At 49.3% G+C, this 57671-nt stretch carries 48 protein-coding genes and 3 tRNA genes (2 of these 51 running past the window's edge); 37 read left to right on the forward strand and 14 right to left on the reverse strand.

The features are described from left to right. A protein-coding gene (locus APAR_RS00535) for a discoidin domain-containing protein (RefSeq protein ID WP_012808198.1) crosses the window boundary here: on the forward strand, window positions 1–1586 show its end. The gene continues 3760 nt to the left of window position 1, outside the view; only the last 1586 of its 5346 coding nucleotides appear in the window; its start codon lies off the left edge, out of view; its stop codon occupies window positions 1584–1586. Window positions 1587–1739: 153 nt separating this feature from the next. On the opposite strand, the gene APAR_RS07060 is transcribed toward APAR_RS00535, so the two are convergent. After that, window positions 1740–2303: a hypothetical protein gene (locus tag APAR_RS07060; RefSeq protein WP_012808199.1), complete on the reverse strand. Its 564-nt coding sequence runs from the start codon at window positions 2301–2303 to the stop codon at window positions 1740–1742. Window positions 2304–2578: 275 nt separating this feature from the next. On the opposite strand from APAR_RS07060, the gene APAR_RS00545 reads away from it, so the two are divergent. Continuing rightward, window positions 2579–3013 carry an Hsp20/alpha crystallin family protein gene (locus APAR_RS00545; RefSeq protein WP_012808200.1) on the forward strand — a complete coding sequence of 145 codons (435 nt, stop codon included), beginning with the start codon at window positions 2579–2581 and terminating at the stop codon, window positions 3011–3013. Window positions 3014–3272: 259 nt separating this feature from the next. Here the strand turns inward: APAR_RS00545 and APAR_RS00550 are convergent, their stop codons facing one another. Beyond that, a complete protein-coding gene (locus tag APAR_RS00550; RefSeq protein ID WP_012808201.1) occupies window positions 3273–4115 on the reverse strand; it encodes an MBL fold metallo-hydrolase in 843 nt (280 codons plus the stop codon). Window positions 4116–4184: 69 nt separating this feature from the next. Between APAR_RS00550 and tilS the strand changes: the two genes are divergently transcribed. From tilS to APAR_RS00565, 3 genes are all read left to right on the forward strand, one after another. Further along, the gene (gene tilS, locus APAR_RS00555; protein ID WP_245526054.1) at window positions 4185–5828 is read left to right on the forward strand and encodes a tRNA lysidine(34) synthetase TilS; all 1644 of its coding nucleotides are present in this window, start codon (window positions 4185–4187) and stop codon (window positions 5826–5828) included. Next, on the forward strand, window positions 5828–6376 hold the full coding sequence (gene hpt / locus APAR_RS00560; RefSeq protein WP_012808203.1) for a hypoxanthine phosphoribosyltransferase: 549 nt from the start codon (window positions 5828–5830) through the stop codon (window positions 6374–6376). The genes tilS and hpt overlap by 1 nt, the downstream gene beginning before the upstream one ends. Before the next feature lie 287 nt (window positions 6377–6663). Continuing rightward, window positions 6664–7848 (forward strand): pyridoxal phosphate-dependent aminotransferase, encoded by a 1185-nt coding sequence (locus APAR_RS00565; protein ID WP_012808204.1) that lies wholly within the window; start codon window positions 6664–6666, stop codon window positions 7846–7848. A 586-nt stretch (window positions 7849–8434) separates the two neighbouring features. On the opposite strand, the gene APAR_RS00570 is transcribed toward APAR_RS00565, so the two are convergent. Together APAR_RS00570 and APAR_RS00575 are read right to left on the reverse strand one after the other, a co-directional pair. Then, window positions 8435–9247, reverse strand: a complete 813-nt coding sequence (locus APAR_RS00570; RefSeq protein WP_012808205.1) for a PHP domain-containing protein — start codon at window positions 9245–9247, stop codon at window positions 8435–8437. A 101-nt stretch (window positions 9248–9348) separates the two neighbouring features. Continuing rightward, entirely contained in the window at window positions 9349–10128 is a 780-nt protein-coding gene (locus tag APAR_RS00575) for an exodeoxyribonuclease III (protein ID WP_012808206.1), read from the reverse strand. Window positions 10129–10331: 203 nt separating this feature from the next. Here APAR_RS00575 and folP point away from each other — a divergent pair, with 203 nt between their 5' ends. Next, window positions 10332–11804: a dihydropteroate synthase gene (gene folP / locus APAR_RS00580; RefSeq protein WP_012808207.1), complete on the forward strand. Its 1473-nt coding sequence runs from the start codon at window positions 10332–10334 to the stop codon at window positions 11802–11804. Next, entirely contained in the window at window positions 11795–12505 is a 711-nt protein-coding gene (locus APAR_RS00585) for a hypothetical protein (RefSeq protein WP_012808208.1), read from the forward strand. Before folP ends, APAR_RS00585 begins: the two co-directional genes overlap by 10 nt. A gap of 35 nt (window positions 12506–12540) precedes the next feature. On the opposite strand, the gene APAR_RS00590 is transcribed toward APAR_RS00585, so the two are convergent. Further along, on the reverse strand, window positions 12541–13323 hold the full coding sequence (locus APAR_RS00590; RefSeq protein ID WP_012808209.1) for a type III pantothenate kinase: 783 nt from the start codon (window positions 13321–13323) through the stop codon (window positions 12541–12543). Window positions 13324–13564: 241 nt separating this feature from the next. Here APAR_RS00590 and rpmE point away from each other — a divergent pair, with 241 nt between their 5' ends. The 10 genes from rpmE to rbr all read left to right on the forward strand — a co-directional run bounded on the left by rpmE (window position 13565) and on the right by rbr (window position 21894). Beyond that, complete coding sequence (rpmE, locus tag APAR_RS00595) at window positions 13565–13984, forward strand: 50S ribosomal protein L31 (RefSeq protein ID WP_012808210.1); 420 nt, start codon at window positions 13565–13567, stop codon at window positions 13982–13984. 136 nt (window positions 13985–14120) lie between these two features. Further along, a complete protein-coding gene (gene dnaX / locus APAR_RS00600; RefSeq protein ID WP_012808211.1) occupies window positions 14121–16388 on the forward strand; it encodes a DNA polymerase III subunit gamma/tau in 2268 nt (755 codons plus the stop codon). 95 nt (window positions 16389–16483) lie between these two features. Next, the gene (locus APAR_RS00605) at window positions 16484–16822 is read left to right on the forward strand and encodes a YbaB/EbfC family nucleoid-associated protein (protein WP_012808212.1); all 339 of its coding nucleotides are present in this window, start codon (window positions 16484–16486) and stop codon (window positions 16820–16822) included. A gap of 3 nt (window positions 16823–16825) precedes the next feature. Continuing rightward, window positions 16826–17437, forward strand: coding sequence for a recombination mediator RecR (gene recR, locus APAR_RS00610; protein WP_012808213.1), 612 nt, complete (start codon window positions 16826–16828; stop codon window positions 17435–17437). A gap of 2 nt (window positions 17438–17439) precedes the next feature. After that, the gene (locus APAR_RS00615) at window positions 17440–18111 is read left to right on the forward strand and encodes a hypothetical protein (RefSeq protein ID WP_012808214.1); all 672 of its coding nucleotides are present in this window, start codon (window positions 17440–17442) and stop codon (window positions 18109–18111) included. A 268-nt stretch (window positions 18112–18379) separates the two neighbouring features. After that, window positions 18380–18456, forward strand: a tRNA-Asp gene (locus APAR_RS00620). Window positions 18457–18701: 245 nt separating this feature from the next. Then, a complete protein-coding gene (locus tag APAR_RS00625; RefSeq protein WP_012808215.1) occupies window positions 18702–19415 on the forward strand; it encodes an HAD family hydrolase in 714 nt (237 codons plus the stop codon). A 75-nt stretch (window positions 19416–19490) separates the two neighbouring features. Then, a complete protein-coding gene (locus tag APAR_RS00630) occupies window positions 19491–20087 on the forward strand; it encodes an RrF2 family transcriptional regulator (RefSeq protein WP_012808216.1) in 597 nt (198 codons plus the stop codon). A 104-nt stretch (window positions 20088–20191) separates the two neighbouring features. Then, window positions 20192–21193: an HhH-GPD family protein gene (locus APAR_RS00635; RefSeq protein WP_012808217.1), complete on the forward strand. Its 1002-nt coding sequence runs from the start codon at window positions 20192–20194 to the stop codon at window positions 21191–21193. 155 nt (window positions 21194–21348) lie between these two features. Beyond that, window positions 21349–21894 (forward strand): rubrerythrin, encoded by a 546-nt coding sequence (gene rbr, locus APAR_RS00640; protein ID WP_012808218.1) that lies wholly within the window; start codon window positions 21349–21351, stop codon window positions 21892–21894. A gap of 196 nt (window positions 21895–22090) precedes the next feature. Here rbr and nth read toward each other — a convergent pair whose 3' ends face one another. Further along, complete coding sequence (gene nth / locus APAR_RS00645) at window positions 22091–22762, reverse strand: endonuclease III (RefSeq protein ID WP_012808219.1); 672 nt, start codon at window positions 22760–22762, stop codon at window positions 22091–22093. A 200-nt stretch (window positions 22763–22962) separates the two neighbouring features. Between nth and mfd the strand changes: the two genes are divergently transcribed. The 8 genes from mfd (at window position 22963) to APAR_RS00690 (ending at window position 33545) form a co-directional block, all read left to right on the forward strand. Next, window positions 22963–26406, forward strand: coding sequence for a transcription-repair coupling factor (gene mfd / locus APAR_RS00650; protein WP_012808220.1), 3444 nt, complete (start codon window positions 22963–22965; stop codon window positions 26404–26406). Window positions 26407–26408: 2 nt separating this feature from the next. Continuing rightward, a complete protein-coding gene (locus APAR_RS00655) occupies window positions 26409–27491 on the forward strand; it encodes a Gfo/Idh/MocA family protein (protein WP_012808221.1) in 1083 nt (360 codons plus the stop codon). A 5-nt stretch (window positions 27492–27496) separates the two neighbouring features. After that, window positions 27497–28399 (forward strand): nucleoside triphosphate pyrophosphohydrolase, encoded by a 903-nt coding sequence (gene mazG, locus APAR_RS00660; protein ID WP_012808222.1) that lies wholly within the window; start codon window positions 27497–27499, stop codon window positions 28397–28399. A 177-nt stretch (window positions 28400–28576) separates the two neighbouring features. Further along, the gene (locus APAR_RS07065; RefSeq protein WP_012808223.1) at window positions 28577–29455 is read left to right on the forward strand and encodes an FtsB family cell division protein; all 879 of its coding nucleotides are present in this window, start codon (window positions 28577–28579) and stop codon (window positions 29453–29455) included. Then, window positions 29455–30498, forward strand: a complete 1044-nt coding sequence (locus APAR_RS00670; protein ID WP_012808224.1) for a Ppx/GppA phosphatase family protein — start codon at window positions 29455–29457, stop codon at window positions 30496–30498. The genes APAR_RS07065 and APAR_RS00670 overlap by 1 nt, the downstream gene beginning before the upstream one ends. 23 nt (window positions 30499–30521) lie before the next feature. Continuing rightward, window positions 30522–30606: transfer RNA gene (locus tag APAR_RS00675), tRNA-Leu, on the forward strand. Between the two features lie 150 nt (window positions 30607–30756). Beyond that, complete coding sequence (locus APAR_RS07070; RefSeq protein ID WP_012808225.1) at window positions 30757–32496, forward strand: UTRA domain-containing protein; 1740 nt, start codon at window positions 30757–30759, stop codon at window positions 32494–32496. Further along, window positions 32490–33545 (forward strand): transketolase family protein, encoded by a 1056-nt coding sequence (locus APAR_RS00690; RefSeq protein ID WP_012808226.1) that lies wholly within the window; start codon window positions 32490–32492, stop codon window positions 33543–33545. The genes APAR_RS07070 and APAR_RS00690 overlap by 7 nt, the downstream gene beginning before the upstream one ends. A gap of 45 nt (window positions 33546–33590) precedes the next feature. Here APAR_RS00690 and APAR_RS00695 read toward each other — a convergent pair. The 3 genes from APAR_RS00695 to APAR_RS00705 all read right to left on the reverse strand — a co-directional run bounded on the left by APAR_RS00695 (window position 33591) and on the right by APAR_RS00705 (window position 35940). Continuing rightward, window positions 33591–33665 (reverse strand) — tRNA-Glu (locus APAR_RS00695). Between the two features lie 68 nt (window positions 33666–33733). Then, on the reverse strand, window positions 33734–34762 hold the full coding sequence (locus APAR_RS00700; protein WP_012808227.1) for a hypothetical protein: 1029 nt from the start codon (window positions 34760–34762) through the stop codon (window positions 33734–33736). Next, window positions 34759–35940, reverse strand: coding sequence for a tetratricopeptide repeat protein (locus APAR_RS00705; RefSeq protein ID WP_012808228.1), 1182 nt, complete (start codon window positions 35938–35940; stop codon window positions 34759–34761). Before APAR_RS00705 ends, APAR_RS00700 begins: the two co-directional genes overlap by 4 nt. Before the next feature lie 287 nt (window positions 35941–36227). Here APAR_RS00705 and APAR_RS00710 point away from each other — a divergent pair, with 287 nt between their 5' ends. Together APAR_RS00710 and deoC are read left to right on the forward strand one after the other, a co-directional pair. Further along, window positions 36228–37442: an iron-containing alcohol dehydrogenase gene (locus APAR_RS00710; RefSeq protein ID WP_012808229.1), complete on the forward strand. Its 1215-nt coding sequence runs from the start codon at window positions 36228–36230 to the stop codon at window positions 37440–37442. 252 nt (window positions 37443–37694) lie between these two features. Further along, window positions 37695–38336, forward strand: coding sequence for a deoxyribose-phosphate aldolase (gene deoC / locus APAR_RS00715; RefSeq protein WP_012808230.1), 642 nt, complete (start codon window positions 37695–37697; stop codon window positions 38334–38336). 30 nt (window positions 38337–38366) lie between these two features. Here deoC and APAR_RS00720 read toward each other — a convergent pair whose 3' ends face one another. From APAR_RS00720 to APAR_RS00740, 5 genes are all read right to left on the reverse strand, one after another. Beyond that, window positions 38367–39251, reverse strand: coding sequence for a YjjW family glycine radical enzyme activase (locus APAR_RS00720; protein WP_012808231.1), 885 nt, complete (start codon window positions 39249–39251; stop codon window positions 38367–38369). A gap of 19 nt (window positions 39252–39270) precedes the next feature. Next, window positions 39271–40773: a YjjI family glycine radical enzyme gene (locus tag APAR_RS00725; protein WP_012808232.1), complete on the reverse strand. Its 1503-nt coding sequence runs from the start codon at window positions 40771–40773 to the stop codon at window positions 39271–39273. A gap of 130 nt (window positions 40774–40903) precedes the next feature. Beyond that, window positions 40904–41635 (reverse strand): Crp/Fnr family transcriptional regulator, encoded by a 732-nt coding sequence (locus APAR_RS00730; RefSeq protein ID WP_012808233.1) that lies wholly within the window; start codon window positions 41633–41635, stop codon window positions 40904–40906. Between the two features lie 273 nt (window positions 41636–41908). Further along, on the reverse strand, window positions 41909–42835 hold the full coding sequence (locus tag APAR_RS00735; RefSeq protein ID WP_012808234.1) for a pseudouridine-5'-phosphate glycosidase: 927 nt from the start codon (window positions 42833–42835) through the stop codon (window positions 41909–41911). Between the two features lie 74 nt (window positions 42836–42909). Further along, window positions 42910–43992, reverse strand: a complete 1083-nt coding sequence (locus APAR_RS00740; protein ID WP_012808235.1) for a PfkB family carbohydrate kinase — start codon at window positions 43990–43992, stop codon at window positions 42910–42912. Between the two features lie 417 nt (window positions 43993–44409). On the opposite strand from APAR_RS00740, the gene APAR_RS00745 reads away from it, so the two are divergent. The 10 genes from APAR_RS00745 to APAR_RS00790 form a co-directional block, all read left to right on the forward strand. Next, window positions 44410–45600 carry a phosphopentomutase gene (locus tag APAR_RS00745; protein WP_012808236.1) on the forward strand — a complete coding sequence of 397 codons (1191 nt, stop codon included), beginning with the start codon at window positions 44410–44412 and terminating at the stop codon, window positions 45598–45600. Then, window positions 45600–46310 (forward strand): purine-nucleoside phosphorylase, encoded by a 711-nt coding sequence (gene deoD / locus APAR_RS00750; RefSeq protein WP_012808237.1) that lies wholly within the window; start codon window positions 45600–45602, stop codon window positions 46308–46310. Before APAR_RS00745 ends, deoD begins: the two co-directional genes overlap by 1 nt. A 167-nt stretch (window positions 46311–46477) precedes the next feature. Continuing rightward, window positions 46478–47551 (forward strand): BMP family lipoprotein, encoded by a 1074-nt coding sequence (locus tag APAR_RS00755; RefSeq protein ID WP_012808238.1) that lies wholly within the window; start codon window positions 46478–46480, stop codon window positions 47549–47551. Window positions 47552–47702: 151 nt separating this feature from the next. Further along, window positions 47703–49232: an ABC transporter ATP-binding protein gene (locus APAR_RS00760; RefSeq protein WP_012808239.1), complete on the forward strand. Its 1530-nt coding sequence runs from the start codon at window positions 47703–47705 to the stop codon at window positions 49230–49232. Then, complete coding sequence (locus APAR_RS00765; RefSeq protein ID WP_012808240.1) at window positions 49229–50431, forward strand: ABC transporter permease; 1203 nt, start codon at window positions 49229–49231, stop codon at window positions 50429–50431. Before APAR_RS00760 ends, APAR_RS00765 begins: the two co-directional genes overlap by 4 nt. After that, a complete protein-coding gene (locus tag APAR_RS00770; protein WP_012808241.1) occupies window positions 50421–51344 on the forward strand; it encodes an ABC transporter permease in 924 nt (307 codons plus the stop codon). Before APAR_RS00765 ends, APAR_RS00770 begins: the two co-directional genes overlap by 11 nt. After that, window positions 51344–51889 carry a cytidine deaminase gene (locus APAR_RS00775; protein WP_012808242.1) on the forward strand — a complete coding sequence of 182 codons (546 nt, stop codon included), beginning with the start codon at window positions 51344–51346 and terminating at the stop codon, window positions 51887–51889. The genes APAR_RS00770 and APAR_RS00775 overlap by 1 nt, the downstream gene beginning before the upstream one ends. Window positions 51890–52024: 135 nt before the next feature. Continuing rightward, window positions 52025–53350 carry a pyrimidine-nucleoside phosphorylase gene (locus APAR_RS00780; RefSeq protein WP_012808243.1) on the forward strand — a complete coding sequence of 442 codons (1326 nt, stop codon included), beginning with the start codon at window positions 52025–52027 and terminating at the stop codon, window positions 53348–53350. A gap of 582 nt (window positions 53351–53932) precedes the next feature. Beyond that, complete coding sequence (locus tag APAR_RS00785) at window positions 53933–54640, forward strand: TetR/AcrR family transcriptional regulator (RefSeq protein ID WP_012808244.1); 708 nt, start codon at window positions 53933–53935, stop codon at window positions 54638–54640. Next, a protein-coding gene (locus APAR_RS00790) for a 2-hydroxyacyl-CoA dehydratase (RefSeq protein ID WP_012808245.1) crosses the window boundary here: on the forward strand, window positions 54633–57671 show its 5' portion. The gene runs 1716 nt beyond the window's last position; 3039 of the gene's 4755 nt are visible here — the first part of the coding sequence; the start codon lies at window positions 54633–54635; its stop codon lies beyond the right edge, outside the window. Before APAR_RS00785 ends, APAR_RS00790 begins: the two co-directional genes overlap by 8 nt.

Below are 57671 nucleotides of genomic sequence, written 5' to 3' on the forward strand. Positions count from 1 at the left end.
ATGGAAAACAGGTAAGTGAAGATGCTCTAGCAGCAGGGGAGTACAACACACCAGCTCTTCTCACTAACGTAGAGGCGCAGACAAAAGATAACGCTGCACTGACTGTACTGCCTCCTTATCAAAATAAAGTTAAGATGCTCCTTGAATCTGAGGATCATACTTCTAGGAGTACGTTTACTGTTAATCTGGGAGTTGATCAGCCAATTACTGGCGATAGTGATGCTCAAGATTACCCGGTAGATAAGATGCTTGTCTCGGCAGGTAGTGAAGTTGAGGATAGATACGTAAGTCCAAATGAAGGCAAGGTTTTGCTGGCGTTTGACGGTAATCCTAGTACATATTGGCACTCCACTTGGGCACCAAGTTCAACCGATGACCACTGGGTTCAGATGGAACTTGATGAGCCAACAACTATTGAGGCGCTGAGATATCTACCTCGTCCTAATAGCCCAGCAAATGGAACTGTTACTGAAGCGTTGGTTGAGTACAGTGACGATGGTGTTACTTGGCATGAGGCGGGGCGTGCTACATGGACTTCTCCTACCAGCCCTGATTACACTCCTGACTGGAAAATAGTCAAGTTTAATCAACCAGTTACGGCTAAGTATTTCCGTCTAACTGGTGTCCATACGTATGCAGATGGTGGACGTAACGATAAATTCATGAGTGCAGCAGAGATTCGCCTGCGTACTACAAAGGAAACAACTGATATTTCTCATGCACGTATAGAAGCACCTAGTACCCTGACAGTTGATTCTGTGAGTGAGTCTAACCCTGCGATGTTTAATCCGTCTGACGTGCATGTGTATGTCCCATCAACAAAAAGTGGAGAATCTCGACGCACAAGGCGTTCAGTTACCGATGAGACTGAGCTGAGATATGGCATTGATTACGTTCTTGAGTACGAGAACAATACATCTGAGGGAACCGCAACAGTACGTGCTCGGGGAATTGATTCGTATGCCGGCACAACTGCGCCTACACCGTTTACGGTTGCTCTTACACAGGTGGTGGTTGATAGTGTATCGGTTGCTTCAACTCCTACTAAGACTGCGTACACTGTAGGTGAGAAGCTTGATCCGTCAGGGCTCAAGTTGACGCTTGCCATGAGTAACGGAACGTCGCAGGAGGTAACATATAGCGAAGATAACAAGGATGACTTTACGTTTGATCCTTCAGCAGAGGCTGCGTTTGATACTGCTGGTACACATGAGATTACGGTGACCTATCAGGGTAAGTCTGCTACGTTTGAGGTTACTGTTACACAAGCAACAAACCCTGCCAATCCAACAGATCCAACAAATCCGACTAACCCATCGGATCCAACAAACCCAACGAATCCAGCAGATCCTTCTAACCCCGCCAATCCAACAGATCCATCCAATCCAGATGGCAATCAGAGCGCTGACAATGGTGCCAACAATGTTAATAGCAATACTGACCAGGGAAATTCTTCTAAGAAGAAGCGCACTTCTGCACTTCCTGGTATGGGTGACCCAGTTACGTTAGTTGCAGCATGCGGATTGCTTACTATAGGTATTACGTGCGCTGGCGGGGGATATTGGGTACGTAGGCGCAGGCATTAGGTTTTTATCAGCAACGTTGCCATGCCGTTACATGGTGATGTCTACCAGGTGTATTTATAGATACAATAAAAAAGGAACCTAGCATAATGTTAGGTTCCTTTTACGTACTGTTGGTTGTTGGTTGGATAAAAAATAAACGTACGCTTTTGTGCCTTATCTTATTGCGATGCCCCAGTTAGCAGACATCCAGGTCCAGAGGAAATAGACTACGGCAGCGATGATTGCCAAAACGATAATGGCAGCAATCAGTGAGCCTGCATTTGAACGACGCTCTTTTCTGACAAAGATATCGCGCTGACCCTTAGGAACCTGCAGGTATTGTCCGTAGTGGATATCCTTGCGAAGGTGGGCAATCTCGTTCTTTGGCTTGCGCCAACCCTTCTTCGCGTAAGCACCCTTGCTTGACTCAAAACCAGCGGCCTGGTTCTCTGGAATCTCGAGTTTCTCGCCCGGAAGCGTAAAGTCGCTGATAGGTTCTACCGTTTTATGAGGACGGTGGTGGCGAACGTACGGCTGCTTTGCAGCGTCTTCGTCTTTGTACTCAGAAGCCTCAGGCGACGAGAAGTTCTGCGTACCAGTTGCGTGAAGCTTGGCTTCATTGGCTGGTTGAGCTTCCTGCTCGAGAGATTCAGCGTATTCAAACTCCTGCTGAGTATCAGAATGTGGACTCTGATCTGCAGGCGAAACGTTGTTTTCAAAGTTGTTCGAGGTGTCCACGATGATCCTTTTGTCGTAGTCTCGCTAAACATTGATATAAAACATGATACCGCAGCTCGTGTAATCTTGCACAGTTTTGCTTGTTGGATATTAAATGGTTACGTAAATCGGCGTCAACCTATGTATATTCAAAAGGTATATAAGGGCAGGACAATCTTAGTCATAGAGACTTAGAAATTTTATAAAATCTTGTATAAATTTACGCCAACGGGGTACAACAAGTAGTGAATAACGAAGTGCCAATAAAGGCATCTACCAGTAAAGGAGTGGTTACTATGAAGAATGTAGTTCCCTATGATCGTATTGCAAGGAATCTGAGCACGTGGCCATTTGGGGCAATTGATTCTTTCTTTGATGCGCCTTATTCCGCATTGTCTTCTGTCTCGTCCGATGCATTTGTTATGAACGTTGAAGACGCAGGTCAGTCTTACGTGGTAACAGCTGAGCTTCCCGGTGTTTCTAAAGAGGATATTGACGTTGAGCTTAACGAGGGAAGGCTTTCAATCACCGCTACTCGCAAGGAGTCTGAGGAGGAGAAGACCAAGAATTACCTGCACAAAGAGTCTTCTGAGTGGCAGGCAACTCGTGGTGTATATCTGAAGGATGCAGCTCGAGAAGGTCTTTCTGCAAAGCTTGATGGTGGTATTTTGACCGTCACTGTTCCAAAGCAGGATCAGCAAGCTAGCGTTACAAAGATTGCTATTGACTAAAACAGAGACAGTTGGAAGGCGGCTTTGGCAGTCAGTCGGCCAATTACTTAGACAGTAAGGTGCCTGGTAGTTGACCTGTCAGGCACGTATAGCTGCAGTCAGGCATACAGCTAGACGTGCCTGTTCACGCCCGATTACAGGCACCTCGCATAGCGAGAAAATCTTGGAATTCTAAGGTTTTCTCGCTTTTTTGTTGGCGCGGAGCCAGGGACGCGCGACTTGCAGAGTTGGCGTGCGACTTGCAAGGTTGGCGCTGGGCTTAGAGTGACATTGGCCAATCTTGGCTGGCTACACAGACGGTAAGAGAGCCGTCAGGAGTTTGCGCCTCAGTGAACGCTTCGTTAAGCGGCTTTGCACCAATCGCCTCAGCAAGCGTTTTAACGGCGACACTTGGACGGTTATTCTCGTGAGAGAGATGCATACCAACAACGCAACGTGTATTTGGACCTACAAGCTGCGATAATGCCTGTGCGGTGTACTCGTTTGATATGTGGCCGGAGTCTCCATGGACACGCTGTTTGAGCATATACGGATAAGGGCCCGTGAGCAGCATATGCTCGTTATGATTGGACTCAATAGCAAGAATACGCACGTCAGAGAGACACTCGAGAGCCTCTGGCGTAAGGATGCCCGTATCGGTGCAGTAACCCACAGAGTCCACAATGCGCCTATCGGGACCAGCGAGAAAATCAAAGCGCATGCCCATAGGCTCACAAACATCGTGCGACGTTGGAAACGTATTTATTTCAATGTCTGGTGCGGCATCAATATGGACAGAACCTGCCTGGTCAATAAGGGTAAACGTGACGTTCTGGCAAGACTTTCTCCCTGTAAGCGCAGCGGCAGTTCCCGTTGTAGCAAATACCGGAACATCAAAAGTTTTACTGACTACCGGAAGACCCACGACGTGGTCAGTATGCTCGTGCGTAATAAAGATGGCCACGATCGTAGAGAGATTAACGTTTAGCTCTTTAGATCGACGTAGAATCTCTTTTCTTGAGATTCCACAATCAATCATAATAAGACCATCAGGCGTTTCTAGTAGGGTACAGTTGCCCTTTGATCCACTGGCAAGAATATGTAAGTGAAACGTGGGATTCATGAATTTCTTTCTGCTGAGTAACTTTCGGGTATAACTGTAACAAACACACCGGACAGAAATTGGTGCTAAGTGCCATCCGTACATGCATACTTCAATAAGAAAAATGCCTCCATTGCAAAAGGCCAGGTAAAGGGCTTGAAGCATGGCCAGGCAGAAAGTCTACACGGAGGCCAGACAGAAGGCTTACGGCGAGGTCAGTTAGAAGCACCCGTCATCCTTATGGTCTCGGGCGGAGCTGATTCGATGGCGTTGCTCCATATGGCAGCAACGGAGTCGCTTGACCTTGGTGATGGCTTGGGTCTTGCGCACGTTGCAAAAGAGCGTCTGCATGTTCTGCATGTAAATCATCTGCTTCGTGAAGATGATGCAGATGCTGACCAGCACTTTGTTCAAGAAACTTGCGATTCACTGGACATTCCTTGTACCGTGCTGCGCGCGGACGTGGCCAAGCTTGCGCGGGAACGTGATGGCAACGTGGAAGAAATTGGTCGTCGGGTGCGGTATGACGCTGCGCGAGAGCTCGCTCAAAAACTTTGTGCCGAACAGGGAGTTTCTCGCCAGAAGGCAAAGATTTTGACGGCACACACAGCTGACGACCGCACGGAGACGTTCATGATGAACGTGATGCGCGGGTCAGGCATGAGCGGTCTAACGTCAATTCCTAGGCATCGCGGGTTGATTTATCGTCCGCTGCTTAACTATACACATGAACAGCTCAAAGACTGGCTGAAAGCTCGTAATTTGGACTGGCACGAGGATGCCACCAACACCGACACCCACTATCTACGTGTGTATATGCGTCATAATGTACTTCCTCTGCTTAAGGCGAGAAACCCGTTATTGGTGCAGACGGTGTGCAAAATTGCAGATTTGATGACTGATGAAGACGATTATCTTGAGGCAAAAGCTGCGCGTAAGCTGAGACAGATTACGCTTCGCAAGGGCGAATCTTTGCTAGTACTTGACGCGCTGAAGCTGAGTTCTACCGACGTGGTGATTGCTCGTCGCGTAGTGAGAATTGTGGCTCGGCAACTGATTCCTGAGGCATGGCTTGAGTTCAGACATGTAGATGCCGTGCTTGAGGCGGTTGCTGCGGGAGCTGGCGTAGCTAATTTGCCGCAAAACCTTGAGGCGCGCGTTCGTTTGGGCACCGTAACGTTTTCGTTCACGGGCGCCGCAAGAAGCGTGGTGAGCGTTGATGATGCTGAGACAAGCAATAAAGCTGCAGGTACAGTACACGTTACAGCAACGTTTGGCGAGCACCTTGCAGTTCCGGGAACGCTGGAGCTTGCAGACGGTCGAGTGCTTTCGGCACGCATTCTCCCCGTGGAGCACGGCTTTGACGTCGTGTCTTATGCAACCACGCATAGTCAAGAATGGTTGGGTGAGTCGGTTCTTCTCGACGTACAAGCCTGTGGAGTAGATCCAATTCACGGCGGCAGTCTGTGGGTTTCGGGGCTTGAGGCAGGCGATACCATGCAGCCTTTGGGTATGCATGGGCAGTCAAAAAAGATTTCTGATCTGCTGGGCGAGGCGGGTGTGCCCGTTGAGTCTAGGAGTATGATGCCTATTGTGCGCACAAATATTCGTGGATATGTAGTGTGGGTTGCGGGAATTCGTCCCGATGAACGAGTAAAATGTACGCAAGATACAAAACACCTGCTAGAATTGAACATCTATTCTGGACATAAGCCATTTGAGAGGAGCCAGTAATGGCGGAGCTTCACCCTGACATTCAGGAGATTTTGCTCGAAGAACAAGATATCAAGGATATTGTCAAGAGGGTGGGTGCAGAGATTACACGTGACTACGCGGACAAGAACCCTCTGGTCATTGCCGTCCTTCGCGGAGCCGTTGTATTTATGGCTGACATCATGCGTGCCATTAAGTGCCCGCTTTCCATTGATTTTATGGCTGTTTCTAGCTATGGCGACGGTGTTAAGAGTTCCGGTGTTGTGCGCATTGTGAAGGATCTTGATACAAAAATTGAAGGTCGTCACGTCATTATTGTTGAGGATGTTTTGGATTCGGGGTTGACCCTTTCCTACTTGGTGCGCATGCTCAAGTCTCGTAACCCTGCTTCCATTGAGATTGCTGCATTCCTGGTTAAGGACATTGAGGGAAAACGTCCTGCTATTGACCCTTGTTACGTAGGAACTCACGTGCCTGACAAGTTTGTTGTTGGCTACGGCTTGGACTACGCTGAGCGCTACCGCAACCTCCCATTTGTGGGCGTTTTGAAGCCTTCCGTATACGAATAGTTTGAAGGCCGGTTGAGTAATTGCACAATTGTCAGTCAAATTCGTAAACCCGTGGCTGAACCTGTAAAAATTGCGGTTAGAACCGTAAAATCTGCAGCAGAAACTGTTCAATAGATACAAATTTGTTAAAACTAGTAAAGCTTGGGCGAGAAAATTGGTTTTCTCGCCCAATATGCTATATATCAAGGGTCGTATGAGGCTACACATCGCCAAAGCAACATTTACGGCTTTTACGCTGACGTTTAGTTGAGAGTAGGTATTGTAGGCTTCAAGAGAATCGAGAAACCATGGTCAATCAGACAAGTCTTGCATACGGAACAGAAAAGTCTGCAATCCGTGAGATTGCGGGTTACGCAGCGCAGCGCCGTGCTGAGATTGGCGCTCAGAATGTGTTTGATTTCTCGATTGGTAACCCTTCAGTCCCTGCTCCCGAGGCTGTTCGTACCTCTATCGAGGCTGCTATGCAGCTGCCTCCACAGCAGGTTCACAGTTACACTCCTGCAGTTGGCATTCCTCAGGCTAGGGAGGCAATTGCTGCGTCGTTACGACGTCGTTTTGGAAACTACGCAGCTCAGGCGGATGACCTTATTTTGACTTGTGGAGCCGCGGCTTCTGTTTCTATGGCAATCAATTCTATTGTTTCCCCAGGTGAAGAGGTTATTGTCATTGCACCATACTTCCCGGAATATCGCGTATGGATTGACCATGCTCAAGCTACTTGTGTTGAGGTTTTAGCTGATAAGAAAACCTTCCAAATTGATATTGATGCTGTTTGTTCAGCTATTACGCCTAAGACTCGTGCGGTGATTATCAACTCTCCAAATAATCCTGTTGGCGCTGTGTACACTAGGGAAAACCTGGATGCATTTGCTGATATGCTCCGCAAACGCTCTTCTGAGTTGGGTACTGACATCTACGTTATTTCAGATGAGCCTTACCGCGAGATTGTCTTTGGTGATATTGAGGTTCCTTGGGTTCCAGATGTCTACGAACGCACCATTGTGTGCTACTCCTATTCAAAGTCCCTCTCGCTTCCTGGCGAGCGTATTGGTTGGGTGTTGGTACCTGCGTCTAATCCAGAGCAGAAGGAGATTTACGCAGCTTGTGCGGGCGCTGCTCGTTTGCTGGGCTTTGTGTGCGCGCCAGCCCTTTTCCAGCGCGTTATTATTGACTGTGTTGATGAGCCAGCAGATGTTGAGGCTTATGCAAAGAATCGAGAAGTTCTGACTGATGGTTTGACCAAGCTTGATTACGAGTACATCCAGCCTGATGGCGCATTCTATCTGTGGGTTCGTGCTCCTGGTGGAGATGCTCAGGCATTCTGTAATGTTGCTAAGCAGTTTGAACTGCTCCCTGTTCCATCTGATTCATTCGGTTGCCCAGGATGGCTGCGTGTGAGCTACTGTGTTGCATATCAGACTTGCGTTGATTCACTTGCTGCCTGGGAAAAGGCACTTGCTGCAATGAAATAAGCGCTACAACAGGCAAGAAGATTAACGGGCGAGAAGACCAACCGACCGCAAATGACAAAGTGAACTACCTCCCATTTCTTGGACATAAGAAATGGGAGGTAGTTCATATGCGGGTGATTATGATTCTGTAGCATGTTAGTGTTGGCTTTTAGGCCTGGCGCACAATATAGCGCAGCTTTCTTATGTTCTGCTGAAGAATCAACATGTTACTAATCAAGATAGCCAGGCAGCCAGGCGATCACACTGCCTGATATGCATCTCTATGCATAAACTTCATCTAATATGCTTAAACATGAATAGACTTATATAAGAAATTTAACTATCAATAAATTCTGTATCTACGGAACACACCTAAGTCGGATATTTTGCTCAGATGCGGGCATTTTACACATCTAATGACGATAATTTGCATGTTTGTGGTAATTTCTGCGTCATGTATACGTCTTTTTGGCAGAATATCCGACTTAGGTGTGTTTTGAACTGACTCCTATTTCTCGTGTCCAAGAAATGGGAGGCAGTTCAAAGCCGCGTGAAAGCGCGGCTTTGTTTCTTTATGCAATGTTGTTGAAGCTTCAGCTGTTCTGGCTTAATATCCCTGCTTAGAGGCTGGAATCTTTGCATTAGCAATGGTGTCCAAAAACGTCTGAGCATCGCGACAAGCCATAAGTTCCTCAGGGAAGTCAATTTCTTCTAGCTGCTTAATGACAGAGTGTGCATCAGCAATACGAGTTGCAATGTGAGCATCTGAGCCAAAGGAAATCTTGCATCCCAGCTCCGCGCAAGTCTCTGCAATCACGCGACAACGCTTAATAGCAACCTCACGTTGGCCCTCGTCATGTGTGGCTTCGTTCATCTCGATAAGCTTACCGCGATCACGACATTCACGAACAAGCGCTGGAATATCAAAATCTAAACCACTACGGCCAAGGTGACCAAGAATCAAAACATGTGGATTATCCAGCGCATTTACATACATCTGAGTAATTTGTTTCTGTGAGGCACCAGCTGCCCATTGCTTGCTGTGAATACTTGCAACAACGTAATCACAGGTTGCCAGGATGTGCTCGCCAAGAATATGAGGTTGGCGAAGTTTGTCACCATTAATACCCTGATCAAACGTAATGTCGTAGGCAAACAGATTGCCCTCAAGGTCAACAATATCAGCCTCAGTACCATGAAGAAGTCTTACACCGTGCCATGTTTCTGGCCAAATTGCAGTGTTCATAAAGAACTGGAAATTCTTGATGGTCTGCTGGTCGTACAACATGGACGAAAAGTGATCAGTGACTCCAAGCAGCTCAAAGCCACGCTCAGCGGCCACGCGGACGTTCTCCTCAACGGTTGAATAGGCATGCCTCGAGTACAGGCTGTGAGTATGAACATCGCAAGTAATGCGCATGACGTGCTCCTTTGAATCTCAAACGACAATTCTAGTTAATCACGGCCGCTGCTTAGAGGCAACCCTGGCGAGAAGACCGATCTTCTCGCCACCTGCGTGGACTACAGCTCAATGCTTAGCTCAATAGGGCAGTGGTCGCTACCGTAGATCTCACTCAAAATGGATGCGCTCTTGACCTGCTCAGCGATGCGATCGGAGACTAAGAAGTAGTCGATGCGCCAACCAGCATTGTTCTTGCGTGCGTTGAAGCGGTAACTCCACCAGCTGTAAGCGCCGGTTATATCAGGGTGACGATACCTAAACGTGTCGGTAAAGCCCGCGTCCAAAAGCTTGGTAAAGCTCTCGCGCTCCTCGTCCGAGAAGCCCGCATTTTGCCTGTTAGACGATGGGTTTTTCAAGTCAATCTCGTTGTGAGCAACATTGAAATCACCACAAGTAATTACTGGTTTTTGCTTAGACAGTTCAGCCAAGAAATCACGGTAGTGCTGATCCCATTCAAGACGCTCGTCCAAGCGTGCAAGCTGGTCTTTTGAGTTTGGCGTGTACACGCACACAAACCAGAACTTCTCAAACTCCAGCGCACAGACGCGACCCTCATCGTCAGCAACAGGACATCCAATCTGACGAATTACCTGCAGAGGGGTTTCTCGCGAGAAAACCGCTGTGCCTGAATAGCCTTTTCTATCTGCGTAATTCCAGGTTTGAACATAACCAGGGAGGTCCAGTTCAACCTGTCCTTCCTGTAACTTAGTTTCTTGAAGGGCAAATACATCAGCATTTATGGTTTCAAAAATTTCTGTGAACGAAGGTTCCTTTTTAAGTACGGCGCGCAAGCCGTTAACGTTCCAAGAAATCAACTTGTATTCTTGAGTTTGACTCATAGCTCCTCTTTCATGCTGTGACCTGGTAGTTTGGGCGCAGCGGTTACGTATCACGGTTGCCACAGATGAGATGCATACCACTATCCAGTTACGGCGCCGAGCGGTACGTTTGCGGCAATAAACTTTCAATAAATCCATGGTATACGAGCAATGGCCGTCAATACCGCTACAATAGAAACATTCATAGCTGGCAAGGAGGATTTATGCTTCGTCAAAGCTACAACACCTGGCAATGTGGAGCTCACACTATCTCGTTGGCTCGTCCTAGAATCATGGGCGTTCTCAATGTCACTCCAGATTCATTTTCTGATGGCGGAAAGAACTTTGATCCAGAGGCAGCAATTGCTCGCGGATTGCAGATGCTAGATGAGGGCGCTGACATTATTGATGTTGGTGGAGAGTCTACTCGTCCAGGTCACACGCCTGTTCTACCTACAGAAGAGGCTGAACGCGTAGTACCTGTGGTGCGTGCGTTGGTAGCTGCTGGCGCAATTGTTTCCATTGACACGCGCCATGCTGAGGTGGCTAAGATGTGCGTCCGTCTTGGAGTATCAATCATCAACGACGTCACGGGCTTCACTGATCCAGAGATGGTTGCTGTAGCTGCGGAATCTGATTGTGGCTGCATTGTGATGCACTGGAACAAAGAAGGCCTTGGTGCTCGTGTTGAGCGCAAGCAGGTTCAGTTGGACGATATGCGTCCTTCTCGCCCTACTGGCAGTGCAGCTGCTCGAGCTGCAGCTACAGGTACTGAAACACGCACATTAAGTTCGCAACGTCGTTTTACCTTGCCTGAAGAGGCACCTATCATGCGTCAGATTATGGGATTTTTGGGTGATCAGGCTCGCGGTTTGATGCGTGCTGGTGTATCCAAGGACCGCATCTGCATTGACCCAGGTCCAGGTTTTGACAAGTTTGCCGACGAAGATGTTGTTATTCAGCGCGCTACTCGTTCTATGGTTTCTATGGGATATCCGCTGCTCTGTGCGGTGTCTAGAAAGCGCTTTGTTGGCGCTGTTTCTGGTGTAACTGAGACTACGCAGCGTGATGCAGCTACGCACGCAATTTGCATTGCTGCAATTACCAACGGTGCCCGTATCCTGCGTGTTCACGACGTTGCAGGAACCGCTCAAGCCATCAATGCCTATTGGGCTATGACTGAGCACGACCCTCGTCAGGGATTTGTAGCGCTTGGCTCTAACGTGGGTGACCGCGTAGGCTATCTGGCTCGAGCTACACAGCTCATCGATGAAATTCCACTGACCTGCGTTGTTTCGGTCAGCCACGCGTATGAGACCGAGCCTGCGTATGGTATTGCCACGCCTGTGGTAAATGCTGTTGCCGAGATTAGAACTGAGCTCCATCCGCTTGTGCTTATGGATAAGCTGCTTGAGGTAGAGAACGCTTTGAACCGCACACGCAAGAAGGGCGAAGAGGGCCACGGTCCTCGTACTATCGACTGCGATCTTCTGTGGGTTGAGGGCGAACAACACGCAGGTAAACACCTCACTCTGCCTCATCCACGCATGGGCGAACGTGATTACGTACTTGTTCCTATGGAGGATCTGATGCATGATCCTGTACGCTTCTTCTCACATGGTGACGTAGATATTGTCCCTCCTGATCAGCGCGTCGGTCACGTAACCGAGGACTTGGGAGCCATTACGTGGGAGTAGCACAGGAAGCTCTGGAGCTAGCACGTGGTGGTGCGCAAACGGGTGAGTTTGTGTTCCGTGCCTCTGACGTGCAGGAAGATTCTGTTCAGGGTCAAAAAGTATGCCTTGAGCTTGCATCCCCATCGACTGGCGAGAAACCCCTTGAGGTTGCAACTGTTGTGCGTCTTGGAGTTTCGATGCCGTATGTGCCTGCAGTTCCATACGTCGTGGCGCTGGGAGTTTGTCAGTTTTTGCGTGCAGCAGATGATAACTTTGGTATCTACTGGCCTTACGATATCTGCTATAAAGATCAGGTAGTTGCCTCGATTAAGGCTACTGCTGGCTATCAGGAGGGCATGTTTACCGTGGTGAGTGTTGCCGCAAACGCTGAGGCACTGAACTCAGTGTTTGATGTTGCAGACAATAAAGAACTTCTCGCCAAAAAGGTATCTGAACTGATTGTTCAGAGCGTGGGTACATGGGAACAGCAGGTTAAGCATACGCAAAGCTTTGCAGGACCAATCGCGCTGATTCTGAGCGACTACTTTGATGTGGTTCCTTTGCTTGGACAGCAGGTCAACAAGGTATATCCCAGCGGTAACGTTGCGCTAACCGCTCGATTTGGCGGCATTGACGTGTGGGGTCATGCCATTCTTGTTGATGAAAATGGTAAAGAGATTCTTGTAAGTGAGGACGAAGCTTCCGTGGTACCAGCGGTTTAGCGGCTGTTCTTGAAGATGTTGCAGATTGGCGCCAACTATTTAGTGACTTCGACAGACTGCTTCCAGATCAGATAAATACCACGCATGGTGAGCTGTGGATCAACTACGTCAAAAATGTCTGTTGCTTCGCTGACGGTGTTTGCCAGGCCGCCTGTTGCAATAACGGTTGCGCCCTCAATGCCAGGCTCTTTGAGCGTTCTAGTAACTAAACCCTCTGCTTGAGCAGCAGCTCCTACCACAATACCTGCCTGAACAGCGCTTTCTGTAGTATTCCCCAAGACGGTCTCAGGAGCCTTGATAGGAATACTGGAGAGCTTGGCAGCGCGTGCAAACAGGGCGTTTGCAGAAATCATAATGCCTGGTGAAATGGCACCTCCGCGGAATACACCGTCTTTATCAACAACATCTAAGTTGGTAGCGGTACCAAAATCAACCACTATGACTGGATAGCCATAGCGCTCAGTTGCAGCAACAGAATTTGCTATGCGGTCAGCGCCCACAAGCTCGGGGTGGGGGATGTTGAAGCGGATTTTATCCGTAGAGAGTGCATTAATAGAGGTCAGAGGCTTGTTAAGCAGTAATTCAAAACAACGCTTCCAAGCACGTGTGATAATAGGAACTACGCAGGAAAGTCCACCAGCTTCGATGTCATCAAGATTCAAACCATCTTTCTGGAAGAACGTAAAAAGGCGTCCGTGCAGAATATCAGAGGTATCGCTTTGATCGGTGGGCATTCTCCAACCACGCACCATAGTGCCCTCATTGTCAAATAAACCAATGGCAGTTTGCGTGTTACCTACATCAATCGATAAAAACATTATGTCTCCGAGGGGCTATAGATGAGCTTTTATGTCGTATTGAATTTTAGCTTATTGAGGGCTTCTCAAAAGTTGTCGCATACAAGAAATATCTGCACAAAATGTGAATTTCTCGACAACTGCTTCTAGTAACAGATGTGTTGTTCTGCTATACTTTTTCAGCTTATTGTCTTGATTGGGCGTCTGCCCAAAAGACGCCCCTGCTCTGGTCGGAAACCAGAGCCGATGTAAGGAGTCCTGCATGAAGCAAGGTATTCATCCAGAGTACGTAGAGTGCACCGTTCGCTGCACCTGCGGAAACACCTGGACCACACGCGCAACTGTTCCAGAGATGCGTCTTGACCTCTGCGACAAGTGCCACCCATTCTATACGGGTCAGCAGAAGCTTGTCGACACTGGTGGACGTGTTCAGCGCTTTGCTGACAAGTTTGGTGGCGCAGCAAATGCTACTCTCGAGGCCGCTAAGGCTGCCAAGGAGGCAAAGGCTGCTAAGGCTGCTGAGCAGGAGGCTGCTCGTAAGGCCGCTGCCGAGGCAAAGGCTGCCGAGAAGGCAAAGCGTGCTGCTGAGTTTGCAAAGAACGCACCAGTCGCAGAGCCAGAGCCAGAAGCTGAGGCTGAAGCCGAGGCCGAGGCACCTGCAACCGAAGAGGCTGCAGAGTAGCAGGTATTTGCTCGCGCAAAGACCAGCACAAAGTGCAGAATCGGGGTGGCTTCGGCTGCCCCGTTTTTGTTTGGCGAGAAACCCATCCAACTCAGAGGGTATACTTAAAAGTGAAAAATCTGCCGTCGGAGGACGAATGGAATCACTGTATACAAAGTATCGTCCGCAAACGTTTGAGCAGGTAGTTGGCCAGAAGCATGTGGTCGGCACCCTTAAGCGAGCGGTCTTGGAGCAAAAGCTCAGCCACGCATACCTGTTTTGCGGACCTCGCGGCACGGGTAAGACCACCATGGCTCGCTTGCTGGCAAAGGCGATTCTTTGCCATGAGGCGCCTGGTCACTTGCCCGATGGTACTTGTGAGGATTGTCAGCTGATTGCAGCTGGTCAACACCCAGATGTCTTTGAGATTGATGCTGCTTCTAACACTGGCGTTGATAACGTGCGAGAAGAGATTATTTCTCGCGCTAGCTACGCCCCGGTGTGTGGCAAGGGCAAGGTTTACATTATCGACGAGGTGCACATGCTTACCTCGGCCGCATTTAATGCTTTGCTTAAGACGTTGGAGGAGCCTCCTTCACACGTGACCTTTATCATGTGTACCACGGATCCTCAGAAAATTCTTGCAACTATTCTTTCCCGTGTGCAGCGTTTTGACTTCCGCTCCATTGCTGCTGACGAGATGGCAGAGCATCTTATCAGTGTCTGTAAAAACGAGGGTTTTACCTACGAAGATGCAGCGATTGATCTTATTGTCCGTTACGCGCGCGGCGGCATGCGTGACGCACTTTCTTCTCTTGAGCAGCTTTCCGTTTACGGCGGCGGCGTCATTTCCGAGCAGACGGTTCGTGACGTATTGGGTCAGTCTTCCGGGTCTCTTATCAATAGTGCCGCGTTGGCGCTGGCTCAGCGAGACATTTCTTCTCTCTTTACCACGGTAAATACACTGTTTGAAGGTGGCAAAGATTTGCTGCAGTTTACGCGCGAGCTTGCTGCTCATGTGAGAGACCTCTACGTTGCTACCGCTGTGGGTGTTGATTCTCCGGCATTAGCAAATTCTTCTGCATCAACCGAGCAGCTTACAAAAGAAGCTCAGGCATTTGGTTCGGTTGACCGACTCTCTAGGGTTTTAACCGTTCTGGGTGACGCTGCAAATCAGATGCGCACCGCCGTGAACCAGCGACTGGTTTTGGAGGTTACGTTCACTAAGTTGGCGCGCCCTAATACGGAACTCTCATTAGAAGCGCTGGCAGATAGGGTGGCGGTCCTTGAGCAGCAGCTGGCAAATGGTGTTGTTTCAGCTCCAGTTGTCCAGAATTCCGCAGCTCCCGTACACGCGTCGACTCCAGCCGCCCCAGCGGCTCCACAGCCGACTTCAGCTCCGGCGGCCGCACCAGTTGTTGCGCACACGTCAACACCAGTGCCCACACCAGTTGCTGCACCTGCACCAGCTCCGACGCAGCAATCTGCACCAGAATTGCCTTCTCAACCTGAGCCTAAACCAACTGCAGCGACTGTACCAGTTTCAGCGCCAGCACCAGTTGCAGCAGCAACGTCATCACAACCTGCGCCTGTGCCAAAAGAAGTTGATCAATCAGACGCACTTCTCGCCAGACAATGGAAAGAAGTCAGTAAGGTTTGTACCTCTAAGAATGCTGCTCATGCCGCACTATTGGTCAGCTCAACGCTTGAGTCCGACGACGGCTCTGAGCTGGTAATCACACTGCCTAAAGGCTCCTCGTTTGCTATGAGAATGCTCAGCACGCCAGCAGTTTCCGATTTTGTAAAAGAGTGTGTTGCTCAGGTCATAGGTCCACGCCGAATCAAATATGTTGAGTCGAGTCTTGCTGCAACAGCAATCTCGCGAGAAAAACGTGCAGCTCAGGCGGCCCCAGCGCCTACACCAGTCGCTCCTGTGGCTCTAGTTGCATCATCAGCTTTCGAGTCGGTTGCGCAGCCCGCTTCTGCAGCCGCTCCAGCTCAAGCACCTGCGTCAGCTCAAGCATCAGCTCCTGTCGTATCTATACCTGCAGCTCCAGCACCTGAGACTTCGTATTCAATGCCTTGGGATGAACCTGTGCCTGGTGGTGCTCCTGTTGAGGCTTCTAACTACAATCAGGTGCCTTATAGCGATGATGATGTAGCTGTGGTTTTGGACGACTCCGTCAAAGACACCGTTCCAACTCCACAACCCACAGCTGCGTCTGTGCCTGAAACCGAGCAAACTTCGACTCCTAAGTCCGATCCTATACCAGCTTCGCCAGAGGACGTTGCTACTCGCTCGGCACTTCCACCTGAGCTTAACAGTGTGGCAGATATGCTTGAGAGAGTATTTGGACCAGCAGTTTCTCTGTCGGTAGAGAAGAAGCCAGACACAGAAATTCCTGCAGACCCCGCAAGTAAGTAGTATTTTTCACGATATGCTGCTTTGGTGCTTGGCATCTTATGTGCCAGCGCAAAGAGCGCAATTTGTCTAAAATAGATATGACGATAGGAGAACATATGGCACGTGGTGGATTTAACATGGGCGGCATGAACCGCAATCAGATGATGGCTCAGGCTCGTAAAATGCAGGAGCAGCTGCTGGAGGCTCAGCAGAAGGCTTCTCTTATGCAGGCTACAGCAAGTGCTGGTGGCGGAGCTGTTAAGGTAACTGCATCCGGTGACCTGCGTTTAACCAACATTACCATTGATCCTGAGGCAATTGACCCTGAGGATATTGAGATGCTCCAGGACATGATTCTGGCAGCTGTAAACGACGCTCTTGAGTCCGCAGAGTCTCAGGCGTCTGCTCAGATGAGTGCAGTAACTGGCGGACTAAATATCCCAGGATTGTTCTAATTTATGGCGTTTGATACCACAAATGATGGTCGTGCGCTGCAGCGCTTACTTGATGAGTTAGGTCGCCTACCAGGCATTGGTCCAAAGTCAGCCCAGCGTATTGCGTATCATCTTTTAGAGGTTGATTCCGAGGAAGCTCGCCGTTTAGCTCAGGTCATCTTGGAGCTTAAGCAGCAAGTACATTTTTGTCCTATCTGCTTTAACTATGCAACGCGCAACGAATGCGATATCTGCCTGGATTCTTCTAGGGACCGCAGCAAAATATGTGTGGTCTCCGAGCCAAAGGATGTCTCAGCAATTGAGCGTACTGGTGCGTTCCACGGTCTCTACCACGTTCTGGGAGGCGTTATTTCTCCTATGGATAAGATTGGTCCCGAGCAGCTTCACGTGCGCGAACTGCTGTCTCGTTTGGCTGATGGCACCGTAACCGAGGTTGTCTTGGCAACCAATCCGGATGTTGAGGGAGAAACAACTGCAACGTACCTCTCCAGAACTATTAATCCGCTTGGCGTGAGGGTTACCCGATTAGCAAGTGGGCTTCCCGTAGGCGGAGATCTTGAGTATGCGGACGAGGTAACATTGGGACGCGCAATTGAGGCGCGTCGGGAGGTTTAAGCATGGCAAACCACATGAGAACAAGTTCATCTGGCGAGAATACCCCTGAGGCTTCATCGGTTGATATGAAGAATATTTCAACGCTTCGCGCAGGTCAGGGAGCACAAATTCCTCAGAGTCCACGACAGGCGGACAACACACCTGAGCCTCCAAATAGAAAATCGGTCATCATTCTGGTAGTCGCAGCTATTGTTGCGCTTACCGCTTTGTTCTTTATTGTTCGCTGTGCCACCAGTACTAAAGATGAATCTACAAATCAGCAGCCAAAACAAACTCAATCCGCTTATGCTGACGAAAAGCAGCAGGATGAGCAGACAGTTGATGGATCGGTTACCTTCCAAGGTATTAAATATTCCCTGGAGAAGCAGAGCGACGGCAAAACTGCTGTTGTTCGTACTAGCGATTCGGGAACTAAGAGCGTTTTGTTTGAAGTTGAAGGAACTCCTACAAGTTTGATTCTTTTTAACGGTACTATTTTGGTGCCAGAGAATCGCGATTCTGGCTGGGATGTTGTAGCTTGTGCTCTGGTAGATGGCTCGCTTCCAACACTTATTGCCGATAAGGACGGTAAGACAGTTGGAGGTAACGGAACTATCACCGCAGCTACCTTAGATGGAACCACGCTTAAGGTAACTGATTCCACCGGAAATATCACCAGCGTTGCTCTTCAATAGGAGGGCACCAGTAGGAGCTTGATAGGAGTCTGGCAGAAACCTTACAGGAGCTTGAGAGAAATTTGACGGAAGTACGATTTGTGTTGCAATGAATTTCTCGGCAGAATTGTTGCAAGAAAGTTGTAGATTTCTAGTGAGCGTTCACGTTGTTGACCTGTAGGTATTCTTATTGAGTTGTTTTTTACGACAAAATTTTTAAATTCGTTGAAAATAACGCTAGACAAGAATAAAAGTTCCCTGTATTATTTCAATTCGCAACAAGGCGTCCGGGGTATTAGCTCAGCTGGTTAGAGCGCCGGCCTGTCACGTCGGAGGTCGCGGGTTCGAGCCCCGCATATCCCGCCATTGCATGTTCAAGCCCTTTTCGGAGGGCTTTTTCATTAAAAAATAGTCCAGCATAAAATGTTTAAATTACATCTTCAATTTATTGAAAGCAAGCCAGAAAATAACACATTGTGTGATATCTTTACATCAGAATGTATCTAAGTGCTTCTGCTGAAGAAACATTTAAAAGCAGAGGTAAAGTGAGGTGGATTGTGCGGGATCAAAATACTTTGGACACGCTATCGCAACGCGATGGTGTGAATTCCATGCCCGCAGAATCTTCAATCACAGAATCCACTTCAGATTCAATCAAGAAAATTGCTGTTTTTGATTTTGACGGAACCGTCATTTCTGGACAGTCGGGATTCTTGTTCTCTGCGTATTTGCTTCGTCGCCATCTGTCTTCAGTTTCTCGTACGTTAAAGCTCATGTGGTGGGGAGCGCGCTATAAATTGCACCTTCCTCAGAGGCAGGAGGAGGCACGCGAGCTGGTTGTTGGCGCACTTACGCAGTACAGCATTGAGTTTGCAAATGCTGTCATGCACGATTTTCATCGTGAGGTGATTGAGGGTATGTATCGCCCTCAGGCACTGGAAGAGGTGCGTCGTCGGCAGGCAGAAGGTTGCTGCGTATTGTTGGTTTCAGCAACATTTGAGCCTATTGCGGAGTTGGCCGCAAAGAAGCTGGGAGTGGACGCGTTTCTCGCCACAAAGATGCAGGTGGGAGCAGATGGACACTATACCAGTAAGGTTGACGGTCCTGTGATTGAAGGCGCTCAGAAGTTGGTCTCGGCAACCGAGTGGTGCAACCAGCATTATGGCAAGGGTAATTGGGAGCTTGCATACGCGTATGGCGACCATTACTCGGATGCAACACTTTTGTCAGCAGCACAAACACCATGTGCTGTTTGCCCTGGTCCAACACTTACCAGGCTTGCGAATAAGCGCGGTTGGACAATTTTGAACTGGGAGAACGATTAACCTGGTCACACGTCAGATAAGTGATTAAAACAGTCCCTCGAGCGGACGGACATAAGAGGGGTACTTGGAGAACCAATGGAAATTTCACGCAAAACTGACTATGCAATTCGTATGCTTTCTTCGCTGGTGAGAAACCCTAAGAAGCTTCTTTCTGTTCGTGATGCCGCGGAAGAAAACGATATTCCGTACTCCTTTGCTCGCTCAATTCAGCATGACCTGGTTATCGCTGGTGTAATTGTAAGTACGCGTGGTGCTCGCGGTGGTATGATGCTTGCCATAGATCCTACTCAGGTGAGCGTTCTTGACATTGTTGAGGCAGTTCAGGGACCTGTTTTTATTTCTAACTGCGAGTGGGCAGGTCCTAATAATGAGCCATGTCCTCGCCACAATTCTTGTTACTTTGGCCCCCTTTGGTGCAGTGCTGAGAAAACCTTGCGTAATTTCTTTGCGTCTGTGACGCTGCATCAAGTTGTTGTAGAGGGTCTTATGCCAGAGATGGTGGGTGAATTCCAGCTGGTGAAGAACGAGAATGCTCAGCGTAACGAGCAAATTATTCAAAACGCTGCCGATGCTATTGAGGCTGAGATAACCGCTGGTACGTTTGATAATCTGCTTGACGGCGAAGTTGTTTCTGCAGAGAAAAAGCCTTATGAGTTTAATAGAGCATGGTAAAAGCTTGTAGCGGTGCTTTAGAAAATTGTTTAAGAAAATAACATTTTGTAGTTGAAACTATGCCACATGCATTTTGCATGTGCTTTTAGATTATAGTTAGCTACATGAAGAAAAAAATTTCACATACAAAAACAAACGAAGACCTGGATACGGTGTCTGACATTTCAACATCTTTATCCGATGAGCTTGCAGTTACATTTAAAAAGACAGAGCTTACGACAGAGCTACGTGCGTTTGTCGAGTCTGTGGCCAAAAAAGGCCGCGAGCTGTATCGCGATTTGCCTTGGCGTCGCACGTACGATCCATATGCCATTTGGATTTCTGAGGTCATGCTTCAGCAGACGCAGGTTAGTCGCGTAGATGGTCGCTGGCAGAGATGGTTGGAACACTTTCCAACGGTTGATGCGCTGGCTGCTGCCGCGCCTTCAGATGTACTTGAAGAATGGCAGGGCCTGGGCTACAACCGTCGAGCTTTGTCTGTACATCGAGCTGCTCAAGCAATTTCTGAAGCAGGCGGAGTCTTTCCACAAGATCAAAAGGAGCTCGTAAAGCTTCCAGGCATTGGTCCCGCTACTGCAGCAGGTATTCGCGCGTTTGCGTTCAATCTGCATGGCGTTTATTTGGAGACTAACGTTCGTACGGTTTTCTTGCATGAGCTTTACCCGCAGGCAGAAGGAGTGCCAGACTCTGAGCTTATTCCTCTTGTTGAGCTGACGTGCCCTGCGAGTGTTTCTACCGCAGCGGGCACTGACACAGCAAACGCTGCTACAACGGAACTCACGCCGCGTAGCTGGTACTACGCCCTTCTCGACTATGGCGCGTACCTGAAGAAAACTATTCCCAATCCTTCACGAAGGTCTAAAAGCCACGTCAAACAGTCTCGCTTTGAGGGCTCTCATCGGCAGAAGCGTGCTGAGCTTTTACGCGTTCTTCTTGCCCACAAAGATGAGGGTGGAGCAGAGTTTGAGACACTTCATCAGGAACTCTGTCAGATTGAGGTCCATGCCGGGCGAGAAACCCTTGATGAGCAGGTTACCCTTGGCTTACTTGAAGAACTTGCGAAGGAGGGCTTCTGTCAGAAAAATGATGAATATTGGTTGCCATAAATGGTTATAATGCTAAGTGCTGACGAAGGGGTCAGTATATGAGCATAAGTGCTAATGATTATCATTTGCATTTGTTTGCCAAAGGTAAAACGGCGCTACCCAGGCGCTTTAACATGCGTTGACGTGTCACTCGTTAGCGCGGGAGAGGAGAAAAAATGGCAGTAGAGTTTGAGAATTCTCAGACAAAGAAGAACCTCGAGGCAGCTTTTGCTGGTGAGTCTCAGGCATCCATCAAGTATGGTTTCTATGCAAAGCAGGCTTCCAAGGGTGGTTACGAGCAGATTGCTGACATCTTTAACGAGACCTCCGGTAACGAGAGTGTTCACGCAAAGCTTTGGTTCAAGTACCTCCATGGTGGCAAGATGCCAGAGACTGCAGAGTGCCTCAAGGACGCAGCTGCTGGCGAGAACTACGAGTGGACCACTATGTACGCTGACTTCGCTAAGGTAGCTGAGGAGGAGGGCTTCGCAGAGATCGCTGCTAAGTTCCGTCTTGTTGGCAACATTGAGAAGGCTCACGATGAGCGTTATACCAAGCTCCTTGAGCGCGTTGAGTCCGGCGAGGTCTTTGAGCGCGAGGGTGTCAAGGTCTGGAAGTGCCTCAAGTGCGGTCACCTGCACGTTGGCGCATCTGCACCAAAGGTCTGCCCAGTCTGCGGTCACCCACAGGCATACTTTGAGGAGCAGGCTCTCAACTACTAAGTTGCAGAGTGTTCTGAGTTACAGAACCGCACGATTACGTGAAGCTGTAACTGTGTAGAACTGCAGCTCAACCTTCTAGTACTTTAAAATGTACCCGCCGGCAAGCTAATGGTTTGCCGGCGGGTATTTTTGTGCATAGGTGTTGCTGTGAGATTGGATTTCTCGTGATCCGGTGCTGGACTGTGTCTGAGCACGCCTATCCCTTGAACCAGCGGTTGGGCTGTTCATAGGAGGGACAGATGTCGCTCATGGGGCAGCCGACGCACTTGGGGTTGCGGGCAGTGCAGGTTTCTCGCCCAAAATGAATCCACTCTTCATTGACGTCTTTCCAGAGCTCATGGGGGAGAAGCGCGAGCAGGTCCTTCTCGGCAGCTAACGGCGTGGAAGCCGAGCTCAAGCGCATGCGCTTGGAGATTCTGTACACGTGCGTGTCCACTGCAATACCATCTACCACGTTAAACATTTTGTTGAGGACAATGTTTGCAGTCTTTCGGCCAACGCCCGGGAGTGTGACAAGGTCTTCCATGGTTCCTGGAACTTCTCCACCGTATTCTGTTAGCAGAATCTGTGCAGTCTCCACGCAGTGCTTAGCCTTTGCGCGCCAGAAGCCGATGGTCTGGATGACCTCTCCCACTTCGACAATATTGGCAGCTGCCATGGAAGGCGCGTCTGGCCAGCGGCGGAATAGCTCGGGTGTGACTTTATTTACTGCGGCATCAGTAGTCTGTGCCGAAAGCATAACACTTATGAGCAGGGTAAACGCATCATGGTAATCTAGCGCACTTTGGACGCTTGGATAGAGCTTGTGCATGCGTCGACATAGCTCAACACCGCGTTCTACCTTGGTTTTCTTTGATTCTCTGGGCATGTCCTCTCCTCAATATCTCTCTATGTGTACCCAGTATGTAGTTACGTTATCACGTGGGGCGAGAATAGCAAAATAGCTGCATAACGGCTACAATAACAGCCCAATTGAAAAGTGATCAAACCTGCGCGACTACGCAAAGCAAGGTTTGGTATAACCCGCATGCGTTTGTATGTGGGTTTAGCGGCATGGCGGGAGACTGTGTGTTTATTAACAGAGTTGCAGCTCAATTACTGAGTGCACCCGAGTTAGAGAAGCTGAAGCGGGAGCTTTCATGTGGATCAGATGCCACACTGTCCCTCTCGCAAAGCGCTCGTCCGCTAATGTTGGCCGCGCTCTGGTCGCAGAACCCTCGTCCCTGCTTGTTGGTTGTTGCGGGAGAGGACGCCGCAGATCGTACAGCACGTTCGCTTGCTGCGTGGCTGGGTAACGACGCTGTGTTACGTTATCCCAACCGTAAGGATTATCCCTGGTCAGATGCCACTCCAGATGACGCCATCATTGGAGCTAGGTGTCGCGCTATCGCCAAGCTTTCCGCTGGCGAGAAGGTCATTGTAGTTGCAAGTGCCCATGCGCTGATGCGCAGAGTTCCCCCTGTTGGTTCAGGCTATTTTCTTCCTGCAACGTTTACTGTTGGCGACGACGTTCCTTTTGAGGACGTAGCCTCACTGCTTGTGGGCATGGGATACGCTGATACGGGCGAGGTAGATGCGCCAGGCACCTTCCACATTCACGGCGATACGGTTGATATCTTCCCAGCTCAAGCTACAAGTCCTGTACGCATTGAGTTCTTCGGAGACGAGATTGATCGCATCAGGCGCATGGTGGCAGCTACCGGTCAGACCATTGGTGCCATTGATGAGGTCACCGTTGCCCCAGCTAGAGAGCTTGCATTTACTAAAGAGGCTATTCGTCGTGCAGAGGAAGCACTTTATACGCGTGCACAAGAAAACTCTGCAATTGCTGCTGACCTGGAACTTATTCAGCGCGGAGCTCAGGCTCCTGCGCTTGAGCGTTATTTGCCTGTGCTGTATGGAGGCACTGCCAGCCCGCTTGAGCATATTTCTTCAGAAACATTGGTAGTTCTTGCAGAGCCTCGTTCGTTGTTTGATGACTGCCAGCGTGCCTTTGACGAGATTTCTTCATCTGCAGCAGCATCAAAAGTGAAACTAGATGGCCTGTATACAGATCCAAAGGCTATGGACTTTGGCTCGCAGCAACGCCTGTCTTTCTCGTCACTTTTACGCACGGGTGCTGCGGTAACGTCGGAGCTTTCTGTGGTACAGCCGTCTATTGCGGGATCAGACACAAAGCTTTTGGGTCGCGTGAGGCAGCTGGTGCAAGACCGCGACGCGGTGGTGTTTGCGGTTCCAGATCGCGCAGCTCGTGAGCATCTTAAGTTGCTTTTCTCGGACGAGTCCATTCCGTTTGAGGAGTCGTTAGGAACGTCGCTTGAAAATGAACCAGACCAAAACGGTGTCTATGTGCCACTTAAGCGAGGTCGTGTCACATTTACCGACGCACCCGTTCCTGCAGGAATCATCATTCCAACAGCCAATCTATCAGTGCTTTCTGTCTCAGATCTGACGGCAAGGAGCGCTCGCAATAAGAAGCGTTCCAAGCGCATTGACCCCACAACAGTGACGTTCCCGTTTAAGCCGGGCGATTACGTTGTTCATGCAACGCATGGTATTGCACACTTTACGGCCATTGTGCGCCAAGAAGTCGCAGGTAGAGAACGTGATTATTTTCTTCTTGAATACGCCAATGACGATAAACTCTATGTGCCTCTGGAGCAAGTTGACCGCATTACGCGCTATGTGGGACCTGACGGTAACAATCCGCGCTTGACCAGGCTTAACACGGCAGATTGGTCGCGTGCTACTAACAAGGCAAGAAAGTCTGCCAAAAAGTTGGCATTTGACCTGGTAGACCTCTACACACGTCGCGCTTCGGTGCCGGGTTATGCGTTCTCACTGGATACTCCTGCTCAGGAAGAGATGGAGTCTAGTTTTCCGTATCAGTTAACGCCAGACCAAGAAAGTGCTGTTGCAGACATTAAGCTGGACATGGAAGCGCGTAAGCCTATGGATCGATTGCTTTGCGGTGACGTGGGCTTTGGAAAGACAGAGGTGGCGCTTCGAGCTGCGTTTAAGGCGTGTCAGGATGCTCGTCAGGTCATGATTTTGTGCCCAACAACTATTTTGGCGCAGCAGCACTACGAGACGTTCTTCTCGCGATTTGCTCCGTTTGATTTGAAGGTAAGTGTACTTTCGCGTTTTGTTACACCTGCTCAGCAGCGAAAGGCGCTTGAGGGATTTGCAGACGGAACCATAGATGTGCTGGTAGGAACACACAGACTGCTCTCCGCAGACGTAAATCCTCACGACTTGGGTCTTGTTATTATCGACGAGGAGCAGCGCTTTGGTGTGCAGCACAAAGAGCAACTCAAGAACATGCGCGAGCAGGTAGACGTGCTGACGCTTTCGGCAACACCTATTCCGCGTACTATGCAGATGGCCATGAGTGGTGTGCGCGACATGAGCCTGATTCTGACGCCGCCGCCTGGTAGAAAGCCTGTTCAGGTGACGGTTGGCGAGTACAACCCAGATCTTGTTTCCGCAGCAATTAGAAGTGAGCTGGAGCGAGAAGGTCAGGTGTACTACGTGTCCAATCGCGTGACTACTATTGATGAGGCGGTGGCTCGCGTAGAAGAGGCTGCACCAGAGGCTCGCGTGGGCGTGGCTCACGGCCAAATGAGCGCTCGCGAGGTAGAAAACGTCATGCTTGCCTTCCAGGAGCACGAGATTGATGTTTTGGTAGCCACAACCATCATCGAGTCCGGTATTGATAACTCGCATACCAACACGTTGATTATCGAGGACTCACAACGTCTGGGATTGGCTCAGTTGTACCAGCTTAAAGGTCGTGTTGGCCGTGGTAGACAACAGGCGTACGCGTACTTCATGTTCCCGGCAGAGCTGCCGTTGACTGAAGAGGCAACCGAGCGTCTGACTGCAATCAACGAGTTCCAGGATTTGGGTAGCGGCATGCGTATTGCCATGCGCGATCTGGAGATTAGAGGTGCCGGCTCTCTTATGGGCGCTGAGCAACACGGAAATCTTTCCAGTGTTGGCTTTGATCTCTTTACACAGATGCTGGGCGAGGCGGTTGCTGAGGCTCGTGGTGAGTCTGCAGAGTTAGAGCAGACTGAAGTAACTATCAATCTGCCTGCAGATTTCTTCCTTGATGAGGACTATCTGCCAGAAGTTGACCGACGTGTTTTGGTGTATCGTCGTCTTGCCGCAGCTACAGAGCTTTCCGATATAGACGCTCTTCAGCAAGATACCGAGAATAGCTTTGGAGCCCTGCCTCTTGCGGGTAAGAACTTGTTTGATCGTGCTCGTGTGCGCATTCGTGCGCAGCGTTTGGGCGCAACGTCAGTAAGCCTAACAAATGGACGACTGGTATATTTGGGTGTAGAAATTCCTCGCGAACAAGCCCTTAAGTTGAAGGGTCGCGGTGCTATTGTGTATCCAAAGTCGCATAAGCTGGCATATCCGTTCCACCGAAATGAAGAGCAGCTGATGCCCGCCGCCCTAGGAGTTCTTGAAGAACTTGGCGGCGACGACGAGGTTGAGGAGTAAACATGAGCCAAACAGCGGGTCAGATGTCACAGAGTGCCACGAGCTCCGCACATAACACTGCGAGCACTATGCAGAGCGCCATGAGCGACGGTGACGCAATCTTTACCGCACCACACCTCAAGTGGGGTGTTATTGGCTGCGGAGTCATTGCAAACCAGATGGCAGAGGCGCTGGCTTCGGTTGGTAGAACCATCGACGGCGTAGCTAACAGGACGCAGGAAAAGGCCGTTGCGTTTGCTCAAAAACACCACGTCAAGCGTGTGTATGACAGTATCGACGATCTTCTCGCCAGCGACGAAATTGACGCAGTGTACCTGACCACACCTCATAACACGCACATCATCTACCTGCGCAAAGCACTTCAGGCGGGTAAGCACGTTCTGTGCGAGAAGTCTATTACGCTCAACTCCGCTGAGTTGCTTGAGGCAGAAGAACTTGCACGTCAAAATGGCGTTCAGTTGATGGATGCCTGTACCATTTTGCACATGCCTCTCTACAAAGAGCTGGTTGGTCGCGTGGAGGCGGGCGAGTTTGGCCCAGTCAATCTGATTCAAGAAAATTTTGGTAGCTACAAAGAGTTTGACATGGAGAACCGATTCTTCAATCCTAAGCTTGCTGGTGGCGCCCTTTTGGATATTGGCGTGTATTCGCTGACACTGGCTCGTCTTTTCTTGAAGAGTCAGCCTCATGACGTGCTCTCCATGATGAATCCAGCTCCTACTGGCGTTGATCAGACGGACGGCATTTTGCTGAGAAATGCCGAGGGTCAGATGGTTGTTCTGGCGCTGACACTTCATTCTAAGCAGCCAAAGCGCGCCATGATTTCCGCTGATAAGGCCTTCATTGAGATTATGGAGTACCCACGCGCGGACGTTGCTACCATTACCTGGACTGACGATGGCAAGCAGGAGAAAGTTCATGTTGGGCGCACGGCCGATGCTCTGGCATACGTGCTGGCTGACCTGGAAGCTGCTGTTGCGGGAGATGCTTCTGCCCAGGCGCAACTTGAGGTCTCAAAGGACGTTATGGAGCTCATGACTAGCCTGCGCAATGACTGGAATTTCCTGTACCCCGAGGAGCAATAAGTTATATGACATCTAATGAGAAGATCGCCCAGTTAGCGACTGTAGTTGATGAAGAAACAAAGGCCCGTCCAGGCGCGCCTCAGACGCATCCTGAGTTTGATCGCTTGGTTCGAACCATTTGGCGTCTTCGTCAGGAGGACGGCTGCCCTTGGGATAAGGAGCAGACGCATCAGTCTATCTCAAAGAATATGATTGAGGAGGCCTATGAAGCGGTCGAGGCTATTGCTGAGGGCTCTCCAGAGCATCTTGAGGAAGAGCTTGGTGATGTGCTTGAGCAGGTAGTTCTTCACTCGCAGATTGAGGCGGACGGTGGCGTGGATAGCGCGGGCGAGGGCGACCGCGCGGCAGGCTTTAACATCGACGACGTGTGTCGAGCACTCAACCAGAAGTTGGTACGCAGGCATCCGCATGTATTTGGGCCAGAAGCTGGCTCAACGTCGTCTGCTGCGGCCGTCTTGGACGTATGGGAGAGCGTCAAGGCTGAGGAGCGTGCCAGCGCGGAAGATACCGTGCACACCGAGGGTCTTCTCGACTCGGTACCGCAGTCTTTACCTGCACTGATGCAAGCACAAAAGATCTCAAAGCGCGCCGCAAAGATGGGCTTTGAGTGGGAGTCTGTTGCTGACGTCTGGGATAAGGTTGCTGAGGAGCGTGCGGAGTTTGAAGCTGAAGCCCCAGGTACACAGCAGAAAATGGACGAGTTTGGTGACATTTTGTTTGCGTTGATAAACGTTGCTCGTTGGGAGGGTATTGACGCAGAAGAAGCGCTGATGAGTGCCTGTAGAAAGTTCCGCGCTCGTTGGTCATACATGGAGAAAGTTGCTGCTGAAAAAGGTTTTTCTCTTGACGAGAAACCCGAGCTACAAGAAGATTTGTGGCAAGAAGCTAAACGTTATCTTAATGTGTAAACGAGCTATATCAGTCACGTCACAAGATGCACAATTTGCCGCGGAGGCAATAGCTTCTATTCGGTGAAACGATGAAATTCTAAACTGAGGCAGGGCTAGCGGCGCTGCCTCTGCCATAATACAGATGTTGCAATTTGTTGCGACGCATCACCAAACAAACCAGAAATGAGATCCGTGATGAGTCAAGACACCACTAAAAAGAGTGGTACAAAAAGAAAAACAACGCCCACCAAGCGTTCCGTTGAACCTCTTAAAGAGACTACCGCGGAGCGTCCTTCTGGTGCTGTTAAAATATCTCCAACTAAAAAAGCCGAGAAACCCCAGGTAGATAAGAAGTCTCAATCTGGCCAGAAGTCTGTTGAGTCCAAAAAGACTAAGACAACTTTAAAAGCTGCTTCGTCCCAGGAAAATCATAAGGATGTCAAGCCCACAAGAAGCGCTCGAGCTCAGAAATCTGAGCGTGGTCAGAGGTCTGAAGGAATCCAAAAACCGCATTTTAGCGTAGCTTCTTTGGTTGAGATTAAAGACAAGGCATTGGATTTTGCACGTAATCATACCAAGCTTGTTACTTTTCTCGGCATTGTAATTTTTTTGATTGTAGGCTTGTATTCACCTGTTCGCGGTTATTACCATGCTGTCCGCGAGCATGATGAGCTGCTGTTTAATCAGCAGAAACTTGAGGAAGAGACTAAGCGCCTTCTGCAAGATGTTCAAAGGCTGCAGACAAAAGAAGGCATTATAGATGAGGCTCATAAGCAGGGCATGGTCTCTAAGGATGAGGAATCTGCGCGCGTAGAAGGTCTTGAGAAAAAGAAGGACGAGAATACCGTTCAGCATCCTGATTATCCTTGGTATATCAAGGTGGGAGATTTTATTTTTGGTTTCTCGCCAGAAAATTCTGGTAATACCGAGGCTCCTAAGAGCGCAAACTCTGATGACCCTACATCTGCACCTGCTCCAGGAGAGTCTCATGAGCAGAAAAACTCCGGAGAGAGTGGTTCTTCTGAGGGATCTGGTGGCGACAGTTCAAAGCCCGAAAATGGAAACTCACACTAATGCTTCTAGCTGCAATTGATATTGGTACTGTGACTGCTCGACTTGCACTTGCGCAGGTTGAGGACGGTCGCGTTATCCGCATGGCTAAATATACACAGATTGTTAACTTGGGCGAGGGTGTTGACAAGGCAAAGCGTCTGCTACCAGAGGCAATTCATCGTTGTGTTGGTTGCGTTTCTTCTTACGTCGACCACGCTAAAAAAGAGGGCGCCGAGGCTGTTGTATGTACGCTCACAAGCGCTGCTCGCGATGCAGAAAATGCTCCTGACTTGGGAATGGGTCTAGCCTCGCTGGGGCTTGAGCCCATGATTATTCCGGGCGAGATTGAGGGAGCTCTCACATTTTTGGGTGTCTCTCACGATTTTGAGAATCATCGCATTCTTGTTGCTGATAGTGGCGGCGGCTCAACTGAACTGGTTGTTGGTACGCTTGTAGGGCAGTCTGTGGCTCAGGGTACAAATCAGCAGCTTGAGGACCAGCAGCTTGACGGCCAGCAGCTTGACATCAATTTTGTTGAGTCTGTTGACCTTGGCTGCAGACGTCTGACCGAGCGTTTTAACTTGTCGTCAGATCATCTTTCGGCTGAAGACATTGACGGAGCCCACCAAATGGCAGATCAGATGATGTCTGAAGCTATCAGCCGAGCTCAAAAGCAGTGTGCAGTACCTGAACTTTTGGTTGGCGTAGGTGGAACCGCAACAAGCCTCATTGCTATTAGGGACCATCTTGATCCGTACGATCCATCAAAGGTGCACCTTAATCACATTTCGCTCGATGAGGTATCACAGATAGAAGGGCTTCTCGCCAGCAAAACACTTAAGGAGCGAGAAGATATAACGGGATTGCAAGCAAAACGTGCGCCCGTTATGCTTGCGGGTACTATTTTGCTTGCAGAATTGATGAAAAGTTCTGGATTTAAGCACTTGGTGGTAAGCGAGAGTGACCTACTTTTTGGTCTCGTGGTAACCGCATCTGCCGTTTACCAGGGAAAGCAGTCGCCTGTGATTTGGAAGCCAATTTTGCGCCCACTGAATGAAAAGTAGTGGCATAATAACTAAACATATCCGGGGGCGTGGCGGAATTGGCAGACGCAGGGGACTTAAAATCCCTCGACTTCGGTCTTGCGGGTTCGAGTCCCGCCGCCCCTACCATTTTTACTGCTGAATAAACAGCATAGTTCCTTCGCATAGAAATTTAATTTAGACGTGTAGCTCCTATTCTGTTCTTGTACAGAAACTTGTATACTACTTGTCCTGTATCTAACGTATGCACGACTAATTTTCATTCATTTCGGAGGACCTATGTCATTTGAGACAGGAGTTTTTCCGGTTTTAGTTTCTGAGGATGAAGCTGTAGAGTCACTGCCTCCACAGGTTAGGGGAGGGCTCAATGCGTCATCTGCTACGCCTCTTCATGTTCAGCTGTCAGATTTAATGCGCGTTAAAATACTGTCAGAAGACTGGAAGGCAGGAACGTATATTCCTTCTGAGGCCGAATTTATGGCGCAGTATGGTGTTAGTCGAGGCACTATCAGAAAAGCCATTCAATCTCTGGTTAAAGAAGGTTTGCTGCTTACTCAAAAGGGTCGAGCAACACAAGTTATTTCTAACACCGTTCGACATGCAGCAGGAAATACCGTGCTTTCATTTGCCGCAGCGCTTAGAGATGGTGGATTTGAATATCGAACCGAAGTCTTGTTTAAGCAGGTGGTTCCTGCAGATCAAGCTGTTGCCGAGCATCTAGAGATTCCCATCGGCTCTGACGTGCTCTTTTTGCGTCGTGTCAGGAGCGTTTCGGATAGACCTGTGGTATGCCAGGAATCATGGTCTAACCTGCTTGTTTGTCCACAGCTCGAAGAGGCGGACTTTGAGAATGAGTCGCTCTTTGATGCAGTTGAAAGAATATCCAAAAAAGAAATTGCACGTTCTCGCATGCGCTATCAGTCGCAAATTGCGGATAAAGACCACGCAGATTACCTGCAGTGTTCTCCAAATGAGGCTTTGCTTGTACTTGAGCAGGTAATTGAGCTGTCCGACGGCAACTGCATTGAGTGGAGCCAGACTTGGCTTGCTCCACACCAGAGTGTTGTTGGTGTATCAGAGCAGGTAGATGGCTCTATTGGACCTCTGGACATTTCTTCGGTCCGCCAGTCAGAGCACTCTACCTCCAATATTGTTGCTTTAAAAAATGATATCAAACAGCGCACGCAGCTTGAACTTGATTTGCGTCACGAAGCACTGTCAGTACGTCGAGGCATCGTTGAGCTGGCGCATCGCTACAGTTCAACGCCATTTCACATTGGCGGTGCATGTTCTGTAGCAGACATAGTCTCCGTACTCTTGAGTAAGGTTATGCAGGTAGGAAATAGGGATTGCGAGTGGGAACTCAGAGACCGCCTGATTCTGTCCAAGGCTCATACGTCGCTGGCGCTATTCCCAGCACTTCTACGTGCAGGAATGATCTCCCAAGAGGATATTGATCGCGGAGTTTTTGGACCTGATGCCGTCCTTTTTAAACATCCTCTGCGAGATTCTCAACGTGGTTTTGAAATCTCTGGTGGCAGTCTTGGCATGGGCCTGGGCTACGCCGCTGGGCTAGGGTTAAGTTTTCGCAGGAAAGATCTTCCTTCTCGCGTTTTTTGTATTTTGGGCGACGGTGAGTGCGATGAGGGTTCCATTTGGGAGAGTGCAGCGTTTATCGGTCACAACCAGCTCTCCAACGTGACGGTGATTGTTGATCAGAATCGTATGCAGCTGGATGGCCCTTGCGCGTCCATTTTGGATACCGGATCAATTGCAAGAAAGTTTGATGCGTTTGGCTTTGAATCCATTGAGGTAGATGGTCATGATGTGCTTGCATTGTACGACGCGCTGAAAGAGAAAGCTTCCAAGCCTCGCGTGATTATTGCACACACCATTAAAGGTAAAGGGTTCTCGTTTGCCGAGAATAACGTCTCGTTCCATGATGCATGTGTGACGGATGACCTCTATGAACAGGCATTGTCTGATCTGAAAGTTGCAGAGGAGGCGTGTTCATGCTAGATACATCTTCGAAGCCAGCATGCATTTCAGCTGAAGAGTCACAGATGCTTGCAGATATGAATACAAAAGAAGTCTTTGGCTGGGTTATGGGTAAACTTGCTGAAGATGATGAGCTGCTAACTGTTGCTGTGGCTGACTATGGTCGTCGTTTGAATTTGGACCGTTTCCGAGAGCTTCGGCCAGAGGGATACATTCAGTGTGGCATTGCGGAACAAAATCTTATTGAAGTGGCCTCTGCCTGCGCAAATGAGGGTTTTCACGTCTTTGCGCCGTGTTATGCCACGTTTGTAACTTCACGAACGCTTGATCAGATTCGCATTAACCTTGGTATGATGAAGTCGCCTGTGATGCTTGTGGGCGTTGCTGCTGGCTGCGAATCAGCAACTACAGGACCTTCTCACATGGCTTTGGAGGATATTGCGGTTACCAGGACTATTCCGGGACTGTCTGTATTTAATCCGTGTGATAATGCGCAGCTTGCTGCAACACTTATGGAGCTTGCAAAGAATCCGCGACCAGCTTACGTACGCATGACCTCGTGCGATGGTGTTAATCTGCATCCAAACGGTTACGTTTTTGATGCATCTGGTGTCGAGAAACTCTTTGAGTCGCCACGCGTGGAGGGTGCAAGTGGTGTGGCGGGAGCGTCTGAGTTAGAGGACGCTGTCCAGCTGAGGCGCGTGAGCGTTCTTGCGACAGGCGCGATAACCAGCCGAGTTGTTGAGGCTGCTCAAAGGGTTGCAGATCAGATTACTACAGCACGAACAAACATTAAGGTTTACGGTGTGTCAAGCATCAAGCCTCTTGACACTTCGTTGACACAAATTTGTCAGTATTCTGACGTGGTTATTACCGTTGAAGAGCACAGTATTTTGGGTGGATTTGGTAGCGCGGTTGTCGAGCAAATTAGCGCTTCAGGTACATGTCCACAGGTAATACGTGTGGGTATGCCCGATAAGTACCTTGAAGCAGACGTTCACCACAATATTCTTGCACGCGCTGGACTATCGGTTGAGAGTCTACAAGAGGTTTTTATCGCCAATTGTTAAATAAAAACCCAAGGAAGCATTTGCTGCCCTGGGTTTTGTGCTCTATGGTGCCCCCAACGGGAATCGAACCCGTATTGCCGCCTTGAAAGGGCGATGTCCTAACCGTTAGACGATGGGGACGCGAAGAAAAAGTATAGCAAAGATGATGCAGATTTCTAGGGCTAAACGAAGTGTTTTTGAGCATTCATTTATTCTTCGTTTTCCCACCAGTCTAGTCCGGCTTTAAACGCGTAGTCGCGAGCACTTTGAATTACGCCGGGAACTGACTCTGCCCACGAAATAAATTCTGGTACGTCAGCGATAATTGCTTCAGCTTCGTGAACAGCTATAACGTTCTCGGCAAAAGTATCAGGCGTAAAGTTGACTCGACATGGAATGTAGAGATCAACAAAAGAAGGTCTGAGCAGCGCATATGCTGCGCCCTCGCCAAGGTTAATAAAGCCTTTAAGCGCACGTTTTGCTGCGGACATGCGATTTAACTTGAAGAATAGCAGCGTAAATGCTAAGCGGATCCAGGCGTTTGATTGATATCCGCAGCTTTCATCAAGTTTGCGGAGCCCCTCTTCGTCCTCTAAGCGAGCAAGAACATATGCCAAGGTAAAACGTGCACCGAGTAAATCTGTTGGCGAGAAAAACAAAAGGTCTTCACAGGCCTTTTTGGAGAGTTTGAAGCAAGCGCAGTCAGTTGCTACTTGAGCAATTTGTGCGTACAGTCGCAAGAGTGGACGGGCTTCAGCAAAACTCCAAGCATCTCCTTGTTCTTGCTTTGCTTGTTCCAGTTTTGGTCTAAAAATAGGGTCAAATTCTTTTTGCAGTTCAAGCAAGTCGTTGAGGATTGCCGCAGGATGATTGTTGGATATTTGAGCGAGAATTCGCTGGGATTCCAGATTGATACTTGTGCTAGAAAGAGCTGGATTTTCAATAATATTCGTTATTTGATTATGCAAGAAGTTAAGCAGATCCATGCGGCTTGAAAAGAAGTCGGCATCGGAATCAATCTCTTTAGTAATTTCAGTCTGATACTTGCCAATTGCATTGGCATATTGAGCAAAAGCTTTTTCTTCTTCGTCAGCAATAAAGTCTTCAGGAGAAGCCTCTACTGCAAGTTTCAGCTCATAGCGTGCAGCTTCAGAGAAAATATTTTTTTCTTGTGCACATTTGGCTACCAGGCGGTCTACCTGTTCACTGAACATATCGTTAGCGGAATGCTTAATCACTCGGTATCACCGCCTGAGTGAGGATTATTTGGTCCGTCAATATGTGGTCCGCTTGGACGTGGGCTACCAGGGAAGCTAGGGTCGCTGGGAGCGGCGCCTCCAGCAAGTGGGCCGTCAGGGAACGAATCGGTAGAAGCAAGCAAGGCATTTGCCTGCATCTGCAGCTCTTTTTCTGCAAGCTCAACGGTCTTAGGGTCTCTTGCGCGAACCTGATCTGCAATCCAACGTCCAAGAACACCGCGTCCTATTAGGTCATTTCCTTCTTGCAGTAATACAGTTGCTTCTGCAATGGCAATGATGAGCTCGTCTTCGGAGTAGGGGAGCACGTTAAGGCGGGAGAACTCTCCTTCGGGCAAGTCTTTCTGAACAAAACAACAAAGTGTTGCCTCTGGATAGCGTTCTATCAACAGGTCAAGATAGTGTTCTGCTTTAACCAGCTCATGCTTCTTGAAGTGTATGGACAGGTGAGCTAATAAAGTCCACGGATCATCTGCCCTGCGAGGAGGATCAAGCTTGCGATACTTATCTATGAGTTTTTTGAGCGCGTCTTCGTCCTCGAGTTTTGCGTACGCGAGCGCAAGCGTAAAACGAGCATCGGCTGCGTCTGCAGGGTCAAGTTCTAGGAGTTTCTCGCCATATGTGATGGCATCTTTGTTGCGACCACAGATAAGTGCACGAGAAGAAAGTGCTGCCAGCCAACGTTTATAAGGGTTGATAGCCAAACGCTGGGCAAGTCCTGCTTGCTCGACGGGGAGCCCCTGTGATGATTCCTGCGCTTTTTGGTAGCATGCGGCTTCAACCTCGGGGAGTTTCTCTACAAGGAACTGGTAGTAGGCGTCAAAAAGCTTGCTATTTGAGGCATAAAGCATACGCTGGGCATCAAAACAGTTTGAATCCAGTTGTATTGCCTGGTTGAGGAGGTGTTTTCCCTGTTCGATAAGGGTCTGTGCCTGAGATTCTTCGACAAAAGGCAGGCGATAATCAACAATCTCAGCTGCTTGCGCAACCAGATTGAACGCGCGGTCTTCGTCAGTTTGGGGGAGAGAATTGCGATCGTTAGAGAATCGCCAGTTGAAGTCCTTCATTAGCATGGCAATGCTACCTTCGTCGCTGACTTGCGTGCGAGCGAAGCGGAGGATAAGCCGCTGATAGTCTTCTTTTACTGGATCAAACGCCACAAAATTCCTTTCTCTTTTACGTAATGATATAGCAGGTTATTGAGGTGTGCGGTTCAACTCCGTGAGCGTCGTAAGAAGATTGTGAACGGCAGTTGGAAACGTTTGGAGTGAACGGGTTTCTCGCTAGAAGAGTGTATAAATTTTGAATGATATTGCATAAAATGGCACATTTATTTTTGTACAGGTATCCAGAAATGAGATAGAATAGAAATGTTGAGAAGAAATAATTGCGAAGAATGGCTTCGCTAGCCACTTAGGGAAGTGGCACATAGTTAAGGAGAGGTTTTATGGGACGTTTTACTAATCCGCGCGATCTGTATTTTGGCGAGGGCGCTCGTCACGAGGTTAAGAACCTCAAGGGCAAGAGAGCAGTTATCGTTTCTGGCGGCAGCTCTATGCGTCGCGGCGGCTTCCTTGATGATGTTGAGAATGATCTCAAGTCCGCAGGTTTTGAGGTTGCTCACATTGAGGGTGTCGAGTCCGATCCTTCTGTCGAGACCGTTATGAACGGTGCTGCTAAGATGTCTGAGTTCCAGCCAGACTGGATCATTGCTATTGGCGGCGGCTCTCCAATCGACGCAGCTAAGGCTATGTGGATTAAGTACGAGTATCCAGAGACCACGTTTGAGGACATGTGCAAGGTCTTCGGTCTTCCTGAGCTCCGTACCAAGGCTCACTTCTGCGCAATTTCTTCTACTTCCGGTACCGCAACTGAGGTAACCGCATTCTCCATCATTACTGATTACCAGAAGGGCGTTAAGTACCCAATTGCTGACTTCCAGATTACCCCTGACGTTGCAATTGTTGACCCTGAGCTCACTTACGGCATGCCTGTTAAGCTTGTTGCTCATACTGGTATGGACGCACTGACTCATGCTATTGAGGCATATGTTTCTACCGCTGCTTCTATGTACACTGACGGCGATGCTCTCCACGCAATTCGTGAGATTGTCGAGTGGCTGCCAAAGTCTTATGCAGGTGAGAAAGAGGGACGTCAGCACATGCACGACGCACAGTGCCTTGCTGGCATTGCATTCTCCTCTGGTCTTCTGGGTATCGTTCACTCCATGGCTCACAAGACCGGCGCTGCATTCTCCGGCGGTCACATCATCCACGGTTGTGCAAACGCTATGTACTTGGGCAAAGTCATTCAGTTCAACGCTCGTGATGAGCGCGCAAAGGCTCGCTATGCATTTATTGCTAAGGAGATCCTGCACCTTGAGGGCAACACTGAAGATGAGCTTGTAGAGGCACTTGTCCAGAAGATCCGCGACATCAACGATGCTCTTAACATCCCACAGGGTATTAAGAATTATGGCGAGGGTGGAACCAAGTCCGAGACCTCCATCATTGACGAGAAAGAGTTCTTCGAGAAGGCTCCAGAGGTTGCTCGCCTTGCTATTGAGGATGCTTGCACCCTTTCCAACCCACGCAAGCCTACCCAGGAGGAGATGGAGCAGCTGCTTAAGTGCGTCTACTTCGATCTTCCTGTCGAGTTCTAAGATTTATCTTAGATATTTAGCTTCACTAAAAGCCTGGTAGCAATGAGTTGCCAGGCTTTTTATGTGCAGGTGTGGATGCGAGCGCAAGTAAGCATTATGGGAACAATTGTTTAAACTTGGATAAGAGCTCACTTAAAACCAGATAGTAAAGCTAAATGGTTAAAACTAGATAGTTACATCTTTTACATTTTACTTGCCGTACAATAGAAGGGTAAGAAAGTTAATAATCGCGTGGCACAGAAGGAGAAAATCGTGGAAATCAACGGCCTTATCGACCATACAAATTTGAAGCAAAACGCAACTGCTGAGGACATTAAGAAACTTTGTGCCGAAGCAAAACAGTATAAGTTTGCAACTGTCGCTATCAATTCTTGCTGGGTTTCTTTAGCTCACGCCGAGCTCGAGGGCTCTGGAGTTGGTATTACTTCCTGTGTCGGTTTCCCTCTGGGCGCAGCTTCAACTGCGGCTAAGGTCGCTGAGGCTAAGCAGAGTGTTGCCGACGGTACCACCGAGATTGATATGGTCATCAATGGTGGTCATCTGGTCGCGGGTGATGACGACTATGTTATCTCTGATATCAAAGCTGTTGTAGAGGCTGCAGGCTCTGTTCCCGTTAAGGTAATCCTTGAGTGCTGCTTGCTTGATGACGAGCAGATTGTTCGTGCCTGCAAGGATTGTATGGCTGCTGGAGCTGCTTTTGTTAAGACGAGCACTGGCTTTAGCACAGGTGGAGCAACTGTTCACGATGTTGCTCTAATGAAGCAAACTGTTGGTGATACCTGCAAGGTCAAAGCTGCCGGTGGTATTCACAATAAAGCTGATGCTGAGGCAATGGTTGCGGCTGGCGCTGATCGTTTGGGATGCTCCAGCGGAATTGCTATTGTCACCGAGTAGTTTGCTGGACCGGAGCTTATCAAACTAGCGTTAACTGACGACAACTTCACCAAAGCCGAGGCTGCGGGCTTGTGATTCGATTTCTCGCATACGCTCGTCGCTTGGAGAAGGAGAGTTCTCCATCGGACCGCGAACGCCAAAGTGCCTGAATTTCATGAGACGAATGCGCGTCTGACCAACCTTCTCGCCAAGCGTTAAGGCAATTCCATCAACTGCGGCTTCGGCGTCGTTCCAACCTTCGGTCACAATGACGCGAACCTCTTCGAGCTTGTTTTGCTCGGCCAAAAAAGCAAGATTTTTGCGGACTATGACGCCATTCTCGCCAGTTAGATGTTCATACCACTGATCATCCCAAGCTTTAACATCAAGCATAACGCCGTCCGAAAGGGCTAGTAAGTCGCGGTATTCAGTGAAGTCGATGGTGCCATTGGAGTCGATGAGGCAGCTTAGGCCTGCTGCATTGCAGTAGGTGAAGAGCTCGTAGAGGAAATCGGGACGGAGCATGCATTCACCGCCTGACGTGGTGATTCCGCGGATGAATGGCATGTTGGAAATGCAGCGATCAGCAACTTCTCGTGCGCTGAGTAGTTCAATTTTTGGTGTGGATTTATGCTGACAAACCTTGATGCAGTTGTCACAGTTGATACAGATAGAGTTGTCCCACACAACTTTTCCATTGGCCATAGACAAAGCGTGAGCTGGGCATGGTTTGACGCATGCCTGGCAAGAAATGCATTCCACCTGAGTCTCAGGGTTATGGCAGTAAGCGCAGCGAATGTTGCAGCCTTGAAGGAAGACGGCAGTTCGGCTTCCTGGGCCATCTACCAGTGAGAAGGGAATAATCTTGTTGACAGGAGCAACACACCCGGTTGGATGTGTTGCTCCTAAAGCGGTTTCTGTTGCAGTGAAGGTCACGATTGCGCAGCTCTTCTCGCTAGTTGCTCATGCGAACCTTGCGGTCGGCAAGGTGGTTGGCGGTGAAGTTGCCTAGGCCGTCGTGAGCGGTGTCCTGAAGAACAACGTTGCCGGACTGGAACTTCTTCATCTCTGAGCGCTTTGCCAAGAAGCCGGTAATACGGACCAGGTCACCCTCGGAGCTATAGAACGAGAGGTACTTGTCGTCGATGGAGAATGCAGCTTTGACCACGTCAATGACGGCGTCTGGGTTGCGCTCAGCGGTTGGCTCAGCTGGGAAGATGTCGGAGACACCACTGTTGAAAAAGCGATGCATACGTGCACTATGGCGAATGTGGTCGTAGAGGTTTGCAGGCTCGTCGCCAACCTTAATGCGGACACCCGGGGTAACGCCCTTCTGGTCGGAGAAACCAGCCTGTGCGTGCAGGGTGAAGCGGCCGCCAAAGACCTCGGAGTAGACGGCATCAAAGCTGTTGACCTGGTCAGCAATCTTGACCATGATCTGGTCTGCCAGCTCGTTGGCCTCGTCATCCTTGCCGTAGGTTCGGCTGCTATCAAGGTGCAGCAGCTCGGCGACACACTCGCTCATGCCAGCAACGCCAAACATGCCGCAGAAGCGATCACGAGAAATGAGACCTTCCTTAGCCAGGAAGCTTGTCTCAAAGAAGTTAGAATCCTCGACGATAAAGCGGACACGCTCGTTCATGAAGTTCAGTACCTCGCTGGTTGCGGTTGGTAGCAGGTTGTTCATGAAGTCGTCAACGTTGGTTGCAAGTTTTGCGAGACCGGGGAGAAGAACGCGGCTTAGGGTGTAAGCGCCGCCGCCCATTGGGAGGACGTTGTAGCAGCTGACAACTGTGTACTCACCAGGATAGGTCTCTTTATGGATGCGGTGATTAGCAAAAGCAGGGTTGGAGCAGACCATGGTGGTCTTTACTGCCAGGCGCATGAACTCGTCTGATGTGATCTCTGGGTCGTATTTAAGAGTGAAGTTTGGAACTGCGTTCATGAGCTCGCGTTCAACTTCAAGCAGCAGTCGACCTGCGCGAGTGTCCTCTGGACCAATGTTTGCGTGGCAGTAACCACTTGCAACGGTGCGGTCGATATGGTTTAAGAAGCGGCGAAGACGAGGCTTAATCTCATCGTCAGTCATGCCTTCCAAAAAAGGATCAATAATCTTGTCCAGCTGGCCAACGTACACAGGGCGGCTGGTGACGGAAGGGACGTTATCGTAGAGAGTGGCAAGGCCCCAGAGCAGGTCATCTAGGTTCTCTGGCTTGTCAAAGCGCAAAAACTCGGAGCCGTTCTGAGCAAACACCTGGTAGTCAGGGCAGATGTAGCGAGGACGGTAAGGAGCGTTGCCTTCACACATGTCATCAATAGCGTGAGCTTTAAAAAGACGGTCAAACTCAGCGGTTGTCTTGATGGGGTGCTCGGAGTTCTCGGCGGCCTGAGCCAGGTGCAGAACCTTCTGCTTGTACGAGAGGTTGTCGGAAGTGATGATGTCCATGAACTCGCTCATTAGTGCTCCTTACGTTTATTCTGAAAAACAGGTTTGTGATTGTGACGGATACGTTGGTCTTTCTAAGTTGAGGCACGGCGTGCAAGGCAAGAAGAACGGTCTTGTCTAAGTGCTGTGCCACATGCAGAGGTTAGTCCAGAATGTGGGTTTCTCCCTCGTGTTTCATTGCGTCATCGAGGCGTTGGAACTGTCTTTCAGTAATAACAATCTTGCCGTGCTGAACAGAAACCATGCCTCTTGCTTTAAGCTCGTCAATACCGCGGGCAACAGTCTTTGTACTGGTACCAATCTTGTCCGCCAACTCTTGTCTAGTTAGTCGTACGGTAAACGGCCACTCAACAACACCGCGGTGAATTTGATCGCGCGTTAGCTCACTGAGCATGTACATCAGGCGTTTGGTGCCGCTCCAGGTAAGTAGACTGCGCTCATAGCCGGACTGACGCGTCAGGTTCTTGATAATCCAGCGCGAGCGGGCGAGAAGAGCTTCGGGGTCCGAACGAATCCACTGCAGGTAGTCCTCGCGTGGAACCGAAATAAACTCGCAGCCAGAAGTAGCGGTGAGCGATCCCAGGTAAAACGAACTCTCACTGATAACTTCCATCTCGCCAAAGGCAACGGGAGCGTGATACTCATCAATAACGTAGGTGCTACCTGCGGAGTTATGCGATGTAGTGCGCACAGTACCGCGACACAGAATGTAGACGTTGTCAACGCGATCTAGCATGTGGACAAGGGTCTGCCCGGAGTTAAGACGAATCTGTCTACAGTGAGAAAGACGATTAGCAGGGACGCGAGAAGCCCATTTAATAATCTTCTTGCGAACATCGGAATCAAGACTATCAAGGTAGGTTAAAACGTTCACACGAACCCTCACTGTTCTTGCTTCGTAAGTCCTCATTGCAGGACGGTTTTGGCTTATGTTTGAGTAATTGTACCTGCTACCCAAAATAAAAATAAGGACTTTTGTCCTCTTTTTGAGACAATTTTCTTGAACGCAGCTAGGTTATGGTCAGGCGGTAACAAGACAGAAAACCCCGCATCATGTGATGCGGGGTTAAAAAGAAATTTTCGTGCTTGCTTGCATGCGTAAAACGCTTGAACTAAGCGCTTATGTGTACGCCTGATTTACCAGTGTTTACTTGCGGCGGCAGACCTCGGAAGCAACCTTTGCGCCAAGAGCAACGTTGTTAAAGACCAGCTGGATGTTGGATTCAAGAGAGTCGTTGCCGGTAATCTCTGCGACCTTTGCTAGCAAAAATGGTGTGGACTCCTTGCCGTGGATACCGTTTGCCTTTGCCTCTGCAAGGGCCTTCTCGATAGCCGCGTCAATAGTGTCCTTATCCATTGCATACTGCTCAGGAATTGGATTGGTGACTAAAAGACCGCTGTTCATACCAATCTGCTGCTGGGTAGTAAAGATCTCTGCCAGCTCAGCAGGTGTGTCAACGCGGTAGTCAACGCTAAAGCCGCTCTTACGGGTGTAAAACGCAGGAAGCTCCTCAGTTTGGTAGCCAAGTACTGGAACACCCTTGGTCTCCAGGTATTCAAGGGTAAGACCGAGGTCAAGAATAGACTTTGCACCAGCGCAAATGACCATAACAGGAGTCTGTGCAAGCTCCTCGAGGTCAGCGGAGATGTCCATGGTGGTCTCAGCGCCACGGTGAACGCCACCGATGCCGCCGGTTGCAAAGACGTCGATGCCTGCCATGTGAGCAATCATCATGGTAGTAGTGACGGTAGTTGCACCATCTTTCTTCTCAGCAATGATGACTGGGAGGTCGCGACGGCTGACCTTAGCAACCTCGCGGCCCTTTTTGCCTAGGTAATCAATCTCGTCAGCGGAAAGACCGGCACGCATCTGGCCGTTAATAATTGCGATGGTTGCAGGAATTGCACCGTTGTCGCGGATAATCTGCTCAACCTTCAGAGCGGTCTCGACGTTTTGTGGGTAAGGCATACCGTGAGAAATGATGGTGGACTCTAGAGCTACAACAGGCTTGTTCTGCTCAAGAGCTTCTTTAACCTCGTCAGATACAACAAGAAAATCCTTCAGGTTAGACATATGTACTCCAATCACAAAAGGCTAATAGAACCGAAAGTAGTGCCGCGCAAACGTTCTGCACGTATATCTTCGCGCTAAATACCTGCGCGCTTGATAACCTCTTCAACGTTGAGCTGACTGTTGATGGTTTCCTCTCCTTCAATGGCTATGCTGGAGGCAGCCATACCTACCAGTCCAGTTTGCTCAAGCGTCATACCCTGGGTATACGCCCAGGTAATTCCTGCCATCATGGCATCTCCCGCGCCTGTCATGTTGATTAGCTTTGCTGGGAGCAGTGGTAAGCGGATGGTCTTCTCGTGATCAGCACAAAGAAGCCCCTTCTCGCCAAGAGAGATAAATACACGCTTAAGACCTGTTGCAAGTAGCTCATGAGCTGCTGCTTCAAGGGAAGCGTCGTCAGTAATCTTGATGCCCGAGAGCATTTCAGCCTCAAGGCGATTTGGTTTGAGCGTGTAAAGTTTGCCTAGGACTTTCTTAAGTTTTTGCGCTTTAATAGAAGAAACGGGATCGCAGAAAATAGGGCAGGTCACGTTCTTGGCAATAAACTCAATGGTCTGTTGAGGCAGGTTAGTGTCAATCACGCAAGCTGCGGCATGCTGGATAACATCTAGGCGCTCTTCGATACGTTCAGGGGTAACATACTCGTAGATCTGCATATCATTGATGGCTTCCTGCATCTCACCGTGCTCGTTCATAATGAAGAGATAGGTAGAAGTGGAAGCGCCTGGAACAGTAATGGATGCATCGATGTCAATACCGCAGTCTAGGCAGCCCTCTTTAAGCTCACGGGCACGATAGTCCTCGCCAAAGGCGGTAAGCAGACGTACGTCGCTGTCGAGAAGGGCCAGGTTGTGTGCGATATTTCTGCCAACGCCACCAAAGGATATGGTGACTTTGCCAGGATTTGAATCTCCTGCCACAAGAGAAGTCTCTGGTCGACCAGCAATATCCATGTTGGCAGCGCCAATCACAATAAAATAGGGACGTTCGCTCAAAATGTAACGACGACCCAAAATAGCGCCCTTTGCGGTGAGGTTAGAGATGTGAACCGAAACAGAAGAACGTGAAATACCTGCGCGTTCTGCAATCTCCTTCTGAGTAATGGAAGGCTGCTCTTTAATCCAGTTGAAAATCATCTGTTCTCGATTGGTAAGCATTGGGCCTCCTAGCAGCAAAAATAGAATTCGACTAAACAGGTGCTTATATAAAAATTTCTAAACAGGTGCTTATCTTGTTTAAGCTAGTGCTTAAATTTGCTTGGGATAACCATAAGACAGCAGCTAGAGCCTGTAAAGAATAAATTCATTAAATTTTTCCAAGGTGAGTTTAAAGTTTTTCTCGGCATACTTATTTTACCTGCTTGATTTTTCTAAGCATTTGCTGTGTACCGTTTACAGAATTTTAGTATCTGCAAACGGTTGTATCGAGAAAATCTCCCTAAATTGGGCATCGGCGTAATGCAACTGTAATAATATATTTAATGAATACTAATAAATAGTAATGAGTCGTCCACATAAGTTGGTTTACGCGTGTATCGTGCGCAAATGCTTGTTCTGGACGTTTTAGGAGGTAGTATGCCTAAACGTGTTTTTGTGGTTGTTCTTGATAGTTTTGGCATTGGTGAAGAACCAGATGCAGCAGCATATGGAGATGAGGGCAGCAATACCCTCTGCGCATGCGCAACTAGCGGAGTTCTTAATATTCCAAATATGACAAAGCTGGGTCTTCTTAATATTGATGGCGCGCTTGATACTGTCTATGACGTTGATTTGAAGCCAATTGAGTCTCCTATGGGCGCATATGCTCGTATGCAGGAGAAATCTGCTGGTAAAGATACCACCGTTGGTCACTGGGAGATGGCAGGCGTCATTTCTCCAAAGAAGTTCCCAACCTATCCTGATGGCTTCCCGCAGGAGGTCATTGAGGAGTTTGAGCAGAAGACCGGTCGCAAGGTTCTGTGCAATAAACCTTACTCTGGAACTGATGTAATTAGAGATTTTGGTAAAGAGCACGTAGAGACTGGTGCTTTGATTGTTTACACTTCAGCAGATTCTGTTTTCCAGATTGCTGCACATGAGGATGTGGTAAGCCCCGAGAAACTCTATGAGTATTGCCGCATTGCACGTGAGATTCTGCAGGGTGAGCATGGTGTTGCTCGCGTTATTGCTCGTCCTTTTGAGGGAGAGTGGCCATATCAGCGCACTTCTCGCCGTCATGACTTCTCGCTTGAGCCAACTGGCACAACTATGCTTGACCGTCTCAAGGAGAACGGCTTTGACGTTCTTTCCATTGGCAAAATTTATGACATCTTTGCTCATCGTGGTATGACTGAGTTTGAGTTTACTACCTGCAATGCAGATGGAATTCAGAAGACTATTGAGGCTACCAGTAAAGACTTTAACGGTCTATGCTTCACTAACCTTGTTGATACTGACATGATTTACGGTCACCGCAACGATCCTGTGGGATATTCCAATGCTCTTTCTTACTTTGATGAGCATATCCCTCAGATTATTAAGGGTCTTCGTGAAGATGATCTGTTTATCATTACCGCAGATCATGGCTGTGATCCTGTGACGCCATCTACTGACCACTCTCGTGAGTATGTACCACTGCTTATCACAGGTCCAAAAGTCAAGCCAAATACTAACCTTGGTACAACCACCACATTTGCCGACATGGCCGAGACAATTCTTGATTATTTTGGCGTTGAGCAACTTGGTGTTGGAACTTCTCATCTATCAGAGATTCTTAAGGAGAATTAATGGCTACTACCCCAACTCCCCATAACGCTGCTGTTGAGGGACAGATTGCTAAGACTGTCCTCATGCCAGGTGATCCTCTGCGCGCAAAACTTCTTGCAGACACCTATCTGGAGAATGTTGAGCAGTTCAACACCGTTCGCAACATGTTTGGTTACACCGGTACCTATAAAGGACAGCCAGTCTCCGTTATGGGTTCTGGTATGGGTATGCCTTCTATTGGTATTTATTCTTACGAGCTTTTTAATTTCTACGGAGTTGACAATATTCTCCGCATTGGCAGCGCTGGTGGCCTTGCTCCTGAGGTAAAGCTTAGAGATATTGTTATTGGTATGTCTTCCAGCACTGATTCTAATTATCCATCACAGTACGGAATGCCTGGAACTATTGCGCCTACTGCAGACTTTGGTCTGTTGAGTAAGGCTGTTGCTGGTGCAGAGAAGCTGGGCTATCCCGTTCGCGTTGGTAATATCCTGGCAAGTGACGTGTTCTACACCGCAGACAACTCACATTCAAAATGGGCAAGCATGGATGTTCTTGCCGTTGAGATGGAGTCGGCAGCTCTGTATCTCAACGCCATGTACGCTCATAAGCATGCGCTTACGCTGCTAACTATCTCTGACCTTCCTCTTACAGGAGAAGCACTTACTGCTGAAGAGCGTCAGACTAGTTTCACACAGATGATGGAAGTTGCTCTTTCTGTTGTTGCTTAAAGTGCGCTCTGTTGCGCAAAGCGTCGTAGATGGGCTGCTTTTTATTGCTGTTTTGTTTTGGAACCATGCGGATTTTCCGCTTAAGCTAGGGGAGTTTGGTCAACTTCTCATAAAGATCCAGCGCTAAAGCTGGACGTTCCCGCCACATGAGGTAAGGAGAGCATGGAATGAACAAGAACGTTTCTCGTCGTAGTTTTGTGACTGGCGCAACCGGCGCTGGCGCACTTGCAGCACTTGCAGGTCTTGCAGGCTGCAACCAGAAGAAGGACGACGGCGGCCAGAAGTCATCAGGTGAGAAGAAAAAGAAGCTCACCATGGTTACTGATACTGGTGGTGTAAACGACCAGTCCTTTAACCAGTCCGCTTGGGAGGGCATGACTGAGCTCAAGGACAAGAACGGCTGGGATGTCAGCTACCTTGAGTCCAAGCAGGATTCCGATTACGCAACCAACCTTGATAAGGCTGTTGACGCTGAGTCTGACCTTGTTTGGGGTATTGGTTTTGCTATGGCAGATGCAGTTGTTAAGGCTGCTAAGGATAACTCCAACACCCAGTTTGCCATTATCGACAACGCTAATGATTCTGAGGTTGCTAACTTGACCGGCGTAATGTTCCGCGCTCAAGAGCCTTCCTTTGTTGTTGGTTATATTGCTGCTCGTACTACAAAGACTGGCAAGGTTGGCTTTGTTGGCGGCATTTCTTCCGCACTTATCGACCAGTTTGAGTATGGTTACCGCGGCGGCGTTGCTTATGCAAACAACGAGAACAACACTAACGTTGAGATTTCTGCACAGTATGCAGAGTCCTTCTCCGATGCTGCAAAGGGCAAGGCTATTGCAAACTCTATGTATTCCGATGGTTGCGACGTTGTCTTCCACGCTGCAGGCGGCGTAGGAACTGGCGTTATTGAGGCAGCTAAGGACGCAAACAAGCTTGCCATTGGTGTTGACCGCGACCAGGCATATCTTGCTCCAGAGAATGTTTTGACCTCCGCTCTTAAGCGCGTCAATGTTGCTATCGTTGAGATTTCCGAGAAGATTTTGAAGAACGGCCAGAAGGGTGGTAGCACCATTTCTCTGGGCGCTTCCGAGGACGCTGTCGGAATTGCTGAGGATCACCACCTCATGGCAGACGATACCTACAAGGCAGCTACTGCCCTTTTAGACAAGATCAAAGCTGGCTCTGTTGTTCCTCCTGCAAGCAAGGACGATTTGGACAAGTACGTTAAGTCTTTGAGCTAGGTTCTGTCTTAGTTTTGTTACGCCTTTGGAGCTTCTTACCAGATGGTTTACGCTCTCTAGCAAGGCTCCAAGGCTAATGAGTTTGGATTTGCTGGTGAGGGGTGCTTCTTAGCACTCCTCACCTCTAGCAAGTGTGTAAAGGAGGTGGCTCGTGGAAGTCAGTTCGGATTACGCTGTTCAGATGCATGGCATTACCAAAGTTTTTGGATCGTTTAAAGCTCTTGACGCCGTAGACCTTAACGTGCGCAAGCAAACTGTCCACGCCATTTTAGGAGAGAACGGCGCAGGTAAAAGTACGCTCATGAACGTACTGTATGGCCTGTATTCTGCTGATGAGGGCGAGGTTTACCTCAACGGAGAGCGTGTATCCATATCTGATCCAAACGATGCTATCGCTCACGGTATTGGTATGGTTCACCAGCACTTTATGTTGGTCGAGAATTTTACTGTTACAGAAAATATTGTTTTGGGTAATGAGGTCACCAAAACCGGTGGCATTCTTGATCCAAAACGAGCTCGCGAGAAGGTCCTTGAAATTGTTGAGGAATACGGCTTTGACGTAGATCCTGACGCTAAGATTGAAGACATTTCTGTTGGTATGCAGCAGCGTGTTGAGATCTTAAAGGCCCTATATCGCGGTGCTGATACGCTGATTCTTGATGAGCCTACGGCAGTGCTTACGCCACAGGAGATTGAGAAGCTTATCCAGATCATGCATGACCTGGTAAGCAAAGGTAAAACCATCATTGTTATTACTCACAAGCTTAAAGAGATTATGTCATCTGCAGATGAATGCACTATTATTCGCCGCGGTAAGTACATGAGCACTGTTGATGTCTCCAAGACATCAGAGACTGAGCTTGCAACACTTATGGTGGGTAGAAACGTTAACCTGCATGTTGAAAAGAAGCCAGCAACTCCTGGTGAGGTTGTGCTTTCTATTAAGGATCTCCACGTCAAGGATGAGCGTGGTATTGAGCAGGTAAACGGCTTTAATTTGGATATTCGTGCCGGCGAGATTGTTGGTCTTGCGGGTATCGACGGCAACGGTCAGAAAGAACTCGCCGATGCCATAAACGCAATGGTCAAGCCCGAGTCGGGCACCATCACCGTCAAAAATGAAGAGATTCAAGGTACAACTCCTAAGACGGTCATTGATCATGCGGTTGCAACCATTCCTTCAGACCGTCATCGTTGGGGCTTGGTCCTGCCATTTACGGTTGCCGAGAACATGATTCTTGAGCGCCACAATGAGGAGATTTTTGGCAAGGGCATTGCGCTTGATTTGGCAAAGATGAAGGAATTCTCTCAGAAGTTGATTGACGAGTTTGATATTCGCCCTGCAGAGTGCTCCGATCATCAAGCAGCAGGACTTTCTGGTGGTAACCAGCAGAAGGTTATTATCGCCCGAGAGGTCTCTTCCAACCCAGACGTTCTTATTGCCATCCAGCCAACTCGCGGCCTTGACGTTGGTGCAATTGAGTTTGTTCACAAAGCGCTGATTCGCGAGAGGGACCGTGGAGCAGCAATTTTGCTGATTTCCTTTGAGCTGGATGAGATTATGGACGTTGCCGATAAGATGGCAATTATTTACGCCGGCAAGAATGTTGGCGAGTTTGACCAAGGTACTATCACTGAAGAGCAGGCTGGCCTGCTGATGGCAGGAGGTGACGCCGAGTGAGTACGCTTACAAAGATAATGAGAAAACCAATTACGTCAGCAATTGTTGCTATTTTTGTTGGTCTGTTGGTTGCTTCTATTATTTTGGTTGTTGCAGGATATGACCCTATCAGTTCGTTTGAGGCTCTTATTAGCGGCATGGTAGGTAAGCCAAAATACATTTCTAACGTCATTATTAAAGCAACGCCTTTGCTTTTTACTGGTATTGCAGTTGCTTTTGCTTTCCGCGTTGGCCTCTTTAACATTGGCGCTGAGGGTCAGTACATTGTAGGTACCATCCTTGCAGTTATTGTCGGCTACAGCCTTGATCTTCCTCCTGTGTTGCAGATTCCTGTAGTTGTTTTGGTTGGAACCGCAGGCGGAGCAGGTATTGGCGCAATTATCGGATGGCTCAAAGCTCAGTTTGGAATCAACGAGGTTATTACCAGCATTATGTTCAACTGGATTAGTCTCTTCCTTTGCAACTTTGTGGTTTCTCTTCCACAGTTCCATCAGCCAAACTCAACTTCTTCGTATCCTATTAATGAGTCCGGCTACACCACTTTGTTCTATGGCATGAAGAATTCCGAGGACGGTGCTGAGGCAATTCGTAATATTCCTGTTATTGGCGATGCTATTATGCGTACCGACGCAAATATTGGTATTGTCGTTGCTATTATTGCAGCTTTCTTTATTGGCTGGCTGCTTATGCGTACCAAAGTTGGTTATGAGATGCGCGCCGTTGGTTTTAACCGTGATGCCGCTCAGTTTACTGGCATTAATGTTAAGAAAAACCTCACGCTTTGTATGGCTATTTCTGGTGCGCTCTGCGGACTTGCAGGTGCTTTGACTATCACTGGTATTGCTCCTCACAGTATTGCAACGCTAGCAGCATTTGAGAACAACGGTTTTAACGGCCTATCTGTTGCGTTTATCGCCAATTGCAATCCTGTGGCATGTATTCCTGCATCATTCCTGTTTGCTGGTCTTCTTTATGGTGGTCAGACAGTTCAGCAGGTTGTTGGTGCACCTTCCGAGATTATCAACATTGTTATTGGTACTATCGTATTCTTTATGGCTTTGGGTGGCGTTATTCCAATGCTTGCCGATCATCTTGATCACAAGCGTGCCCAGAAGGCTAAGGAAGAAGAGGCAAAGCTTGCTGCTCAAGTGAGTGATGCGTCCGACCCATCTCAGGAGGAGGCAAACAATGCTCACTAACCTGATTCTTCTTGTTTCCGTTACCCTCATGTACTCGACACCTCTTATTTTTGGTGCTCTAGGCGGCGTTGTCTCCGAGCGTTCCGGAGTTGTCAACATTGGTATTGAGGGCATGATGGGTGTTGGTGCATTTGCAGGTGTTGCAGGCAGCTACCTCACCGGAAACCCTTGGATTGGCTTCCTTTGCGCAGGTATTGCAGGCGGTCTTATTGCACTTCTACATGCCATTGCGTCCATTACGTTTAATGCTGACCAGACGGTTTCTGGTGTTGCTATTAACTTGCTGGCACCTGGTATTGCGTTGTTTGCTTGCCGTCTTTTGTTTGATGGTGCTGCAATGTCGCCAGCTGTCGACAAGCTTCCAAAGCTTTTTGGCGAGGGTGCCTTTAACAACACACCTTATTCCAGCTTGAACGTAGATATCACCGTTGTACTTGCACTTTTGACTGCACTTCTCGTCTGGTTTGTACTCTATCGCACCAAGTGGGGCCTGCGTATTCGTTCTGTTGGCGAGCATCCACACGCATCCGAGACGCTAGGAATTAGTGTTCGTAAGACTCGCTACCTCTGCGTTATTGTTTCTGGTGTTCTTGCAGGATTTGGTGGTGCTTCCGTAACGCTGGCAATTATTTCTCAGTTTACTCAGACGGCTATTTCTGGTCAGGGTTTTATTGCACTGGCTGCAGTCATCTTTGGTAAGTGGAAACCTCTGAACACCTATGCGGCTTGCCTGCTCTTTGGTTTTACTCAGGCATTGGCAATTCTCCTTGGTGGTGGAGCAACTCCAATTCCAAGCCAGATTATTGCAATGCTTCCTTATTTCATCACCATTATTACGCTGGTTCTCTTTGTTGGTAAATCTGTTGCTCCTAAGGCAGACGGTGTGCCATTCATCAAGGGAAGCCGTGCATAATGGCTGAGGTAAAGGGTTCTTGCCACGTCTCTAACGAGGCTCTTGTTCAGCTTGCTATTGAGGCTCGTAATCACGCTTATGTACCGTACTCTCATTATGCTGTTGGAGCTGCGCTTTTATGCTCTGACGGTACGGTGTACGGTGGCGCCAATCTAGAAAATGCTGCGTATACGCCTTCTAACTGTGCTGAGCGCACGGCGTTTTTCCGCGCAGTGTTTGAGGGTCACAGAGATTTTGTGGCTATTGCAGTTGTCGGCGGTCCTGAGGGAGAAGCTCCAACAGCTTGGTGTACTCCTTGTGGCGTATGCAGACAGGTTATTCGTGAATGGTGCGATCCTGCTACCTTCCGCATTGTGTTGGGTAAGGCAGATGTGGCTCCTCGTGAGTATCTGCTCCAGGATATCTTGCCCATGGGATTTGGTCCAGAGGATTTGGGTGAGTCCAGTCCTGCCGGTGCATCAAGTGACGACGCTGTGAAGGGCACTACAGGTCACGAGCACGGTTGTACTTGCGGGTGTGACAAGCACAGTAAGAGTAACCAGTAAGCAACAGCACCAAGCAGTCTGTGCTTTTGGGTGTAAATAACCTAGTAGGTTACATGAAATTGCGAGCCGGTAGAGTTTCTCGCTACCGGCTCTTTTACTAGAGAGTTAACGCAAACAGCGAAAAGAGGTTCAACTATGCGCATGTACGATGTAATTGAGAAGAAGCGCGATGGAGGCGAGCTTACCGACGCAGAGATTGATTACTTTGTCTCGGGTTATGTAGCTGGTGATATTCCCGATTACCAGGCTTCCGCACTTGCTATGGCCATCTTTTATAAGGGCATGACCGCGCACGAGACGGCTCATCTGACTATGGCGATGGCTGAGTCTGGCGATATGATGGACCTCTCGGCAATTCCTGGTATCAAGGTTGATAAGCACTCTACCGGCGGCGTTGGCGATAAAACCACGCTGGTAGTAGCTCCACTTGTTGCATCTCTGGGTGTGAAAGTTGCTAAGATGAGCGGTCGCGGACTGGGTCACACAGGCGGTACGCTTGACAAGCTTGAGGCAATTCCAGGACTTTCTATTGAGATTTCCGAGCCCGACTTTTTCAAGCAGGTTTCCGAGATTGGTGTTGCTGTTGCAGGTCAGACGGGCAATCTTGTCCCTGCCGATAAGAAACTCTATGCGCTGCGCGACGTTACTGCAACCGTTGACTCGGTGCCTCTGATTGCGTCAAGTATCATGAGTAAGAAGATTGCTTCTGGCTCTGATTGCATTTTGCTGGACGTTAAGTGTGGATCTGGTGCCTTTATGAAGGATGTTGATTCTGCAATTGAGCTGGCAGACGCCATGGTTTCTATTGGTGAACACGTTAACCGTACTACTGCTGCGTTAATTACCGGTATGGATCGTCCTCTGGGCAAAAACGTTGGTAACTCCCTTGAGGTCATTGAGGCAGTGGCAACGCTCAAGGGCGAGGGCCCTAAGGATCTGACCGACGTCTGCATTGAGCTTGCTGCAAACATGCTTAACCTTGCAGGTAAGGGAAGTGTTGATGACTGCCGTAAGCTGGCTCGCCAGCAGATTGCCAACGGCGAGGGTCTGGCCAAGCTAGCTCAGATGGTCAAAGCTCAGGGTGGTACCGACGAGGTTATTTTTGATACCACCAAGTTTGAGGCTGCTCCATTCCGTCGTGATATTGTGTCCGAGACCAGTGGATATATCACTTCCATGAATGCTGAGCTGGTTGGTATTTCCTCCGTTGCTCTGGGAGCCGGTCGCGAGAAAAAGGGTGATCCAATTGACCCATCCGCCGGTATTATCCTCGAGCGCAAGACGGGCGATTATGTCGAGAAGGGCGATGTCATCGCAACGCTTCTGACTGGTGACGAAAGCCGTCTTGATGAGGGCGAGCGCATCTTCCGTGAGGCTCTAGCCTTTGGTGAGAGTGCACCTGAGTTGGAGCCATTGTTCTTTGCACGCGTCTCCAAGGACGGTGTTGAGCGTTTCGCGTAAGCGCAGGTACGGGCGCGGTCGCGTCGGACGCAGCGAGTGCGAGCGCGAGTGCGGGGATCTGCGAGCCGCGAGCGCACGGGGTTCCGAGCTCCACATAACATGCAGATCAGACCGGTGTTCACGCAGGTGGACACCGGTTTTTTGTGCGGCAACAGCGTCGTGTGCAGATAGACTTGCAGGTCAAGAGCGCGAAGCGCCGCTGCGAGTGCACGGGGTTTCTCGCCAGACGTGCGACTGTAGGCGGTTTACGCTTATCGAGTCTGAAAAGCGAGCCTAAAAAGTGCAAAGAATCTGTATTTGAGCCACCGATTTTTTACAAAATCAGGCAAATCCACAGACTCTTTGTTGTTTTTAGGCAAAATCCACCAAATCTTTGAAGAAATTAGGCGCGCACCAAGATCGTTGGACGCCTGGCGAGAAAATCGGTCTTCTCGCGGTTGCAGTTATTGCACATGGTGTGTAATAATACTCAGTATGTGCAATAAGTACGGTGTTGTTGTGCTGCCCGAGCCCGTCGTGCCGCGCTGCGCCGCTCGCACGCACCCAATACGTAGATGTAACCAGGAGAGGCTTTAGAAACGTATGACACAAACAATGTCTGTACCTGCTGTTTTGTCAGTTTGTAAGCTTGATCGACGCACTGCTAGAACGCGTGCGGCACTCAGAAAGGCCCTGGCAGAAGAGATAGACGCTACCGGCGATCTTACCTCTGTGACTGTTACGGGCGTAACGGAGCGCGCCGGCCTTACGCGTCGAACCTTTTATTCCCACTACAAAGACATCCCTGATTTGGTGCTTCACATTGAAAAGGAAGCATTAGCAGAGCTTCGGCCTGCTGTTGAGCAGCTTGCTCGCGTCAACCTTGCCGAACTCAGGGAGGCAATCGACTCCTACAAACCATGCCCTGGCGCAACTGAGATGCTCCGTAGCATTCGTAAGCACGGCTTCTACCTGCGTCCTTTGTTGGGCAACGGTGGAGACCCTGCGTTCCAGGAAAAGCTTAAGCACCTGGTGCACGAGGTTATCGCTCAGCGTGCCTTACACGACCTTGACCCACGCGCACTTGGTTCTTTCTTTGACTACTATCTGACCTTTGCAATTTCTGCTGAGGTTGGCGTCCTTATCCGCTGGTTAATCGGCGGCATGCGCGAGAGCGACGAGCAGATGGCGGGTCTTATGACCGGTCTCATGTTTGTTGCACCTGGCGATTTGTACGGCAAGCCAATTAAGCTGGACGTTCCACGATTTGCGCTTGCAACTCTTGTTCTTGGAGAGGAAAACAATGATTAGTCCAAAGTTTGAGCTGGTAGAAAATGGTGCAGAGCTTGTACCAAACGTTCCACTTGACCTGTCTCAGGCCCACCTTATGCTAGGTATTGATGTTGGCTCCACAACCGTAAAGCTGTCCGTCATCGATGAGGATGGCACGCTGGTTTACGCAAATTACGAGCGTCACCATACTGATGTTCGCGCAACTGCGCGTTCCTTGTTTGTTAAAGCTCAGAAGTACATTGGTGATACACCTATGTATGCCGCAATCACCGGTTCCGGCGGTATGCTGCTGGCACAATGGCTTGACTTGGAGTTTGTCCAGGAGGTTATCGCTTCTAAGCGTGCTGTTGAGACGTTGATTCCTCAGACCGACGTTGCCATTGAGCTGGGCGGCGAGGACGCAAAGATTATTTACTTTGACAACGGCATTGAGCAGCGCATGAATGGTACATGTGCTGGTGGTACTGGCGCATTCATCGACCAGATGGCATCTCTTCTTAAGACTGATGCAACCGGTCTTAACGAGCTGGCAAAAGACGTTAAGCAGATTTACCCAATTGCTTCTCGCTGCGGTGTTTTTGCTAAGTCAGACGTTCAGCCTCTGCTTAATGAGGGAGCTGCTCCCGCTGACATTGCCGCTTCTATCTTCCAGGCTGTTGCAAACCAGACCGTCTCTGGTTTGGCTTGTGGTCACCCTATCCGCGGTTACGTTGCGTTTCTTGGCGGTCCTTTACAGTATCTTTCTGAGCTGCGCCGCCGCTTCTACATTACGCTTAACCTGGATGACGAGCATATCGTTCTGCCAAAGAACGCACACCTCTTTGTTGCAACGGGTGCTGCTCTGGCAGGCGAGTCCGACCGACCAATCACGTTTACCCAGGTCATGGAGGCGCTGGATAATCTCAAGGACCTCCAGGGTTCCGAGGTTGCTCGTTTGGATCCACTCTTTGCTACTCAGCAGGACTATGATGACTTTAAGACTCGTCACGACCAGGAGGTAGTGCCCAAGGGTCAGCTTGCCAACTATCACGGTCGTGTTTTCATCGGTATTGACGCAGGTTCTACCACCATGAAGGCTGCTGTTGTTGGCGAGAAGGGCGAGCTGCTTTACACCTGGTATGACAATAACAACGGCGATATTTTGGGCACTGCCCGCAAGATCATGGACTCTATCTATGATGAGATGCCTTCTGACTGCATTATTGGTCACGTTACTACCACTGGTTATGGTGAAGGTATTCTGATTGAGGCTCTGCGTGCAGACTCCGGAGAGATTGAGACTGTCGCTCATCTGCGTGGTGCAAAAGCGTTTGTCCCAGACGTTGATTTCATTCTTGATATTGGCGGCCAGGACATGAAGTGTCTGCAGGTCAAAGATGGCGTCATTGAGCACATCATGCTCAACGAGGCATGCTCTGCAGGCTGCGGTTCCTTTATTGCATCCTTCGCTGACTCTATGAAGATGGATGTCCGTGAGTTTGCAACTGCTGCGACTAAGGCAAAACTGCCTGTAGACCTGGGCTCTCGTTGTACCGTCTTTATGAACTCCCGCGTCAAGCAGGCGCAGAAGGAGGGTGCAACCATCGGTGACGTTGCTGCTGGTCTTTCGTACTCCGTCATCAAGAACGCCCTGTTCAAGGTCATTAAGCTTCGCGACTTCAGCGAGATTGGTGAGCACTGCATCGTTCAGGGCGGTACCTTTATGTCAGACGCAACGCTTCGCGCCTTTGAGCTGCTTACCGGCAGAGATGTTATCCGACCTGACATTGCAGGCGTTATGGGTGCCTACGGCGCCGCTCTTCTCGCCCGAGACCGCGCAGGTATTGATGGAGTGTCCACCTTGCTTGATCGAGAGTCCATCGACAATCTGCAGGTCAAGCTTACCAATACACACTGCCGCATTTGTCCTAACAGCTGCATGCTTACTATCAACGACTTTGGCGGCGGTCACAGATTTATCACCGGCAACCGTTGCGAGAAAGGCGCTGGTAAGAAGCGTGGTGCAAAGAAGAATCAGGCACCAAACCTCTTTGCGTATAAGAACAAGCTGCTGTTTGATCGCGAGTCGCTTCCTGTAGATGAGGCTTCACGTGGCACTGTCGGCATTCCTCGTGCGTTGAACATGTACGAGAACTATCCGTTCTGGCACACGTTTTTCACTAAGCTGGGCTTCTCGGTCATTTTGTCCGACCAGACCACCGCAAAGACATACGACGCGGGTATTGAATCCATGCCTTCCGAGTCTGCTTGCTATCCTGCAAAGCTTTCCCATGGCCATATCATGAACTTGCTGGCTAAGGACCCAGATTTCATTTGGATGCCATGTATTCGTTGGGAGCGCAAGGAGGACGATTCCGCAACTAACCACTATAACTGCCCAATTGTCATGAGCTACCCTCAGGCGCTGGGCCTCAACGTGGACGAGCTCTCCGATCCGTCCATTCAGTACCTGGCTCCGTTTATTCCATACGACAAGAAAAATGAGCTTAAGCGTCGTTTGTACGAGCTCATCAGCGAACAGCGCGAGAAGGACGCCCAGGCAGGTAAGGGTCGTTTCCGCGGCGAGCACATTACGCGTGCTGAAATTGATGCCGCTGTTGAGGCTGCTTGGCAGGAAGACAGTAACTTTAAGGATCAGATGCACCGTGCGGGTGATGAGGCTCTTGCTTGGATTGAGGAGCATGACGCTCACGGCATTGTTCTTGCAGGTCGCCCTTATCACAACGATCCAGAAATTAATCACGCTATTCCTGAGCTGGTCTCTTCGTTTGGTTTTGCTGTTCTTACCGAGGATTCCATTGCGCATAAGATGCTGCCCGAGCGTCCAATTCGCATTGTTGACCAGTGGATGTATCACTCACGTCTGTATCGTGCGGCTCGCTTTGTTGCATCTCGAAACGATCTTGACCTTATTCAGCTCTTCTCGTTTGGTTGCGGCCTTGATGCACTTACCACCGATCAGGTTCAAGAGATTCTTGAGGCTTCGGGCAAGATTTACACCATGCTTAAGGTTGATCAGGTTTCCAACTTAGGTGCTGCACGAATTCGT

Origin of the sequence: Lancefieldella parvula DSM 20469, from assembly GCF_000024225.1 — a bacterium.
In the GTDB taxonomy this organism is placed as follows: domain Bacteria; phylum Actinomycetota; class Coriobacteriia; order Coriobacteriales; family Atopobiaceae; genus Lancefieldella; species Lancefieldella parvula.

Coding starts and splice junctions, on each gene's coding strand:
- mazG (WP_012808222.1), top strand. CDS start 27,497: ATGACATCTAATGAGAAGATCGCCCAGTTAGCGACTGTAGTTGATGAA.
- APAR_RS00670 (WP_012808224.1), top strand. CDS start 29,455: ATGCTTCTAGCTGCAATTGATATTGGTACTGTGACTGCTCGACTTGCA.
- APAR_RS00740 (WP_012808235.1), bottom strand. CDS start 43,992: ATGCTTACCAATCGAGAACAGATGATTTTCAACTGGATTAAAGAGCAG.
- APAR_RS00550 (WP_012808201.1), bottom strand. CDS start 4,115: ATGAATCCCACGTTTCACTTACATATTCTTGCCAGTGGATCAAAGGGC.
- APAR_RS00690 (WP_012808226.1), top strand. CDS start 32,490: ATGCTAGATACATCTTCGAAGCCAGCATGCATTTCAGCTGAAGAGTCA.
- APAR_RS00780 (WP_012808243.1), top strand. CDS start 52,025: ATGCGCATGTACGATGTAATTGAGAAGAAGCGCGATGGAGGCGAGCTT.
- APAR_RS00770 (WP_012808241.1), top strand. CDS start 50,421: ATGCTCACTAACCTGATTCTTCTTGTTTCCGTTACCCTCATGTACTCG.
- APAR_RS00755 (WP_012808238.1), top strand. CDS start 46,478: ATGAACAAGAACGTTTCTCGTCGTAGTTTTGTGACTGGCGCAACCGGC.
- APAR_RS00710 (WP_012808229.1), top strand. CDS start 36,228: ATGGGACGTTTTACTAATCCGCGCGATCTGTATTTTGGCGAGGGCGCT.
- APAR_RS00570 (WP_012808205.1), bottom strand. CDS start 9,247: ATGCGCATTACTTGCGATGTTCATACTCACAGCCTGTACTCGAGGCAT.
- nth (WP_012808219.1), bottom strand. CDS start 22,762: ATGCCCAGAGAATCAAAGAAAACCAAGGTAGAACGCGGTGTTGAGCTA.
- rbr (WP_012808218.1), top strand. CDS start 21,349: ATGGCAGTAGAGTTTGAGAATTCTCAGACAAAGAAGAACCTCGAGGCA.
- APAR_RS00605 (WP_012808212.1), top strand. CDS start 16,484: ATGGCACGTGGTGGATTTAACATGGGCGGCATGAACCGCAATCAGATG.
- APAR_RS00745 (WP_012808236.1), top strand. CDS start 44,410: ATGCCTAAACGTGTTTTTGTGGTTGTTCTTGATAGTTTTGGCATTGGT.
- APAR_RS00545 (WP_012808200.1), top strand. CDS start 2,579: ATGAAGAATGTAGTTCCCTATGATCGTATTGCAAGGAATCTGAGCACG.
- APAR_RS00630 (WP_012808216.1), top strand. CDS start 19,491: ATGGAAATTTCACGCAAAACTGACTATGCAATTCGTATGCTTTCTTCG.
- hpt (WP_012808203.1), top strand. CDS start 5,828: ATGGCGGAGCTTCACCCTGACATTCAGGAGATTTTGCTCGAAGAACAA.
- APAR_RS00635 (WP_012808217.1), top strand. CDS start 20,192: ATGAAGAAAAAAATTTCACATACAAAAACAAACGAAGACCTGGATACG.
- APAR_RS07070 (WP_012808225.1), top strand. CDS start 30,757: ATGTCATTTGAGACAGGAGTTTTTCCGGTTTTAGTTTCTGAGGATGAA.
- APAR_RS00575 (WP_012808206.1), bottom strand. CDS start 10,128: ATGAGTCAAACTCAAGAATACAAGTTGATTTCTTGGAACGTTAACGGC.
- APAR_RS00735 (WP_012808234.1), bottom strand. CDS start 42,835: ATGTCTAACCTGAAGGATTTTCTTGTTGTATCTGACGAGGTTAAAGAA.
- rpmE (WP_012808210.1), top strand. CDS start 13,565: ATGAAGCAAGGTATTCATCCAGAGTACGTAGAGTGCACCGTTCGCTGC.
- dnaX (WP_012808211.1), top strand. CDS start 14,121: ATGGAATCACTGTATACAAAGTATCGTCCGCAAACGTTTGAGCAGGTA.
- APAR_RS00785 (WP_012808244.1), top strand. CDS start 53,933: ATGACACAAACAATGTCTGTACCTGCTGTTTTGTCAGTTTGTAAGCTT.
- APAR_RS07065 (WP_012808223.1), top strand. CDS start 28,577: ATGAGTCAAGACACCACTAAAAAGAGTGGTACAAAAAGAAAAACAACG.
- APAR_RS00625 (WP_012808215.1), top strand. CDS start 18,702: ATGCCCGCAGAATCTTCAATCACAGAATCCACTTCAGATTCAATCAAG.
- deoD (WP_012808237.1), top strand. CDS start 45,600: ATGGCTACTACCCCAACTCCCCATAACGCTGCTGTTGAGGGACAGATT.
- APAR_RS00615 (WP_012808214.1), top strand. CDS start 17,440: ATGGCAAACCACATGAGAACAAGTTCATCTGGCGAGAATACCCCTGAG.
- recR (WP_012808213.1), top strand. CDS start 16,826: ATGGCGTTTGATACCACAAATGATGGTCGTGCGCTGCAGCGCTTACTT.
- APAR_RS00590 (WP_012808209.1), bottom strand. CDS start 13,323: ATGTTTTTATCGATTGATGTAGGTAACACGCAAACTGCCATTGGTTTA.
- APAR_RS00565 (WP_012808204.1), top strand. CDS start 6,664: ATGGTCAATCAGACAAGTCTTGCATACGGAACAGAAAAGTCTGCAATC.
- folP (WP_012808207.1), top strand. CDS start 10,332: ATGCTTCGTCAAAGCTACAACACCTGGCAATGTGGAGCTCACACTATC.
- APAR_RS00655 (WP_012808221.1), top strand. CDS start 26,409: ATGAGCCAAACAGCGGGTCAGATGTCACAGAGTGCCACGAGCTCCGCA.
- APAR_RS00725 (WP_012808232.1), bottom strand. CDS start 40,773: ATGAGCGAGTTCATGGACATCATCACTTCCGACAACCTCTCGTACAAG.
- APAR_RS00775 (WP_012808242.1), top strand. CDS start 51,344: ATGGCTGAGGTAAAGGGTTCTTGCCACGTCTCTAACGAGGCTCTTGTT.